This is a genomic window from Halorubrum sp. Ea8 (genome assembly GCF_002252925.1).
Classification (GTDB): domain Archaea; phylum Halobacteriota; class Halobacteria; order Halobacteriales; family Haloferacaceae; genus Halorubrum.
Genome location: NZ_NHPF01000093.1, coordinates 1 through 53,800, shown reverse-complemented (window position 1 = coordinate 53,800; position 53,800 = coordinate 1). Strand labels below are relative to the sequence as shown.

Annotated in this window: 61 protein-coding genes (1 of these 61 cut by a window edge); 21 read left to right on the top strand and 40 right to left on the bottom strand. The window is 70.6% G+C overall.

The annotated features are described in order from the left end of the window. Positions 1-393 carry the 3' end of a TIGR04347 family pseudo-SAM/SPASM protein gene (locus DJ74_RS10215; RefSeq protein ID WP_094523590.1) on the top strand. Its footprint begins 831 nt before the window's first position, so 393 of the gene's 1,224 nt are visible here — the last part of the coding sequence; its start codon lies beyond the left edge, outside the window; it ends in the stop codon at positions 391-393. A 36-nt stretch (positions 394-429) separates the two neighbouring features. On the opposite strand, the gene DJ74_RS10210 is transcribed toward DJ74_RS10215, so the two are convergent. After that, on the bottom strand, positions 430-1,041 hold the full coding sequence (locus DJ74_RS10210; protein ID WP_094527168.1) for a helix-turn-helix domain-containing protein: 612 nt from the start codon (positions 1,039-1,041) through the stop codon (positions 430-432). Positions 1,042-1,185: 144 nt separating this feature from the next. Next, positions 1,186-2,229: a cell division protein FtsA gene (locus DJ74_RS10205; RefSeq protein WP_176451163.1), complete on the bottom strand. Its 1,044-nt coding sequence runs from the start codon at positions 2,227-2,229 to the stop codon at positions 1,186-1,188. Positions 2,230-2,406: 177 nt separating this feature from the next. On the opposite strand from DJ74_RS10205, the gene DJ74_RS10200 reads away from it, so the two are divergent. Continuing rightward, positions 2,407-3,240 carry a geranylgeranylglycerol-phosphate geranylgeranyltransferase gene (locus tag DJ74_RS10200; RefSeq protein WP_094527198.1) on the top strand — a complete coding sequence of 278 codons (834 nt, stop codon included), beginning with the start codon at positions 2,407-2,409 and terminating at the stop codon, positions 3,238-3,240. Between the two features lie 107 nt (positions 3,241-3,347). Here DJ74_RS10200 and yciH read toward each other — a convergent pair whose 3' ends face one another. The 5 genes from yciH to DJ74_RS10175 all read right to left on the bottom strand — a co-directional run bounded on the left by yciH (position 3,348) and on the right by DJ74_RS10175 (position 9,878). Then, positions 3,348-3,641 (bottom strand): stress response translation initiation inhibitor YciH, encoded by a 294-nt coding sequence (yciH, locus tag DJ74_RS10195; protein ID WP_004596695.1) that lies wholly within the window; start codon positions 3,639-3,641, stop codon positions 3,348-3,350. Between the two features lie 132 nt (positions 3,642-3,773). Further along, entirely contained in the window at positions 3,774-6,062 is a 2,289-nt protein-coding gene (locus DJ74_RS10190; protein WP_094527167.1) for a DUF3488 and DUF4129 domain-containing transglutaminase family protein, read from the bottom strand. Continuing rightward, the gene (locus tag DJ74_RS10185) at positions 6,059-7,249 is read right to left on the bottom strand and encodes a DUF58 domain-containing protein (RefSeq protein WP_254922162.1); all 1,191 of its coding nucleotides are present in this window, start codon (positions 7,247-7,249) and stop codon (positions 6,059-6,061) included. Before DJ74_RS10185 ends, DJ74_RS10190 begins: the two co-directional genes overlap by 4 nt. Before the next feature lie 6 nt (positions 7,250-7,255). Continuing rightward, the gene (locus tag DJ74_RS10180) at positions 7,256-8,245 is read right to left on the bottom strand and encodes a MoxR family ATPase (protein ID WP_094527166.1); all 990 of its coding nucleotides are present in this window, start codon (positions 8,243-8,245) and stop codon (positions 7,256-7,258) included. Positions 8,246-8,501: 256 nt separating this feature from the next. Next, positions 8,502-9,878, bottom strand: a complete 1,377-nt coding sequence (locus tag DJ74_RS10175) for a dihydroorotase (protein ID WP_094527165.1) — start codon at positions 9,876-9,878, stop codon at positions 8,502-8,504. Positions 9,879-9,962: 84 nt separating this feature from the next. On the opposite strand from DJ74_RS10175, the gene DJ74_RS10170 reads away from it, so the two are divergent. From DJ74_RS10170 to serS, 3 genes are all read left to right on the top strand, one after another. After that, positions 9,963-10,472 carry a hypothetical protein gene (locus DJ74_RS10170; protein ID WP_094527196.1) on the top strand — a complete coding sequence of 170 codons (510 nt, stop codon included), beginning with the start codon at positions 9,963-9,965 and terminating at the stop codon, positions 10,470-10,472. A 55-nt stretch (positions 10,473-10,527) separates the two neighbouring features. Continuing rightward, the gene (locus DJ74_RS10165) at positions 10,528-10,764 is read left to right on the top strand and encodes a hypothetical protein (protein WP_094527164.1); all 237 of its coding nucleotides are present in this window, start codon (positions 10,528-10,530) and stop codon (positions 10,762-10,764) included. A 134-nt stretch (positions 10,765-10,898) separates the two neighbouring features. Then, positions 10,899-12,269 carry a serine--tRNA ligase gene (gene serS / locus DJ74_RS10160; RefSeq protein ID WP_094523608.1) on the top strand — a complete coding sequence of 457 codons (1,371 nt, stop codon included), beginning with the start codon at positions 10,899-10,901 and terminating at the stop codon, positions 12,267-12,269. A 47-nt stretch (positions 12,270-12,316) separates the two neighbouring features. On the opposite strand, the gene DJ74_RS10155 is transcribed toward serS, so the two are convergent. Further along, the gene (locus DJ74_RS10155; protein WP_094527163.1) at positions 12,317-12,526 is read right to left on the bottom strand and encodes a hypothetical protein; all 210 of its coding nucleotides are present in this window, start codon (positions 12,524-12,526) and stop codon (positions 12,317-12,319) included. A 111-nt stretch (positions 12,527-12,637) separates the two neighbouring features. Next, the gene (locus DJ74_RS10150) at positions 12,638-13,240 is read right to left on the bottom strand and encodes an LURP-one-related/scramblase family protein (protein WP_094523612.1); all 603 of its coding nucleotides are present in this window, start codon (positions 13,238-13,240) and stop codon (positions 12,638-12,640) included. 214 nt (positions 13,241-13,454) lie between these two features. Between DJ74_RS10150 and DJ74_RS10145 the strand changes: the two genes are divergently transcribed. Next, positions 13,455-14,162: a universal stress protein gene (locus DJ74_RS10145; protein ID WP_170938357.1), complete on the top strand. Its 708-nt coding sequence runs from the start codon at positions 13,455-13,457 to the stop codon at positions 14,160-14,162. Positions 14,163-14,273: 111 nt separating this feature from the next. Here the strand turns inward: DJ74_RS10145 and endA are convergent, their stop codons facing one another. Continuing rightward, complete coding sequence (gene endA, locus DJ74_RS10140; protein ID WP_094523616.1) at positions 14,274-15,458, bottom strand: tRNA-intron lyase; 1,185 nt, start codon at positions 15,456-15,458, stop codon at positions 14,274-14,276. A 135-nt stretch (positions 15,459-15,593) separates the two neighbouring features. Between endA and DJ74_RS10135 the strand changes: the two genes are divergently transcribed. Beyond that, positions 15,594-17,879, top strand: a complete 2,286-nt coding sequence (locus tag DJ74_RS10135; RefSeq protein ID WP_094527161.1) for an AAA family ATPase — start codon at positions 15,594-15,596, stop codon at positions 17,877-17,879. Positions 17,880-17,882: 3 nt separating this feature from the next. Further along, positions 17,883-18,857, top strand: a complete 975-nt coding sequence (locus DJ74_RS10130; RefSeq protein WP_094527160.1) for a rhomboid family intramembrane serine protease — start codon at positions 17,883-17,885, stop codon at positions 18,855-18,857. A gap of 24 nt (positions 18,858-18,881) precedes the next feature. On the opposite strand, the gene DJ74_RS10125 is transcribed toward DJ74_RS10130, so the two are convergent. The 4 genes from DJ74_RS10125 to lwrS all read right to left on the bottom strand — a co-directional run bounded on the left by DJ74_RS10125 (position 18,882) and on the right by lwrS (position 21,273). Further along, entirely contained in the window at positions 18,882-19,397 is a 516-nt protein-coding gene (locus DJ74_RS10125) for a CopG family ribbon-helix-helix protein (protein ID WP_241881415.1), read from the bottom strand. A gap of 25 nt (positions 19,398-19,422) precedes the next feature. Further along, positions 19,423-19,800 carry a PadR family transcriptional regulator gene (locus DJ74_RS10120; RefSeq protein WP_094527159.1) on the bottom strand — a complete coding sequence of 126 codons (378 nt, stop codon included), beginning with the start codon at positions 19,798-19,800 and terminating at the stop codon, positions 19,423-19,425. Positions 19,801-20,161: 361 nt separating this feature from the next. Further along, a complete protein-coding gene (locus DJ74_RS10115; RefSeq protein ID WP_094523622.1) occupies positions 20,162-20,815 on the bottom strand; it encodes an HAD family hydrolase in 654 nt (217 codons plus the stop codon). A gap of 89 nt (positions 20,816-20,904) precedes the next feature. Continuing rightward, the gene (lwrS, locus tag DJ74_RS10110) at positions 20,905-21,273 is read right to left on the bottom strand and encodes an LWR-salt protein (protein ID WP_094523624.1); all 369 of its coding nucleotides are present in this window, start codon (positions 21,271-21,273) and stop codon (positions 20,905-20,907) included. Between the two features lie 64 nt (positions 21,274-21,337). Here lwrS and uppS point away from each other — a divergent pair, with 64 nt between their 5' ends. Beyond that, on the top strand, positions 21,338-22,309 hold the full coding sequence (gene uppS, locus DJ74_RS10105) for a polyprenyl diphosphate synthase (RefSeq protein ID WP_094527158.1): 972 nt from the start codon (positions 21,338-21,340) through the stop codon (positions 22,307-22,309). Here uppS and DJ74_RS10100 read toward each other — a convergent pair. The 3 genes from DJ74_RS10100 to DJ74_RS10090 all read right to left on the bottom strand — a co-directional run bounded on the left by DJ74_RS10100 (position 22,306) and on the right by DJ74_RS10090 (position 24,192). Next, the gene (locus DJ74_RS10100; RefSeq protein WP_094523628.1) at positions 22,306-23,406 is read right to left on the bottom strand and encodes a DUF2891 domain-containing protein; all 1,101 of its coding nucleotides are present in this window, start codon (positions 23,404-23,406) and stop codon (positions 22,306-22,308) included. The genes uppS and DJ74_RS10100 overlap by 4 nt on opposite strands. A gap of 82 nt (positions 23,407-23,488) precedes the next feature. Then, the gene (locus DJ74_RS10095; protein WP_094523630.1) at positions 23,489-23,947 is read right to left on the bottom strand and encodes an NOB1 family endonuclease; all 459 of its coding nucleotides are present in this window, start codon (positions 23,945-23,947) and stop codon (positions 23,489-23,491) included. After that, positions 23,947-24,192 carry a PRC-barrel domain-containing protein gene (locus DJ74_RS10090; RefSeq protein ID WP_094523632.1) on the bottom strand — a complete coding sequence of 82 codons (246 nt, stop codon included), beginning with the start codon at positions 24,190-24,192 and terminating at the stop codon, positions 23,947-23,949. Before DJ74_RS10090 ends, DJ74_RS10095 begins: the two co-directional genes overlap by 1 nt. Before the next feature lie 283 nt (positions 24,193-24,475). On the opposite strand from DJ74_RS10090, the gene infB reads away from it, so the two are divergent. Together infB and DJ74_RS10080 are read left to right on the top strand one after the other, a co-directional pair. After that, complete coding sequence (infB, locus tag DJ74_RS10085) at positions 24,476-26,269, top strand: translation initiation factor IF-2 (protein ID WP_094523634.1); 1,794 nt, start codon at positions 24,476-24,478, stop codon at positions 26,267-26,269. A gap of 42 nt (positions 26,270-26,311) precedes the next feature. Further along, positions 26,312-26,491, top strand: a complete 180-nt coding sequence (locus tag DJ74_RS10080; protein ID WP_094523636.1) for a hypothetical protein — start codon at positions 26,312-26,314, stop codon at positions 26,489-26,491. A gap of 48 nt (positions 26,492-26,539) precedes the next feature. Here the strand turns inward: DJ74_RS10080 and DJ74_RS19645 are convergent, their stop codons facing one another. From DJ74_RS19645 to DJ74_RS10065, 5 genes are all read right to left on the bottom strand, one after another. Then, positions 26,540-26,665: a hypothetical protein gene (locus DJ74_RS19645; protein WP_254921645.1), complete on the bottom strand. Its 126-nt coding sequence runs from the start codon at positions 26,663-26,665 to the stop codon at positions 26,540-26,542. A gap of 76 nt (positions 26,666-26,741) precedes the next feature. Then, on the bottom strand, positions 26,742-27,440 hold the full coding sequence (locus tag DJ74_RS10075) for an SDR family oxidoreductase (protein ID WP_094527157.1): 699 nt from the start codon (positions 27,438-27,440) through the stop codon (positions 26,742-26,744). Positions 27,441-27,641: 201 nt separating this feature from the next. Then, positions 27,642-27,878 carry a hypothetical protein gene (locus DJ74_RS10070; RefSeq protein ID WP_094523640.1) on the bottom strand — a complete coding sequence of 79 codons (237 nt, stop codon included), beginning with the start codon at positions 27,876-27,878 and terminating at the stop codon, positions 27,642-27,644. A 98-nt stretch (positions 27,879-27,976) separates the two neighbouring features. Further along, on the bottom strand, positions 27,977-28,099 hold the full coding sequence (locus tag DJ74_RS19640) for a hypothetical protein (RefSeq protein WP_254921646.1): 123 nt from the start codon (positions 28,097-28,099) through the stop codon (positions 27,977-27,979). Between the two features lie 302 nt (positions 28,100-28,401). Further along, positions 28,402-29,166 carry a TOBE domain-containing protein gene (locus tag DJ74_RS10065; RefSeq protein ID WP_094527156.1) on the bottom strand — a complete coding sequence of 255 codons (765 nt, stop codon included), beginning with the start codon at positions 29,164-29,166 and terminating at the stop codon, positions 28,402-28,404. Between the two features lie 238 nt (positions 29,167-29,404). On the opposite strand from DJ74_RS10065, the gene DJ74_RS10060 reads away from it, so the two are divergent. From DJ74_RS10060 to DJ74_RS10050, 3 genes are all read left to right on the top strand, one after another. Further along, positions 29,405-30,334 (top strand): substrate-binding domain-containing protein, encoded by a 930-nt coding sequence (locus DJ74_RS10060; protein ID WP_094527155.1) that lies wholly within the window; start codon positions 29,405-29,407, stop codon positions 30,332-30,334. Positions 30,335-30,483: 149 nt separating this feature from the next. Beyond that, complete coding sequence (locus DJ74_RS10055) at positions 30,484-31,125, top strand: ABC transporter permease (protein ID WP_394338186.1); 642 nt, start codon at positions 30,484-30,486, stop codon at positions 31,123-31,125. Beyond that, positions 31,125-31,889: an amino acid ABC transporter ATP-binding protein gene (locus tag DJ74_RS10050; protein ID WP_094523645.1), complete on the top strand. Its 765-nt coding sequence runs from the start codon at positions 31,125-31,127 to the stop codon at positions 31,887-31,889. Before DJ74_RS10055 ends, DJ74_RS10050 begins: the two co-directional genes overlap by 1 nt. A gap of 520 nt (positions 31,890-32,409) precedes the next feature. On the opposite strand, the gene DJ74_RS10045 is transcribed toward DJ74_RS10050, so the two are convergent. Genes DJ74_RS10045 through DJ74_RS10035 form a run of 3 tightly spaced genes read right to left on the bottom strand, consistent with a single transcriptional unit; the run spans position 32,410 to position 36,104 of the window. Further along, complete coding sequence (locus tag DJ74_RS10045) at positions 32,410-32,961, bottom strand: HIT domain-containing protein (protein WP_094527154.1); 552 nt, start codon at positions 32,959-32,961, stop codon at positions 32,410-32,412. Then, positions 32,961-33,869 carry a type II methionyl aminopeptidase gene (map, locus tag DJ74_RS10040; RefSeq protein ID WP_094527153.1) on the bottom strand — a complete coding sequence of 303 codons (909 nt, stop codon included), beginning with the start codon at positions 33,867-33,869 and terminating at the stop codon, positions 32,961-32,963. The genes DJ74_RS10045 and map overlap by 1 nt, the downstream gene beginning before the upstream one ends. Positions 33,870-33,923: 54 nt before the next feature. Next, entirely contained in the window at positions 33,924-36,104 is a 2,181-nt protein-coding gene (locus DJ74_RS10035) for a histidine kinase N-terminal 7TM domain-containing protein (RefSeq protein WP_094527152.1), read from the bottom strand. Between the two features lie 79 nt (positions 36,105-36,183). Here DJ74_RS10035 and DJ74_RS10030 point away from each other — a divergent pair, with 79 nt between their 5' ends. Further along, on the top strand, positions 36,184-36,651 hold the full coding sequence (locus DJ74_RS10030; protein WP_094523653.1) for a peroxiredoxin: 468 nt from the start codon (positions 36,184-36,186) through the stop codon (positions 36,649-36,651). 45 nt (positions 36,652-36,696) lie between these two features. On the opposite strand, the gene DJ74_RS10025 is transcribed toward DJ74_RS10030, so the two are convergent. The 3 genes from DJ74_RS10025 to DJ74_RS10015 all read right to left on the bottom strand — a co-directional run bounded on the left by DJ74_RS10025 (position 36,697) and on the right by DJ74_RS10015 (position 40,137). Continuing rightward, complete coding sequence (locus tag DJ74_RS10025; RefSeq protein ID WP_094523655.1) at positions 36,697-37,623, bottom strand: DMT family transporter; 927 nt, start codon at positions 37,621-37,623, stop codon at positions 36,697-36,699. A 118-nt stretch (positions 37,624-37,741) separates the two neighbouring features. Continuing rightward, positions 37,742-38,788 carry a geranylfarnesyl diphosphate synthase gene (gene idsA3 / locus DJ74_RS10020; protein WP_094523657.1) on the bottom strand — a complete coding sequence of 349 codons (1,047 nt, stop codon included), beginning with the start codon at positions 38,786-38,788 and terminating at the stop codon, positions 37,742-37,744. Next, complete coding sequence (locus DJ74_RS10015) at positions 38,785-40,137, bottom strand: ribonuclease J (RefSeq protein WP_094523659.1); 1,353 nt, start codon at positions 40,135-40,137, stop codon at positions 38,785-38,787. The genes idsA3 and DJ74_RS10015 overlap by 4 nt, the downstream gene beginning before the upstream one ends. Before the next feature lie 313 nt (positions 40,138-40,450). Here DJ74_RS10015 and DJ74_RS10010 point away from each other — a divergent pair, with 313 nt between their 5' ends. The 3 genes from DJ74_RS10010 (at position 40,451) to DJ74_RS10000 (ending at position 42,032) form a co-directional block, all read left to right on the top strand. After that, positions 40,451-40,693, top strand: coding sequence for an LSM domain-containing protein (locus tag DJ74_RS10010; protein ID WP_094523661.1), 243 nt, complete (start codon positions 40,451-40,453; stop codon positions 40,691-40,693). Continuing rightward, complete coding sequence (locus DJ74_RS10005) at positions 40,690-40,866, top strand: 50S ribosomal protein L37e (protein ID WP_094523663.1); 177 nt, start codon at positions 40,690-40,692, stop codon at positions 40,864-40,866. Before DJ74_RS10010 ends, DJ74_RS10005 begins: the two co-directional genes overlap by 4 nt. Positions 40,867-40,997: 131 nt before the next feature. Next, entirely contained in the window at positions 40,998-42,032 is a 1,035-nt protein-coding gene (locus DJ74_RS10000) for an MsnO8 family LLM class oxidoreductase (RefSeq protein WP_094527151.1), read from the top strand. 22 nt (positions 42,033-42,054) lie between these two features. Here DJ74_RS10000 and DJ74_RS09995 read toward each other — a convergent pair whose 3' ends face one another. From DJ74_RS09995 to DJ74_RS09970, 6 genes are all read right to left on the bottom strand, one after another. Next, the gene (locus tag DJ74_RS09995) at positions 42,055-42,261 is read right to left on the bottom strand and encodes a hypothetical protein (protein ID WP_094527150.1); all 207 of its coding nucleotides are present in this window, start codon (positions 42,259-42,261) and stop codon (positions 42,055-42,057) included. Further along, positions 42,261-42,461 carry a hypothetical protein gene (locus DJ74_RS09990; RefSeq protein ID WP_094523669.1) on the bottom strand — a complete coding sequence of 67 codons (201 nt, stop codon included), beginning with the start codon at positions 42,459-42,461 and terminating at the stop codon, positions 42,261-42,263. Before DJ74_RS09990 ends, DJ74_RS09995 begins: the two co-directional genes overlap by 1 nt. Positions 42,462-42,523: 62 nt before the next feature. Beyond that, complete coding sequence (locus DJ74_RS09985; protein WP_094527149.1) at positions 42,524-43,591, bottom strand: deoxyhypusine synthase; 1,068 nt, start codon at positions 43,589-43,591, stop codon at positions 42,524-42,526. A gap of 39 nt (positions 43,592-43,630) precedes the next feature. Further along, positions 43,631-43,915: a ubiquitin-like small modifier protein 1 gene (locus DJ74_RS09980; protein ID WP_094523673.1), complete on the bottom strand. Its 285-nt coding sequence runs from the start codon at positions 43,913-43,915 to the stop codon at positions 43,631-43,633. Between the two features lie 22 nt (positions 43,916-43,937). Then, a complete protein-coding gene (locus DJ74_RS09975) occupies positions 43,938-45,278 on the bottom strand; it encodes a potassium transporter TrkA (RefSeq protein ID WP_094527148.1) in 1,341 nt (446 codons plus the stop codon). Continuing rightward, a complete protein-coding gene (locus DJ74_RS09970) occupies positions 45,275-46,576 on the bottom strand; it encodes a potassium channel family protein (RefSeq protein WP_094523676.1) in 1,302 nt (433 codons plus the stop codon). Before DJ74_RS09970 ends, DJ74_RS09975 begins: the two co-directional genes overlap by 4 nt. Positions 46,577-46,667: 91 nt before the next feature. On the opposite strand from DJ74_RS09970, the gene DJ74_RS09965 reads away from it, so the two are divergent. Further along, positions 46,668-47,843, top strand: coding sequence for an NAD-binding protein (locus tag DJ74_RS09965; protein ID WP_094523678.1), 1,176 nt, complete (start codon positions 46,668-46,670; stop codon positions 47,841-47,843). Between the two features lie 63 nt (positions 47,844-47,906). On the opposite strand, the gene DJ74_RS09960 is transcribed toward DJ74_RS09965, so the two are convergent. From DJ74_RS09960 to sdhC, 6 genes are all read right to left on the bottom strand, one after another. Beyond that, positions 47,907-48,542, bottom strand: coding sequence for a uracil-DNA glycosylase family protein (locus DJ74_RS09960; RefSeq protein ID WP_094523680.1), 636 nt, complete (start codon positions 48,540-48,542; stop codon positions 47,907-47,909). Positions 48,543-48,620: 78 nt separating this feature from the next. Further along, positions 48,621-48,839, bottom strand: coding sequence for a helix-turn-helix domain-containing protein (locus DJ74_RS09955; RefSeq protein WP_094523682.1), 219 nt, complete (start codon positions 48,837-48,839; stop codon positions 48,621-48,623). A 266-nt stretch (positions 48,840-49,105) separates the two neighbouring features. Then, a complete protein-coding gene (locus tag DJ74_RS09950) occupies positions 49,106-50,935 on the bottom strand; it encodes an FAD-binding protein (protein WP_094523684.1) in 1,830 nt (609 codons plus the stop codon). A gap of 53 nt (positions 50,936-50,988) precedes the next feature. Beyond that, positions 50,989-51,879, bottom strand: a complete 891-nt coding sequence (locus DJ74_RS09945; protein ID WP_094523686.1) for a succinate dehydrogenase/fumarate reductase iron-sulfur subunit — start codon at positions 51,877-51,879, stop codon at positions 50,989-50,991. A gap of 7 nt (positions 51,880-51,886) precedes the next feature. Then, positions 51,887-52,258, bottom strand: a complete 372-nt coding sequence (locus DJ74_RS09940; RefSeq protein ID WP_094523688.1) for a succinate dehydrogenase — start codon at positions 52,256-52,258, stop codon at positions 51,887-51,889. Between the two features lies 1 nt (position 52,259). Beyond that, entirely contained in the window at positions 52,260-52,685 is a 426-nt protein-coding gene (gene sdhC, locus DJ74_RS09935; protein ID WP_094523690.1) for a succinate dehydrogenase, cytochrome b556 subunit, read from the bottom strand. Positions 52,686-52,839: 154 nt separating this feature from the next. Between sdhC and DJ74_RS09930 the strand changes: the two genes are divergently transcribed. Both DJ74_RS09930 and DJ74_RS09925 read left to right on the top strand, forming a co-directional pair. Continuing rightward, positions 52,840-53,034, top strand: coding sequence for a cold-shock protein (locus DJ74_RS09930; RefSeq protein ID WP_092566404.1), 195 nt, complete (start codon positions 52,840-52,842; stop codon positions 53,032-53,034). A gap of 224 nt (positions 53,035-53,258) precedes the next feature. Beyond that, a partial coding sequence (locus DJ74_RS09925) for a TetR/AcrR family transcriptional regulator (protein WP_141212696.1) occupies positions 53,259-53,800 on the top strand: 542 nt, incomplete at its 3' end.

The following is a 53,800-nucleotide window of genomic DNA, read 5'->3' as shown; positions in this document are numbered from 1 at the left end:
GACCGCGCCCGGCTCATCCACGAACACCTGCGGCGCAACGGCGGCGACCCGACCGGCGAGCGCGTCGCCGACGTCGACCCCGTCGGCAACGTCCACCTCACGCAGTTCTGGCAGGGGTACTCCCCCGGCAACGTCCGGGACCGCTCGTTCGGCGCGATCTGGTCGGACGAGTCGAACCCGCTCCTCGCCGGGCTCCGCGACCGCGAGGAACGGCTCACCGGGCGGTGCGCGGACTGCGCGTACAAGGAGGTCTGTCGGGGCGGCTCGCGGCTCCGCGCCCTCTCGGCGCACGGCGACCCGTTCGCGCCCGATCCGAAGTGTTACCTCACGGAGGCGGAGCGCGACGGCGCGGAGGCGTTACGGCGGATCCGCGGCGAATCGGCGGCGGACTGACCCGACGGGACTCGGGAACCCCTCGGTGATCGGCGGTCAGTCGTCGACTCCCTCGAAGGCGTCCGTGACGAGCTTCGCCTGCGCGGACCGGAGCCGCTGCGAGAGCGCCGACTTGCTGATCTCCAGCTCGCCGGCGAGCTCGCCGAGGGAGACGTCGGCGGCGTCGTCGAAGTAGCCGCGGACGACGGCGAGCTCCATCCCCTCGCGCTGCTTCGGGGTGAGCGCGGAGAGGTCGACGGTCGCCTGCTCGGTCGGTTCGGGACCCGCGACCACGGCGAGCCGGACCAGCCGCACGCGGTCGAGCGTCTCCCTGAGCGTCGCGACCACTTCGCGGACGGCGTCGCGGTCGTCGACGTACGTCGTGACCGACACCGTCCCCTCGTCGACCCGTCGCACGCGGGGGACGTAGCCGAACTCCTGGAAGACGCGACAGAGGCAGTCCTCGCTGATCTGGCCGCGCGCGCGGCGGATCCCCTCCTCGCCCGGCGGTTGCACTTCGACCGTACACTCGTCGCCGACCGCGTTGACGGTGACGTCGGACGCGCGTTCCGACTGCGAGACGATCGGGCAGTCCCACTCGTCGGACGGGTCGACCTCGAGGTCGACGCGGAGCCGTCGGTCGCCGTCGTCACCCGCGACTTCGACCATGCGGTCGATCGGTCGGCCGTCGGCTTAGGCGTTCGGCGCGTCCTCACGGATCAAAAAAGCGGGACCGCGCGGCGGGGGCGGACGGCGAGGGTAGCTCGGAGCCGGGACGGTCCGGTCAGTTCTCGGAGCCGGGGAAGCGTTCGCTCAGTCCTCCGACTCGGGCGCGGCTTCCTCCGCCGCGGGCTCCCCTGCGCTCTCGTCGGCCGCCTCGCCCTCCTCGGAGCGGGCCGCGACCAGCGCGCCGCTGGCGACGCTGTACATCGGCTCCTCGGCCGAGCGCACGCCGCTGATCGAGAACGGGATGCTCGCGTCCTCGAGGTGGTCGGCGAACAGGTCCTTGAACCCGTTCGGGCTGGAGGTGCCGCCGGTGACGACGACGGGGACGTCGAGCCCCTCCTCGACGTCCTCCTCGTCGACCTCGCGGCTGATGTTCTCGATGACGTAGTCGAGCAGGTTCTCGTAGTAGATGGCGAGCGCGCCCTCGACGCCGCCGACGTCGGTGCGGAAGTCGAGCTCGAAGTCGTCCTCCTTGATGCTCGTCACCTTGTCGACGGGCGTCCCCGTGGCCTGCGACGTCTGCTCGTCGATCCAGTCGCCACCGCGGGCGATGGAGAACTTCATGACGGGCACCGCGTAGTAGGCGAGACAGACGTTGGTCATCCCCGCGCCGAAGCTGATCCCGAGCCCGGTGAAGTTGTTGTCCGCGAGCTCGGAGTAGATGACCGCCATCCCCTCGTTGATCGGCTCGGGGTCGTACCCCATGTCGCCGAGCATCGACTCCAGCGTCTTCTCGTGGTACAGCGTCGTGAGCCCGGAGTCGATCGGGTCGGCCGGGCTGGAGTAGAAGAGGCGCTCGTTCGGCTTCGAGGGCTCGCCGACCACCTGCTCGGTGATGAGCTTGATCATCGGGATCGCGGAGGCCTCGTCGCTGGATAAGATTCCGTGTTGCATCGGGCGACGCGTCTCCTTGTTGAAGATGTTCGCGAAGTTGAGCGCGTCGTCGCCGACGACGTACACCTTGTCGTCCTTGCGGATGTGGAGGACGTCGCTGCGAGAGAGCATCTGCTCTGCCATGTCGCTGTACTCGATCTCGACGAACGAGTTCCGCTGCTGTACGAACACCGTCTCCGCGCCTTCCTGTCGTCCGGAGAGGATGTTCATCGTGCCGACGTCCAGGCCTTTAGCCATACACGTCCGTATCATTGCACACTTCATAAACGTTCGTGGCCGATTCCGAGCCGAGAGAATCGCGGCCGCGCCGCGGGCACCCGCGGTGGCCCGAGCCCGCTACGGCCTCCGGCCGCCGCGACCCCCGACTCGAATCCCGGGTCGTTTATGTGCCGCGCCGCGGTGATGCGAGACGACGTGAACGACACAGCGCGCGGGGTTGCGGAGCTGGCGCGGCCGGCGAACTGCGTCGCCGCCGCGGTCCTCACGGGGACGGGCGCGTTCGTCGCCGGCGCCGCGGGCGCCGTCGTCCCCACGGCCGTCGCCGCGGTCGTCACCGCGTTCGCGGTCGCCGCGGGCAACGCGATCAACGACTACTTCGACCGCGACATCGACGCCGTCAATCGGCCCGACCGCCCGATCCCGCGCGGCGCCGTCTCGGCGCGGGGGGCGCTCGGCGTCGCCGCCGTCTGGTTCCTCGTCGCCGTCGCGTTCGCGGCCCTCCTGCCGCCGCTGGCGATCGCCATCGCCGCGGTCAACCTCGTCGCGCTCGTCACCTACACGACGGTATTTAAGGGGACACCGGGGCTCGGCAACGCCCTCGTCTCCTACCTCGTCGGCTCGACGTTCCTGTTCGGCGGCGCCGCGGTCGGGGAGCCGGCGGCCGTCGCCGTCCTCGCGCTCCTGGCCGGGCTCTCGACGTTCACCCGCGAGGTGATCAAAGACGTCGAGGACGTGGCCGGCGACCGCGAGGAGGGGCTCCGCACGCTCCCGATCGCGGTCGGCGAGGACCGCGCCCTCTGGATCGGCACCGGCGCGCTCCTCGTCGCCGTCGCGGCGAGCCCGGCCCCGTACTTCACGGGCACCTTCGGCGGCGTCTACCTCCTGCTCGTCGCCGTCGCCGACGCGGTCATGCTGTACGCCTGCTACGAGGGGTTCGCCGACCCGACGAGCGCGCAACGGCGATTCAAGTACGGCACCTTCCTCGCGGCGGCCGCGTTCGTCGTCGGCCGGGCGGCGCTCCTCGTTTAAAAGGCCGGTCGGAGAGCGCCTCGGCTCACGGCGCCGCGGCTCGTCGGACGGGGTCGTTCGAAGAACCGAATCCGTGTATCGCTCGACGGCGGACGGTCAGGTGACGGTCACGCGACGTTGAAGCCCTTGTCGCGGAGGAAGTCCTCCACGCGGCCCGAGTGGTTCCCCTGCAGCTCGATGGCGCCGTCCTCGACGGTGCCGCCGCAGGCGAACTTCGACTTGAGATCCGACGAGAGGGAACTCAGGTCGACGTCTTTCGGGTCGAATCCTTCGATGACCGTTACCTCCTTACCGTACCTGCGCTCGTCGATGCGGATGCTGATCTGCTGGGACTCCTTCGCGACGTCCTCGCAGACGCAGAGTTCCTGGGGCAGTCCGCACGTCGAGCAGACTTCCGACATTACAGCCGAACTTACAGGGTGACCGTATTAAATAGTGTCGGGAGTGCGGCCGCGTCGGATGTCCGTCGCCCGTTCTTTCGGGCCAGCGACCGGATCGAGCACGCGAATGGGGGTCGGCGCCGCTCGGCCGCCTCAGTCGAACAGCCGCCCGAGAACCGGCGTCGCCTCCAACGCGAGCCGCCGAACGGTCCGGCGCGCCTCGTCCGCCTCCGCGCGCGTCACCGTCCCGGCGTACGTCGCCCGCTCGTACGTCTCCCCGACGGCGAGCGCCCGCTCGTCGAGGCCGCGGAGCCGGAGCGCGTCGAGGTAGGCCCGCGGGGTCTCCCCGGCGCGCCGCTCGCGGTAGCGACGGCCGAGCAGGTACTCGAGGTCGGCGAACGCGCGCCGGGCGTCCGTGGCCGGATCGGAACTGACCCACGGAAGGCGGAGGCGCGCGGCGCGGCGCGCGCGCCTGCCGACGCCGAAACGGCGGGCGGCGGTGACGCCGATGACGGCCGCGACCAGCCAGTAGGCGACGGTCTCGCGCGACGGGATCGGGGAGCCGTCCCCGCTCGGCCGCGCCTCGCCGCCGACGGCGCCGCGGGTGAGTCCCTCCTGTCTCGCTCCGACCGCGGTGTCGCCGGGCGCGGCGGCGTCGGCCGCGTCGCCGCCGGTCGCCGCCGTCCCGTTGCTGTCGTTCGGCACGTCGGCCGTCGTCGACGACGGGTCATTGACGCCGGCCTCGGGGACGATCGACGGCGCGCCCCGAGCGGGTTCGGAGGCCGGGACGTCCACGTCCTCGTCGCCCGCGGCGCGCGCGTCGGCGAGGCGCGCGGTCCGGGTCTCCTCGCGCTCGGCCGCGGGCGTCGGGTCGAAGGTGACCCAGCCGTGGCCCGGGAAGTACGCCTTGACCCACGCGTGGGCGTCCTGGCCGCGGACGACGTACCGGTCCTCGCCGATCCGCTCGCCCTCCGAGTAGCCGGTGACGAACTGCGCCGGGATCCCCTGCGATCGCAGCATCGCGGTCATCGTCGTCGCGAAGTAGACGCAGTAGCCGGCGTCCATCTCGAAGAGGAACGCGTCGGCCACGTCGCCGTCGGGCTTCCGGACGGTCAGCGAGTACTCGTACTCCTCGCGCAGGTAGCGCTCGACCGCGACGGCCCGGTCGTACGGGGTCTCCGCGTTCGACGCCGCGATGATCTCCTCGGTGCGCTCTCCGACGCGGTCGGGGGTGCTCTCGGGGAGCTGGGTGTACCGCTCCTCGATCGCGGGGTCGTAGTCGGTGCCCGCGCTCCGGAGCGCGGCGGGGTCGGCGTCGGGCACCCGGCTCTCGACCGTGACCGACTCGCCCGCTCCCAGCGGCTCGGCGAGCCGGAGCGTCCCGTGCTCGTCCACCCGTGCGGTCTGGGCGGCGGGCCCCCGCACGTCGACCGCCTGCCACGGCGCCGGCAGCGACGGCGACTCCGTCTCGGCGGTGATCGTGACGTTCACGCGCGTCGCGTTGCCCGGGGGCCCGTCGAGCGGTCCGTCGAGCGGCGACTGCTCGCCGGACCGCACCCAGCCGTCCCCGGTGTAGGTGTCGTAGGCGCCGGCGTGCCAGTTCGCCGCGACCGGGCTCTCGATCGTGTAGCGCACCTCGGGCGAGAGCCGCGTCGGGCCGACGACCTCGACCTCGTCGTCCGCCTCGATCGACGACTCCAGCGTCGGGGTGCCGCGGTCGATCCCCCAGGGCTGGGCCGCGCCGGCCGGCAGCAGGGTGAGCGTCGCGCTCACGAGGACCATCGCCGCCAAGACCGCGGCGAGGGTGTCGCCGTGGTCCCGGATCCCGCCCGGCATCGACAGCGTCGAGAGGCCGGCGGCGAGCGCGACGCCGACGACGCCGACGAGCGTGGTCGTCCCGCCCGCGTCGCCGGTGAGCACGAGGAAGGCCAGCGTGCCGCCCGCGGCGCCGGCGGCCGCGACGTGTCGCCCGCGGCCGACGAGGTAGCCGACGAGGAACGTCGGCACCGGCGCGACCGCGAGGACCCAGACGTCGGCGAGCGCGAGGCGGAGGATGGAGAGCCCGGTCAACAGCGAGACCACGTCGATCGCGACGCGCCGGACCGAGAACAGCGCGCGCTGACTCTCGGGGATCGCGAAGTAGTACCCCGCCAGCGTCGCGGCGAACAGGACGACCGTCAGGCGGAGCGCCGCGCGCTCGCCGACGCACCGCGCGAGGAGGAAGCCCGCGGCGCCGGCGACCGCGACCGCGACCGCGGCCCGCGTCGACCCGCCGACGACGTCGGTCGCGGCGAGGAACACCGAGAGGTACGCGGCGGTGACGACCGCGACGCCGAGGACCGGCGGGTCGACGACCGCCCGCAGCCGCCCGCGGAGGTCGCCGTCGCCGGGGCTCTCCCCGTCGTCCGACCCGCTCCCGCCGCCGAGCGGGCGGCCCCTCATCGGCCGATCACCTCGCTCCGGTCCGCGGACGGCGCCCCGCCGGGCGCGGTCTCTCCGGCCCCGCCGTCGTCGGCGACCGCAGCGCCGGAGCCGTCGTCCGGGGGACCGGTCGCCGCCTCGTCGACGCTCGTCTCGCCGTCGCCCGCCCCGCGGACCGTCGCCCCGGCCACTTCGTCGAACGCGACCGCCCGGTCGCCGACGCGGTACCGGGCGCCGCGCTCGTCGGCGACGACGCGCACGTCAGCCTCGTCGTCGCCGACCGTGCCGGGACGCGTCCGCGCGGCCAGTTCGAGCACCGCCCGTCGCCCCCGCGCGCCCGGGTCCGCCGAGACCTCGCCGTTGGGGAGCGTCAGGTCCACCGGCACGCCGTCGTCAAGCAGCGCGAGCGCGAGGCTGGCGGCCGCGCTCGCGAGGTCGTCGGCGGGATTTCGGTCGCTCCGGCGTTCGGTTTCCCTCGCCGTCCCCGCGCCTTCGCCTCCGGCCTCGCCGGCGATCGCCACGCGGCCGCGCTCGGTCTCCGCGGCGAACGCCTTCACCACGATCTCGCCGTGCTTCGCGGTCGCGGGCCAGTGGACGTCGCGGAGGGGGTCGCCCCGCGCGTACTCGCGCAGGCGGTCGAACTCCTCTCGCCGCCGGCTCGCTCCGACGGCGTCGTCGGCGTACAGCGCCCGGCGGAACCACGTCGGGATCTCGCGGCACGCCGGGTACGCGAGGGTCGCGTCGAACGACTCGATCACCGCCTGCCGCTCGAAGAGCCCGAAGACGTCGCTCGCGGTCACCGTGACGGGGCCGAACTCCCGCTCGCCCCGGCGCAGGTAGCGGACGCGGTACGTCGCCGGCGCGTCGCCGACGGAGGTGCGGACCGGCTCCGTCGGCCCCTCCAGCCCGTCGTCGAGCGCGTCGGCGACGTCGGCGACGTACGTCGGCGACAGCTCGCCCGCCCCCCGGGAGTGGAACGAGAGCCGCACCTCGCCGGTCTCGCCGACGAACCCTTCCGGCGGGAGGCTCCGCCTGGCCGCCGGCTCCTCGATCCGGGCGAGCTGGACGTACCCGGCCGCGAGCGCGACGGCGCTCGGCAGGACGACCGCCTCGATCGACCGCCCGCTCGCGGCCAGCGCCATGCCGACGCCGACGACGCAGACCGCGACGACGACGCGGCCCCGGCGGGTGAGGGTCGGCGACGGCACGAGAGATCACTCCACGCTCGTCCGGTTCAGCGCGTCTTCGACCACCTGTTCCCCGTCGGTCCCGGAGTCGGAGCGGACGCGGTGCGCGAACACGGTCGGCGCCTCGGCCTGGACGTCGTCGGGAATCACGTACCCGCGGCCGTCGAGCGCGGCCCGCGCCTGCGCGGTCCGGAGCAGCGCGAGGCTCCCCCGCGGACTGACCCCGAGCCGGGCGTTCTGCCGCGTGTACGTCGCCAGCCGCGCGACGTACTCGCGGACGGGTTCTGTCGCGTCGACGTCGGCGACGGCGACCCGGGCGCGCCGGACCTCCTCGATCGACGCGACCGGCTCCACGGCGTCGACGGGGTGGTCGCCCGCCATCCGGCCGATGATCTCGGCCTCCTCCTCGGTGCTCGGGTAGCCGAGCCGGATCTTCTTCGTGAACCGGTCGACCTCCGCCACCGGGAGCTCGTACGTCTGCCCGGGCTCGACGTCGTTCTGGGTGGCGATCACGCAGAACGGGTCCGGGAGGGCCCGCGTCTCCCCGTCGGTCGTCACCTGTCCCTCCTCCATCGCCTCCAGCAGGGCCGACTGCGTCTTCGGCGGCGCCCGGTTGATCTCGTCGCCGAGGACGACGTTGGCGAACACGGGTCCGGGCTGGAACTCGAACTCGTCCGTGCGCTGGTTGAACACGTTGACGCCGGTGACGTCGGCGGGGAGGAGGTCCGGGGTGAACTGGACGCGCTTGAACGAGCCGTCGATCGAGCGCGACACCGCCTTCGCGAGCGTCGTCTTCCCGACGCCAGGCACGTCCTCCACGAGGAGGTGCCCGCGGGCGAGGACCGTGACCACGACGTGCTCGATCGCCGCCCGCTTCCCGACGATCACCGCCTCGACGTTGTCGACGACGCGCTCCGCGAGCGCGGCGACCTCGTCGAGCGCCATCGGGGGACGCTCAGGCTCTCCCGTTCCGTCGGCGTCGACGCCTGCCGGACCGGTCTCCGCGGCGTCAGTCATGTCGGGGTCCCTTCCGCGGCGCCCCGACCGAGTCGTCCGATATCATCCGTCGGTACGCCGGTCTCGCTATCGCCTCCCGTGCCAAGGCTACCCACGACCATCGATATGGCCCCGCTTAGGATAGCAACGGCATATGCGTTCCGCCGGGCGGCACCGGCCGTACACGTCCGGTCCCGGTCGGTCCGGCGCCCGTTCGGACCGCGTCTCTCGGACGACGACTCCCGGACTGCGGCTGTCCGAACCGCGACTGGCCGAACTACGACACTCGGACGTTCCGCCCGGCCGCCTCGCCGAACGACTCCGCGCCCGTCACGGGGTCGCGCTCGTAGACGACCTCGCCGCGGACGAGCGTCAGCTCCGGGAAGACGCCCTGCAACCCCTCGAACGGCGTCCAGCCGCAGGCGCTGTGAAGCGCTCCCGCCTCGATCTCGCGCGGGTTCGTCAGGTCGACGAGGACGAGGTCGGCGTCGGCGCCCTCGGCGACTCGCCCCTTGGCCTCGACCCCGAAGATCGACGCTGGGTTGGCGGCGACGACGTCGCGGACGCGTTCCAACGTCAGCTCCCCCTTGCGCACGGACTCCAAGAGGAGCGGGTACAGCGTCTCCACGCCCGGGACGCCGCTCGCCGCCTCCGCGAGGCCCTGCCGCTTCTCCGCGACGGTGTGGGGCGCGTGGTCGGTGGCGACGACGTCGACGTCGCCGTCGCGGAGGCGCTCGAACACCCCGGCCCGACGCTCCTCGGAGCGGAGCGGCGGGTTCATGCGGCCGAACGTGCCGAGTCGGCCGGCGTTCTCGCGCGAGAGGAACAGGTGGTGCGGGGTGACCTCGCAGGTGGGCGGAGCGGCGCCAGCGGTCGACTCCTCGTCCCCGCTTCCCCCGGCCTCCGACTCCCGGGCCGCGACGACCGCATCGATCCCCTCCGGCGTCGACGTGTGGGCGATATGCACCTGCGCGTCGCTCTCGGCGGCCGCGTCGAGCGCGCGCTCGACCGCGGCGACCTCCGCCTCGGCGGTCCGGTAGGCCGACCACGCGTCGGCGTTCGCGGCGGCGCCGACCCCGCCGAGGTCGCCGTCGAGCGCGCTCGCGTCGAACAGCGTCTCGTCCTCCGCGTGGACCGTGACGGGGACGTCGCGGGCGGCCGCCTCGGCGAGCGCCTCCTCGAACAGGTCGACGGCGATCCCCATGTCGCCGGTCGAGTCCGCGAGGAACACCTCGCCGAGCGCGAACAGGGGCCGTTCGAAGAGGCTCTCCGGGTCCCAGTCGGCGGTGACGCCGCCGTTGATCCCGTAGTCGACGAGCGAGTCGGCGGCGAGGTCGGCCTTCCCGTCGAAGGCGTCGCCGTCGACGGTCGGCGGCGAGGTGTTCGGCTGGTCGACGACGGTGGTCACGCCGCCCGCGGCCGCGCTCCGCGAGCCGGAGGCCCACGTCTCCTTGTGGCTCCCGCCCGGTTCGCGGAAGTGGACGTGGGCGTCGACGGCGCCGGGCAGGAGGTGTCGCCCGCGCGCGTCGACGACGCGCTCGCCGGGGTCCGGGTCGAGCCCCGCGTTCGTCGGCTCGACCGCGTCGACGGTTCCGTCTCGAACACGGACGTCGCGGACCCGCCCGTCGGCGAGCTCCGCACCGGAGATGAGCATGGGTACGCGCTCGCGGCCCGACGCTTAAACCGTGGTGATCCGCGCCACCACAAAGCGTTTGACACGTCCGCCGAGAGTCCGCTCATGGTCCTCGGTCCCCTCGGCGTCGCCGGCGTCCCCGCGGTCGTCGACACGCTGATCGCCTGGCTCTCACTGATCGCGCTGTTCGCCCTCCCCGGACTCGTCGCCGCCGTCTGCTGGACCCCCTTCCTGCTCTCGGCGCGGTTCCGGGCGCTGTTCCGCACGCTCCCGCCGGCGGGGCGGCCGGTCCCCTCGTACGTCGGCGTCGCGCTCGCGCTCTCGGTCCCGTACCTCGCCGGCGTCGTCCTCACCGTCGCGCTCGTCGGCGAGGCCGGCCCCGGCTGGAGCGAGGGGTTCCTCGACACCGCGCTGTTCGGCGGGATCGTCGTCGGCTTCGTCGCCCCGGCGGTCGCCGCGGCCGGGCTCCCGCGGCTCGGCGTGGACTGGGACCCGACCGGGTACGGCCCCTCCACGTGGGCGCTCCTCGTCGCCGCCGGGCTGTGGTACGCGGTCGTCGCCGCGGTGCCGCTGGTCGCGCTCGCGGTCGGCATGGCGCTGCCTGGCGGGTACTGACGGCGCGTCCGTCGAAACCGTAAGATTTTGATGAGCCGTGGGACAGTTCTCCGACATGTTCCCCGCACCCTTCCGACTGTTCTTCGTCGCCGTCCCCCTCCTCGTCGCCGTCGGCGCGCTGGCGATGGCCGCGTTTCCCCGCCGGATGACGAGCTGGCAGGCCCACGGTCCCGACGGGACGACGCGGATCGAGCCGAGCGAGACGCGGATTTTGCTGATGCGGATCATGGGCGTCGTCGTCGCCGGACTCGCGCTCCTCATGGTGGTCGCGAACTTCGCGTTCATCCCCTGAGACGCCGACCGCCGCCGTTCGCCCCCGCGAGCTCCGCCCTCGGGGACCCTCCGTCGAGACCGCTCCCGCGATCCGTGCCAACCGATGCCGACGCTCCGATACGGTTTTGGGTCGTCCCGCGGAATCCCCGACAAATGCTGTCTCGACAGTTCGTCCGGGAGAACCCAGAGGTCGTCCGCGAGGCGCTAGCCAACAAGGGCGTCGACGTGGACCTCGACCGGATACTCGACGTCGACGAGGAGTGGCGGGAGCTGAAACAGCGCGGGGACGACCTGCGCCACGAGCGCAACGAGGTCTCCTCGACGATCGGCGAGCTCAAACAGCGCGGCGAGGAGGAGGCGGCCCAAGAGGCGATAGAGCGCTCCCAGGAGCTGAAGGCCGAACTCCAGGACGTCGAGGAGCGCGCCGAAGAGCTGGAGACGGAACTGGAGGCGTCGCTGCTCGAACTCCCGCAGGTCCCGCAGGACTCCGTCCCCGTCGGCGCCGACGAGTCGGAGAACGTCGAGCGCCGCCGCGAGGGGTTCGACGACCTCCGGGAGCTCCCCGACGACGTGGAACCTCACTACGACCTCGGCGAGGAGCTGGAGATCCTCGACTTCGAGCGCGGCGCGAAGGTCGCCGGCGCCGGCTTCTACGTCGCGAAGGGCGACGGCGCCCGGCTGGAGCACGCGCTGATCCAGTTCATGCTGGACGTCCACCGCGAGCAGGGGTACGAGGACGTGTTCCCGCCGATTCCCGTCAATTCGGCGTCGATGCGCGGCACCGGACAGCTCCCGAAGTTCACCGAGGACGCCTACCGGGTCGAGGGGTCGAACGAGGAGGCGTACGACGACGACGACCTCTGGCTGCTCCCGACGGCGGAGGTGCCCGTCACGAACCTCCACCGCGACGAGATCCTGCTCGGTGAGGACCTCCCGCTGAAGTACCAGGCGTACACGCCGAACTTCCGGCAGGAGGCGGGCGAGCACGGCACCGAGACGCGCGGGATCGTCCGCGTCCACCAGTTCAACAAGGTGGAGATGGTGAACTTCGTCCGGCCCGAGGAGAGCGACGAGCGCTTCGACGGCCTCGTCGACGAGGCCGAGGAGGTGCTGCGCCGCCTCGAACTCCCCTACCGCATCTTGGAGATGTGCACCGGCGACCTCGGGTTCACGCAGGCGAAGAAGTACGACATAGAGGTGTGGGCGCCCGCCGACGACATGGACGAGGGCCCCGCCGAGGGCGGCCGCTGGCTGGAGGTCTCCTCGGTCTCCAACTTCGAGGACTTCCAGGCGCGCCGCGCCGGGATCCGCTACCGCGAGGAGCACCACGAGTCGGCGGAGCACCTCCACACGTTGAACGGCTCCGGGCTCGCGGTCCCGCGGATCGTCGTCGCCATCCTGGAGTACTACCAGAACGACGACGGCACCGTCACCGTCCCCGAGGCGCTCCGCCCGTACATGGGCGGCACCGAGGTCATCGAGGGCCACGACGCGGTCGGCGAGTCGAAGCTGGGCGGGGAGTAGGCGGCGCGTCGCGTCTCGGTCGCCGCGGAGGGGGCGCCGGGGCGGACTCAGCCTCGCTGTGGGGGGACGCCGAGCTCCCCGTTCCACGCGTAGTAGCCGACCGTGACGGCCGCCATCACGAACCCGGTCGCCACGCCGAGCGGAACGCTCCCCCCGGCGACGTACGAGACGACGGCGAAGACCGCGCAGAACGCCGCGACGTACACGGTCGACTGCCGGAGGGCCAGCGACCGGTCGAACGACTCGGGCAGTTGCATGGGCGGACGCTCGGCGCATCCGAGTATAGCTCTTTCCTCTCCGGACGGCGCGCGGACGACGGTTCCGACGCGGTTCGCACGACCGCCCGAGCGACCCCGGTCGCCGGGCGGCTACTGGTTCTCTAAGGCGTCGAGGATGCACGCGGCGGCGACGACCGCCTCCTTCGGCACGTCGCTCGCGTCGTCGATGGTGACCGTGTAGGCGTCCCGCAGCGAGAACTTCCCTTCGATGTCGCCGACGTGGCCGCCGTCGGCGTCGAATATCTCGTACTTGTTCGGGACGAGGTTCGCGACCGAGATCAGATGCCGGAGCGCCGCCATCGGCTTGCTCTTCGACTTGATGGTCGCCAGCGCCTCCCCCGTCTCGGGGTCGCGGATCGTCCAGTTCTCGACGAACAGCGAGTAGTCCTCGTCGAGGACGACGACCTCCTCGCCGGTGCCGGAGTCGACGATCGCGTAGCTGCCGCCGATGTCGATGACGCCGCCCGCCTTCACCGAGAAGGCGTCGTCGCCGTCGCCGGTGACGAACGGGAACTCCTCTTTCAGCTTGAACATCTTCTGTTTCCCGCGTAAGACGACGTTTCCGGCCCCGTCGCGAACGGTGTACTTGTTCCGGATCGCCGACTGCTTCACCTCGTAGCGGTCGTCGCTGAGGTCGACGGTGGAGATGTCGTAGGCGTCCGAGTCGGAGGGGAACACGGAGTACTCGCTCATGGGCGGCAAGAGAGTCAGGCGTCGGAAAACGGTTCCGCTCGGTTCGCTCGGACGGAGCCGGTCGCCTGCGCCGTCCCGGCCGACCTGGCCCCATCCAGCCATGCGATCCGAACGCTCATCTAATACGGTTAAGAAGTCTTTTGAAGGACAAACACAACGACCTTCTCGTTTTTCCACACAAAATTATTACCGGATCGAATCTGTATGGCCAAATATGGAGCACCCGAACGTTCTCGTGTTCGTCGAATTCCCCGACCCCGACGTCCCGACGACGGGCTTCCTCAAGGGCTTCAAATATCCGGACGCCGAGGTGGTCGGCTTCTACCACCTCGACGACGGGGAATCGCCCGAGGAGGCGCGGGCCGAACGCGGGGACGAATTCACGTCGGAGCTCGAAGAGATAGCCGAGCGGTTCGAGCGGGAGGGCGTCCGCGCCGACCACGACCTCGTGTTCGGTCACGACCGAGTGGCGGCGCGACAACAGATCGTCGAGCGAGACGCCGTCGACGCGATCCTCCTCCCCGGAGCGGCGAACACGCTCGGGAAAGTGCTGATAGCGGCCCGCAGTCTGCCGAACGCGGAGCGGAAGGCCACGCTGCTCGACATCGTCGCGGAGGACGAACTGCTGTCGGTCGATCTCGTCCACATCGCCGACCCCGACGACCCGGATGGCGAATCGGAGGGCCAGCGGATCCTGAAGCAAACGGCGTCGGCGCTCGCCGACGCCGGCGTTCCGGAGATGCGGATCAACCGGACCGTCCGGACGGGAACCGACGTGGCCTTCGAACTGAGTCAGGCGGCTCGGGGGTACGACCTCATCGTCTTGGGCGAAACGGAGCGCGACCTCGGCGACCGGATCTTCGGCCCCATCGGCGAGTACATCGTCGACGAGCGTGACGTCCCGGTGTTAATCCTCCGGTGATCGGCGTCGGCTTTCGGGCCGGTCGGCGGTCCCGGCTCGGTGCGTGGGTCCGGTCGAGGAGGACCCGGGCGGACGCCAGAGATCGACGCGACACCGGTTCCCGGGGGGCGCTCAGGGAGTCAGACGGACGATCGAGAGCCACTCCACTTCGGCGGCGGCCGCGGCCTCGCTCGCGTCGCCGGCCGCCACCCGGTCCTCGTTGCCCGCCGCCGTCAGCGCGAACACCATCTCCTTGCGGACGCCGCCCGCGAGCCGCACGTCGAGCGAGAGCTCGCGGGGCGAGAACCGGTGGTCGGCGTCGACGACCCGCACGAGGTGCTCGGAGTGCGGCAGGTCCTCGACCGTCTCCACGTCGAGGTACGTCCGGAAGTCGGCGCCGAACTTGAAGCCGGTCTTCGGGACGGCGTCGGCCGCGCGGAGGCGCCTGTACACGGCGAGCCGGCGGTCGAACCGCTCGCCCTCGACGTCGCGGCCGCGGGCGACGACCGCGGCCGCGGGGCCGTCCGGCGCCGTCCCGTCCGCGGTGCCGCCGCCGGAGCTCGCTCCCGCCGCCCCCACCGACGCCGACAGCGACAGGACGCCGTCGGCGGCGAGCGACGCGGCCTCGACCAGGGAGAGCTGGAGCGCCCCCTCGACCGCCGCCGCGCGGCCGGTGAGCGGCTGGCCGTAGAAGCCGCGCTCGTAGAGGGGATCGGGGGCGTCCCAGACGACGACGCGGTCCGAGAGCAGGACCCCGTCGAGGCGCTCCGGGGGCTCGTAGTCGGTCGCGCCCTCGATCCGGCCCGCGGTCGCCGCGAAGTAGGTGATGTCGGACTCCTCGTCGACGACCGCGAGGGTGCGGCCGGCGAGCCCGGCGGCGGGCAGGGACTCGCGCTCGCCGACGACCTGCACCGGGTACTCCACGTTCCCCGTGTCGGGCGTCGAGCCGCGCTCGTAGGCGACGAAGTCGACCGCGTCGGGCACGGCCGCGGTCCCGCCGGGCCAGGGGTCCCGGGCGGGCGAGAGGTAGAAGCCGCGGTCGCGGAGGTCCGAGTAGACGAGGTATCGCACCGCGAACCGGTCGGCGGCGGCCGCGCTCTCGACGAAGAACCGCTCGAATCCGACCGGGTCGGCGTCGGGGGCGAGGGCGACGCCGGAGAGGTCGCCGCGGAAGAGGAGGTGGGCCGCCTCGACGCGCGAGAGCGCGATCTCGTTCCCGTCGAGCGGCCGGCCGTACCCCCGGGAGTCGTAGAACCGCTGGCGGGCGTCGCCGGCGACCCGGACCGCGTCGCCGCGCAGGTGCCCTGTCGGTTGCATACCCGAAGGCGGGCCCGGACGAGGTAAGGGGGTTGCGGTCGGCGGACGGGTCGACGGCGGGGCGATCCGGTCGGCGACGGCGCTCGTCGCCACCGCCCGGACAAGGGTAAAGGGCGATCGGCGAGTACGGGACCCATGAACGACACCGCAGGCCTCCGGCTCACGGTGCGTGCCGCCGAGAAGCGGGACGCGGGCCGGGGGATAGCCAGGCTCCCCGAACCCGCCCGGAAGCGGCTCGGCCTCCTCAGCGGCGACACCGTCGAGATCCGCGGCGACCGCGTCGCGGTCGCGAAGGTGTGGCCCGGCGGCCCCGACGCGACGGACGGCTCAGTCCTCATCGACGCCGACACCCGCGCGAACGCCGGCGTGAAGGTCGGCGACGCCGTCACCGTCGCGCCAGTCACCGTCGAGGACGCCGACCGCGTCGCCCTCGCCGCGCCCGCGCGGCTCGCCGACGTCGACGTGAGCCGCGAGGTGGTCGAGCGCGCGCTCTCCCGCGACCTCCGCGACCGCCCCGTCACCGAGGGCGAGGCGGTCCACGTCGAGCGGCTCGGCGGGCTCCGGTTCGTCGTCGCCGAGACGAGCCCGGCCGGCACGGTGCGCGTGACGAACCGGACCGACGTCTCGGTGACGTACGGGGACGGCGAGGGCGACGGTCCCGCGCGCTCCGAGGGCCGCGACGGCGCTCGCGGCCGAACCGACGCCGACCGGGGCGACCGGAGCGACCCGGACCGCCGACAGACCGGCGGGTCGGTCGGCTCGGGCGGCGCGACGCCGGGCTCCCGGACGCCCCCCGCCGGCGGCGAGAGCACCCCGCCCGCCGAGCACACCGCGGGCGCGACCTACGAGGACATCGGCGGGCTCGACGAGGAGCTGGAGCTGGTGCGCGAGACGATCGAGCTCCCCCTCTCCGAGCCCGAGGTGTTCACTCGGCTCGGCATCGACCCGCCGAAGGGGGTCCTGCTGCACGGCCCGCCGGGCACGGGGAAGACGCTGATCGCCCGCGCCGTGGCCAACGAGGTCGACGCCGAGTTCATCACCGTCGACGGGCCGGAGATCATGTCGAAGTACAAGGGCGAGTCGGAGGAGCGTCTCCGGGACGTGTTCGAGCGCGCGAGCGAGACCGCTCCCGCGATCATTTTCTTCGACGAGATCGACTCGATCGCGGGCAAACGCGACGACGGCGGCGACGTGGAGAACCGCGTCGTCGGCCAGCTGCTCTCGCTGATGGACGGGCTCGACGCCCGCGGCGACGTGATCGTCATCGGGGCGACGAACCGGGTCGACACCCTCGATCCCGCGCTCCGACGCGGCGGCCGGTTCGACCGCGAGATCGAGATCGGCGTCCCCGGCGAGGCCGGCCGGCGACAGATCCTCGACGTCCACACGCGCCGGATGCCCCTCGCCGACGACGTTGAGTTAGACCAGATCGCGAGCCGGACGCACGGCTTCGTCGGCGCCGACATCGAGGGGCTCGCGCAGGAGGCGGCGATGACGGCGCTGCGCCGCGCCCGCGAGTCGGACGAGCGGGCGCTCGACGACGTGACCGTCTCGGAGGCCGACTTCGAGGCCGCTCACGCTAACGTCGAACCGAGCGCGATGCGGGAGTACGTCGCCGAGCAGCCGACCACCGACTTTACCGACGTCGGAGGGTTGCCGGAGGCCAAAGAGAAGTTAGAGCGCGCCGTCACGTGGCCGCTGACGTACGGCCCGCTGTTCGACGCCGCCGACGCCGACCCGCCGACGGGCGTCCTGCTGCACGGCCCCCCGGGCACCGGGAAGACGCTGCTCGCACGGGCGATCGCCGGCGAGAGCGGCGTCAACTTCATACAGGTCGCCGGCCCGGAGCTGCTCGACCGGTACGTCGGCGAGTCCGAGAAGGCGGTCCGCGACCTGTTCGACCGCGCCCGGCAGGCGGCTCCCGTGATCGTCTTCTTCGACGAGATCGACGCCATCGCGGCCGACCGCGACGGTGCCGGCGGGGACGGCTCCGGCGTCGGCGAGCGCGTCGTCTCCCAGCTCCTGACGGAGCTCGACCGCGCCAGCGACAACCCGAACCTCGTCGTGCTCGCGGCGACGAACCGGCGGAACGCGCTCGATCCGGCCCTGCTCAGGCCGGGGCGACTGGAGACCCACATCGAGGTGCCCGAGCCCGACCGCGAGGCGCGCCGGAAGATCCTCGACGTCCACACCCGCGAGAAGCCGCTCGTGGAGGGGGTCGACCTGGAGCACCTCGCCGACGAGACCGAGGGGTACTCGGGCGCCGAGATCGCCTCGCTGTGCCGCGAGGCCGCGCTGGTCGCCATCGAGCGCGTCGCCGACGAGCACGGCGCGGCCGCGAACGACCACGCCGACGAGGTCGGGATCACGAGCGACGACTTCGCGGCGGCGCTGGAGACGGTGCGGCCCGCGACGCCCTGAGCGATGAGCGCCGAGAGGGGCCCGGGACGCTCGGACGGCGGCGGTCCGGCGAGCGACGGCGACTCCGCGCCCGAACCGCCCACTCTCCGCGAACTCCTCGCCAGCGTCCGCGCGGCGGTCCGGACGCAGCCCCCGCGGGACCTCTTCCTCCTCGCCGTTCCGTTGCCGGCGCTGCTCGTCGCCGTGAGCCTCACGCCGGGGACCGACGCCTGGCGGCTCTCGCTCGCGACCGGCGGCGTCTTCGAGAGCCGGTGGGCGCTCTGGACCGCGTTCGCGTCGAGCTTCGTCCACGCGAGCCCCGGGCACCTCCTCGACAACCTCGTCAACTACTGGCTGCTCGTCGCGGTCGCGTACCCCCTCTCGGTCGTCGCGGGGTGGCGCGGGCGGCTGCTCGGGATCGCCGCGGTCTACCTGGCGGTCGTCCCGCTCGCGTCCGCGTGGGCGACTATCGTCGCGCTCGGCGGCCTGACGAACGCCCCGACAGCCGGCTTCTCGGACCTGAACAGCGCGATCCTCGGCTATTTGGTCGTCGTCTGGTTCGCCGCGCTGGCGACGGAGGCGACCGGCGACGAGAGCGACGGACCGACCGAGGCCGACGGCGACGGGTCCGCCGCCCCGGCGGTCGGCGTCGACGCCCGCTGGGCGGTCGTCGCCGCGCTCGGGTCGCTCGCGCTCGCGTACCTCGCCCCGAGCGGCGTCGGCTACTTCCCGTCCCTACCGGCCGTCGGGTCCCTGTTCGCGCTCTGCGCGGCCCTCGTCGCCGCCGGGCTCTACGTCGGCGTCGGCCGCCCGCGGGTTGTCGGGCTCGACCTGCCCCCCGAGCGGGAGCTGCTGTACGTCACCGGCGCGAGCGTCGCCGCCGCCGGGGTGATCGGGTCGCTGGTCATCGTCCCGTTCGGCAGCAACGTGTTCGCGCACCTCGCCGGCTACGCCGTCGGGGTGGCGGTCCCGCTCGTCGGCGTCGTCCTCGACGGGTGAGTCGCGCTCGCGCGCGGACGCCGACTACTCGTCGCCGTGGCCGTGCCCCGATCCCTCGCCGTGGCCGTGCCCCGATCCCTCGCCGCGCTCGCGACCGACGTCGTCGGGGGTCGCCTCGGCGACGGCGTCGGCGCCGAACTCGTCCACCGGCGTCACGCTGTAGTCGACGGTGAGCGTGTCCTTCGTCGCCCGGATCTTTCCGACGAACGCGGATATCTCGTCTAAGCGACCCTCCAGCACGAACAGCTCCATGCAGTAGCGAGAGCCGACGTGGTTGTGGAAGTTGGAGGCGACGAGCCCCTCGTGCTCGTGGCGGAGCCGCATCATCCGCTCTTCGACGCTCGTGGTCTCGTAGTCGAACAGGACCGTCACCACCGCCATCAGCTCCCTGTCCTCCAGCTTGGCGTCCTCGAACTCGCCGAGGAGGTTCCGCGAAGCCTCGCGAACGACCTCGCTGCGCCCCGTGTAGCCGTGTTCGTCCGCGAACCCGTCGATCCGATCGAGCAACTCCTCCGGCATCGAGACGCTGACGACAGTCATGTATTAACCCACGCCGCCGATGTTGTTAATCCTTGAGGTCGGCGTCTTCGTCCGGGGCCGCCCCCGCGACCGATTCCGGTCTCTCCCCCTGGGCCGATTCCGGTCTCGCCCGCTCTGTCGCTCTCGGGACGCCGACGCGCTCGGAGAGCCACTCGTAGTGGTCGAGGAGCGCACGCTCCCCCGCGTCGGTCAGAGCGTACACGTCGGCGATCCCCTCGGTGCGGCGGTCGAGGAAGCCCGACTCCACCAGCGAACGGAGCGTCGCGTAGAAGGAGCCGGGATCGATGCGTTCGTCGTAGTGGTTCTCCAACCGGTTCTTCAGCGACTGCGCCCGCAGCTCGCCGGCGTCGTACAGCAGCGCGCAGAGGTCGCGACGGCGACCGCTGTGGAACCACTTCGTCATGGGTCGGCTAGCGTGCGGCGACTCACGACCGTTTCGGTCGCGGGCGGACGGTTCCAGCGCGTTATACAGCTGGTAGCCATATTAAACTGACCGTACACTCAAATACGCGGCTATATTAAGACATTCACATTCTCTAACAGCGATTCACTTATTATGTGCCACTATATTATGTGTATTAGTGTGTGTTCACGGAAATTACTTATGAGCGAATGCCGCCACCGTGACACACGATGAACCTCGACCGACTGATCTGTCGCCACCGATACGAACGCAAAGCGATAATCATCGATCCCGACGAGGTCGTGGAGGCGTGTGCGAAGTGCGGTACGGAACGCGTTCGACGGATCGCCGGCTCTTGAGGTCACGTCCGCTCGACCAGCTCGTCGAGCCGGTCGACGCGCCGGTCGCCGAGCACGCACCGCCCGCGGTCCGCGTGGCCGACCCGCTCGACGTGAACCGCGTCGAGTCCGGCGTTCCACGCCGCGCCCACGTCGCTCTCGCCGTCGCCGACGTAGTAGCCGCGGTCCCCTCGCGGGTCGACGCCGAGCTCGCGCATCGCCAGCTCGATCGGCGCGGGGTCCGGCTTCCACCCCGTCTCGTCGGTACAGCAGACCACCGCGTCGAACCGACCCTCCAAGTCGACCCTGTCGAGGACGGGCTCGGCGAGGAACCGCTGGCAGTGGGTGACGAGCCCGGTCGGTCCGCCCGCGTCGTCGACGCGGTCGAGCAGTCGAGCGGCGTCGTCGTGGAGGTACGTCGCCTCCGCGCGGGCCGTCGGGTCCTCGACCGCGTGGAACGCGGGCCAGAAGTCGCCCGGGTCGACGCCGAGCTCGCGGAGGGTGTCGCCGCGCGGCCCGCCCAACCCGTGCCAGAGGACGTGCGCCTCGCGGTCGGAGAAGCGCCGGCCGAGCCGGTCGCCGACCCGGTCGAACACCGCGCGGGTGTACGACCACTCCGCGTCGACGAGCGTGCCGTCGAGGTCGAACAGGTGGAAGTCGTAGTCGACGACGGCCATGGGCCCGTCAGTAGAACCCGGACCGATAAGTGCGTTGCGGGGCCGCGGGTGACGGTGCCGCGCCACGCCGGTCGCCCGCCGTCAGGCTCTCACTCTCCCCGCACGTGGATCGACGAGCCGAGGTACTTGCCGAGGGCGGCGTCGACCGAGTCGGCGTTGAACCGGGAGAGATCCGCGGCGACCTCGCGTTTCAGCGCCTCGAGGTACGCCTCGTCGGTCCGGAGCTCCCGGAAGGACGCCTCGGTGACCTCGACGCCGAGGCGGTCGCTCGCGAGGCCTCGGAACGAGGGGTCGTCCCCGATCTCGCCGCGCCAGAGCCGGTCGCGGAAGAACAGCCACCCGTCCGTGCCGGGCTCGCTCGCGGGTATCTCCATCGTCGCCTCGAACCGATCGGGGTCCACCGTCGCTCCGTCCGGGTCGAGCCGGAACGCGACGGCGAACACGTAGGCGGCGTCCATAGACGTCGATATCCGGGATCGGAAGGTAAAAGTACATATCCCTCGGTCGAATTTATCAGAACGTATGCTGGACCGTCTCCGCGGCCTCGGCGAGCGCGCCTACCGGCGCCACCTCCGCCGCGAGATCGAGGACGTGCCGGCTCACGTCGCGATCATCCAAGACGGGAACCGGCGGTACGCCCGCGAGCGCGGCGCCGACGCCCCCGACGGGCACCGCGCCGGCGCCGACACCACCGAGCGGGTGCTCGACTGGTGCGCCGACCTCGGCGTCGCGGAACTGACGCTGTACGCCTTCTCCACGGAGAACTTCGAGCGCCCCGACGAGGAGCTGGCGCCGCTGTTCGACCTGCTGGAGCGCAAGCTCCGGGAGTTCGCCGACGCCGACCGCGTCCACGAACAGGGGGTTCGGGTCCGCGCCATCGGCGACGTCGCCCAGCTCCCGCCGCGCGTCCGCGACGCGGTCGACTACGCCGAGCGCCGTACCGCCGACAACGACCGGTTCAGGTTGAACATCGCGTTGGCGTACGGCGGGCGAACGGAACTGCTCGACGCCGCGCGGACGATCGCCGCGGACGTCGACGCCGGGGCCCTCGACCCGGCCGACGTCGACGTCGAGACCGTCGAGGACCGACTGTACGACCGCCCGGTCCGCGACGTCGACCTCATCGTCAGAACCGGCGGCGACGAGCGCACCTCGAACTTCCTGCCGTGGCACGCGAACGGCAACGAGGCCGCCGTCTACTTCTGTGCGCCGTACTGGCCGGATTTCTCGCAGCGCGAGTTCCTCCGCGCTATCCGGACCTACCAGTCCCGCGAGGAGTCGTGGCAGCGCGCCCGCGCCGAGCGCGCCGTCGCGCTGGTCCGGGCGGTCGCCGAAGTGGAGATCGCCGAGGCCCGGGCCGTCGCCCGACGGCTTCGGGGGCGCGTCCCTCGGCTCGACGGCAACGAGCTCTCCGACGACGCCCTCGGAATCGCCGAGAGCGAGTCGGCCGGACCGGTCGACGGCGACCCCCAAGAGTCGAAGGGCACGAACTAAGCCGTCCCCGGCGCGATCCCGCCCTCGTTCCGCGTCAGCAGGTACACCGCGAACGAGGAGAGCCAGTGCGAGCCCGCGTAGTCGTCGGTGAGCACGTCCGCGGCCCCCGCCTCGGCGTGCCGGCGCGCCGCCGCGTCCAGCGGCTCCCGCAGTCGGGTCGCCGCCGGCCCCTCCCGCCCCGAAAGCGCGTCGGCCAGTCCCGCGAGACACCACGCGCGGGAGACGTTGAGCCCGATCAGGTGCATCGCGGCGCCGTCGCCCTCGTCCGGTTCGACGTCGACGGGCGTCAGCAGCGCGTCGTGCGGCGCCCCCGTGAGGTCCGGGAGGAACCCGTCGAGCCACGCCGCGAACGGGTCGGGGGCGAGGACCCGGCGCATGAGGTCCGCCTCGGTCAAGGCGGGCGAGACGAAGTCCCACCCGACGGGCTCCGCGCCCACGACGCCGGCCGAATCGTCCGCGTACAGTCGGCTCGCCGTCGTCTCGGCCTCGCGTTCGAGCTCCGCGTCGCCGACGACCCGCGCGTAGTCGAGGACTCCGGCGAGCGCGAACGCCGTGTTGCCGTGGGTGCCGACGCGGTGCGGGCGGTCGACGCCGAGGAACGACTCCAGGGTCCCCCGGCGAACCCGGTCTTCGAGGGGGCGGAGGGTCTCGCGCCACGCGTCGGCGCGTGAGTCGTCCCACAGGCGCAGCTCGGCGGCGAGCCGCAGCAGCCACGACCAGCCGTACGGCTCCTCGAAGCTCGGATTCGCGTCGAGGTACTCCACCTCGCCCGCGACGTGTTCGGGCGTCAGCCGCCCGTCGACGACGGTCGCGATCTCACCTTCGTCCGGGTGGTCCGAGGCGACCCGCAGCAGCCGGACGAGCGCCCAGTGGCTGTGGACCGCCGAGTGCCAGTCGAAGCAGCCGTAGAAGGCCGGGTGCTTCTCCGAGGGGCGCGGCGGCGCGTCCGGCCCCTCCACCGCTCCCTGGTAATGCGGGTACTCGGTCTCGATCCCGTCCAGCGGGTGAGCGGTCAGCGCGCTCGCGACCGCGTCGTCGAGCGCGTCGGCCCGGCCGGCCCGGAGCGCGTCCGACGAGATCGTCTCGAATGCGTTCACGTCGGGAGGTCGGCGGGCCGCCTGTTCAATCGGTCGGTCGAATGCGAGAGAATAGCACCCTCTATCGGTCGGCCGAGCCCGGTCACGCCGGGTTCTTTCGGGTCAGGTCGCTCCCGCAGATCGGGCACCGCTCCTTGTTCTCGTCGAACGTGCGGTTGCAGCCGACGCACTGGAAGCGCCACTCGCGCTCCTCCGTGATCCCGTCTCTGGCGATGGGTTCGACGTCGAGGTCGAGCCGCTCGGCGACGTTCTGCATCGCGTAGTCGTCGGTGACCAGCGTCGCGCTCAGTTCGAGCGCGGTCGCGATCAGCCGCGTGTCGGTGTCGGACAGCTCCGCGTCGTCGCCCGAGCCGCGCGCGGCGCGCCGGACGTTGTCGATGACCTCCGGGGCCGGGACGTGGATCGTCATCCCCGACCCCTCCATCGCGTCGAAGCGGAGCGCCCCTTCGCCATTGAGCTCCTCGTGCACTTCGGGCACCGAGACGACGTCGTCGTCGGTGGTGTACTCGTGGATGAACGCCGAGGTGTCGAGGACCTCCATCAGCGGGCGACGACGATGTAGTCCTTCACCGCCTTCACGTTCCCGACCGGCACTTTCAGTCGGCCCATCTCGTCGACGTCGAACCCGGAGCGCTCGGGGCTGAGGTGCTCGTGCGGGCTGACGAGCAGGTCGTTCAGCTCCCCGGACTTCAGGTCCATCGTGATGTTGTACAGGTCGCCCAGTTCGGTCCCGTCCGAGCTCATCACCGCCTTCCCGGAGAGGTTCTCCGCGAGGATGTCTACCATGTCCTCACCGTCCGTGGCAACGGTCTTAAACGCCACGGGGGCGTCCGACGGGCGACGGACGCTGACCGGCGGACATCGGGCGACGGCCATTGACCGGCGGACATCGGGCGACGGCCATTGACCGGCGGACATCGATCGCCTGACACTGGACGACGGTCGTCGGGCGGCTGACGCCGACGCGGGACGGGCCCGGATCGGGGCGAAACGGCCGGTCGCATTTTGAAAGGCTTAACTGACGCCCGGGCGGAATACCGGGTAACCGACCTTCTCGGGGCGATCACCTATGACCGACCACACAAACGCGGACACCCTTCGGACGCCGATCGTCGCCGTGTTGGGTCACGTCGACCACGGCAAGACGAGCCTGCTCGACACGATTCGCGGCTCCGCCGTCAGCGAGGGCGAGGCCGGCGCGATCACCCAACACATCGGGGCGACGGACATCCCGCTCGACACCATCTCCGGGATGGCGGGCGAGCTCATCGACCCGACCGACTTCGACCTCCCCGGTCTCCTGTTCATCGACACGCCGGGCCACCATTCCTTCTCGACGCTGCGCGCCCGCGGGGGCGCGCTCGCCGACATCGCGGTGCTCGTCGTCGACGTCAACGACGGCTTCCAGCCGCAGACGGAGGAGGCGATCGACATCCTCAGGCGCACCGGCACTCCCTTCGTCGTCGCCGCCAACAAGGTGGACACGACGCCGGGGTGGAACCCGCAGGACGGCCAGCCGATCCAGAAGAGCCTGGAGGCGCAGTCGGAGCGCGCCGAGTCGATGCTCAACGAGAACCTCTACGAGATCATCGGCCAGCTCTCCGACGCCGGCTTCTCCGCGGACCTCTACTGGCGCGTGCAGGACTTCCAGAAGAACATCGGCGTCGTCCCCCTCTCGGCGATCACGGGCGAGGGGGTCCCCGACCTCCTCACGGTGCTGATGGGTCTCTCCCAGCGCTTCATGAAAGAGGAGATGGCGATCGACGTCTTCGGGGCGGGGGAGGGGACGGTCCTCGAAGTGAAAGACGAGCGCGGCTTCGGCGCCACCATCGACACGGTGGTGTACGACGGCGTCGTGCGCAACGGCGACCGGATCGTCGTCGGCGGGCAGGACGAGCCGATCGTCACCGAGATCCGCGCGCTGTTGCAGCCGCGGCCCTTAGAGGAGATCCGCACCGAGAAGCAGTTCGAGAAGGTGGCCGAGGTCGGCGCCGCGGCCGGGGTGAAGATCGCGGCGCCGGACCTCGACCGGGCGATGGCCGGCGCGCCGGTCCGGGTCGTCCGCGACCGACCGGAGGCGGAGGTCGTCGAGGAGGTGAAAGCCGAGCTCGCGGAGATCGAGGTAGAGACCGCCGAGGACGGCGTCGTCGTCAAGGCCGACACGCTCGGCTCGCTGGAGGCGATGGCGAACGCGCTCCGCGAGGCGGAGGTGCCAATCCTGCGCGCCGAGGTCGGCGACATCGCGCCCCGCGACATCGCCGTGGCCGAGACCGCGAACCAGGACGAGCACAAGGCGATCCTCGGCTTCAACGTCGACCTGCTGGCGAACGCCGAGACGGAGCTGGAGAACGCCGACGTGAAGCTGTTCACGAACGACGTCATCTACCAGCTGATCGAGGACTACGAGACGTTCGTCGAGGAGCGCCAGCGCGCCCAACAGGAGACGGTGCTGGACAAGGTCGTCCGGCCCGCGCGTTTCCGCATTCTCCCCGACCACACGTTCCGCCAGAACGACCCCGCGGTCGTCGGCGTCGAGGTCATTTCCGGCACGGTCCAGAACAACCGCAACGTCGGGATGTTCGAGGGCAACGAGTTCGATCGCGTCGGGCAGCTCTCCGGGATCCAGAAGCAGGGCGACGACGTCGACGAGGCGCGCGCCGGCGAGCGCGTCAGCATCGCCATCGACGGGCCCACGGTCGGGCGCGGAATCGAGGAGGGCGACACCCTCTGGACCGAGGTCCCCGAGAAGCACGCGAAGATCCTCGAACAGGAGCTGAAAGAGGAGATCACCGCCGACGAGCGCGAGGCGCTCTCGGCGTATCTCGACACGAAGCGGAAGCGGGACCCCTTCTGGGGGAAGTAGCGGTCACAGGGGATTTTTACCCGGACGCCGAAGGCCGACCGCATGCTCTCCCGCGAGAACGCCGTCATCCTCCTGTGTATGGCCGCCGGACTGGCGCTGGCCTACGGCGGCCGCGTCCTCACGGAACTGAGCGACACCGTCCTGATCGGAGCGCTGTTGACGGTCGGAGTCGTCGTCCCGCAACTGCTCAACGGCTACTTCGACGCCAGCGAGGAGGCGTGAGACGTCTCTGCGTGTCTTCTCCGAGCGGCCCGCGGCGGGTCGGCGCCCTCAGAGCGACTCGCCGCAGCTCGGACACTCGAGACCGCGGTCGCCCGCGACCGGCTCGACGCTGATACGGCAGGTCTCACACCACCGACGCCCCCGGGTCTCTTCGGTCGGCACGTCGTGTGTCATGCGTTGTCACTACTCACGGACGGGTTATAATCGTTACCGCCGCCCCGGTGCGCCGTGACGGCAGCGAGGCCCGGAGTCACCGCGGTAACGTCCAGTTCACGTCGACGCCGCGGTCGGGGAACCGGGGCGTGGAGACGACCTCGAACGTCCGGTCCGCCGCGCCCTCGGTCGTCGGCGCCGCGGCCATGAGCCACGCCACGTCGGCACGCGAGACGGTTCCCCACAGCCTCGCCCCCGGCTCGGCCGTCGTGACGAGCCCCGTCCGCCGGCCGTTCGTCAGGATTCCGGGGCGGAGGACCGTGTGTCGGATCGGCGCGTCGCGGAGCGCGGCCTCCGCCTCGCCCTTGGCCTCCTGTAGCGGACCGATGAACGCGTCGAAGGCGGACGCGAGCGGGCTCGACGGCTCGGGGCCGACGCCGATCGCCGACTCCATCACGAACGCGTCGACGCCGGCGTCGACCGCCGCCTCCACCAGCGCTCGGTTCCCGGCCCCGTCGACGAACGGCGGGCCGCTCCGGACGGTCGAGCTGGTGCTCCCGACGGCGCTGATGACGGCGTCGACCCCCTCGACGGCCGCGGCCAGGTCAGACGGGTCGAGGAGGTCGTCCACCGCGACCTCGTCCGCGCCGGCCGCCCGGAGGTCGGCGGTGGCGCCCGCGGACCGCGTGAGCGCGCGAACGGTGTCCACTCGCCGTCCGACTCGCCGCAGCACCTCTCGGCCCGTTCCGCCGGTGGCGCCCGCGACGAGGACCGCGTCGATGTCGGTCGGATCCATGTCTCACGTTCGAAGCGGAGCGCAAAGAACGCCCGGGTCGGACCGGTTCCGCCCGCGCCGCGCGGCCGCGTCTTCGCTGAGGCGGTGCCAGAAAAAGCCGCTCGCGTCCGCGGGTCGGAGCCGGGGTCCGACGCCGTCGGTTCGCCGCTTTTATACGCCGTTTCGGTCCCGACGCCGAGCGGGACGGGCCTGAGTGCGAAACTACTCGTCGTCCGCCAGCATCTGCCGGATCTCCTCCAGCTTGAAGTAGGACGCCAGTCCGAGTATCGTGACGGGCCAGAAGCCGACGAACTGGCCGCGCTGCTTGTCGCCGCGCACGTAGTAGAAGTACAGTGCGAGGGCGACCGAGCCGACCGATGCCAGCACCGCGGGAGTGAGACCGTCGGTACCGATTCCTTCCGCGGCTTCGACCGCCGTGTCCTCAGTTGAGTCGCTCACAGATTCAGTAGGGTGCGTACATGTAAATCAGTTCCCGTCAGCGAGAACGAACGACCCGTATTCGGCGGCTCTGTCGTCGCGCTCTCGCCGCGGACGCCTTAGTCGGAGCGCTCGCGCTCCGACCTGCGGACGGCGAGGAAGATGAGCACCGAGAGCGCGATCATGACGACTGCGAACAGTCGATCGTTCCCGTCGTCGCGTTCGTCGTCTGTCGCGGGCATGATGACGATCTTTGGACGCTCGCGCACATACGTCTTCGTTCCCCGAAGCGCGCCGCAGCCGCGATCGGTCGGCCGTCGCGACCCGTACCGAACCGGAGACCGGTCGCCGCGCGCGGACCGGTCGCTCCTCGAATCGTGGCAAACGATTACACGTTTACGCCCCCACGTTGGGGTATGGACGATATCGACCCGGACGCACTGATGATCGCCGTCGGCGTCGCGCTCAGCCTGATCGCCGTGATAGAGCTTTACCCGGCCTGGAAGCGATCCAGGCAGGAGTGACCGCTCCGGCCCGTCCGGTGTCAGTCCCGCGACGGCTCGGCGGAGCCGGCGGTCGTCGCGTGTCTCACCAGCCGGGTGGCCGTCGCCTTCCACCGCACCGACACGTCGTCGCCCTCGGTGAGCGCCAGCCGGGACGCGCTCTCGGCGGTGACCAGCACGTGGAACGCCGTGCCCTCGACCGCGACGCGAACCGTGCAGACCGTCTCGCCCGCGTCGATGTCGACGACCGTCCCTCGGAGCCGGTTCCGCGCGCTCGTCGCGTCCGGGTCGATGTCGGCGTCCCCCGAGTGCATCGTCACCGCGTCGGCGCCGACTCTGACCTGCACCGCGTCGCCGACGGTCGCGTTATCGTGGAGCCCCCGAAGCGTGCCGACCGCGGTGTCGACGTCGGCCAGTTCGCCGTCGACGCTCGCGACCGTCCCGTCGAGCACCGTCTCGGGCACGCTCGCGGTCGCGGCGAGCACGGCCTGCAGTCGGTCGTAGCGGTCGAGCAGCTCGCGCCCGGCGTCGGTGAGCCGGCTGCCGCCGCCCCCCGAGCCGCCGCGCCGGCGCTCGACCAACCGGCCGAACGCCTCCTCTAGGCGCTCTATCCGCGAGAGCGCTCGGGCCCGCGAACGCCCCAGCTCCGCGGCCGCGCCCGCGACCGAGCCCGCCTCGTGGACCGCCCGGAGGAGCGCGGCGTCCCGCCCGTCGAACTCGGCGTCGCCCTCGATGAGCGCCGCGCTGCCGCGGCCCGCGCCGGCGGCGCTCCCTTCGGCGGCGCCCTCGTCGCCGCTTTCGTCCATGTCGACACCGTCGTCCCGGGGGGTGTTGGCGCTTTCCCTCCCGGTACGCCGGCGTCCCCGACGGCGACGTAACCGGTTCCAGTCGTCTTCCCCTCCGATTCCGACCGATCTCGGGGCGCGATCGGACACCGGCTCGGCTTCACCGGCGCACCTCGATCGCTCCGTGCGGGAGCGAGTAACCGATCGCGGTTGACCGCGCGGCAGAAACTATATTTAGTATCAGCACAACGGTGTGTCCATGCCGATACATCGACGACAGTTTGTCGCGGCGCTCGGCGCGGGAGCAGTAGCGAGCACCGCCGGCTGCGCGCAGTTCGGCGGGGGTCAAGAAGAGACCGGCGCCGCCGTGGCCGGCGAGACCCTGACGCTCACGACCACGACGAGCACCTACGACACGGGGCTCCTCGACGCGATCCACGGCGACTTCGAGGAGATGTACGGCGTGACCGTCGACGCCGTCGCGCAGGGGACGGGCGCGGCCCTCGAGTCGGCCCGGAACGGCGACTCCGACGTTGTGATGGTCCACGCCCGCGGGCTCGAGGACGAGTTCATGCGGAACGGGTACGGGATCAACCGCCGGGACCTGATGTTCAACGACTTCGTGATCGTCGGTCCCGAGAGCGACCCGGCCGGGATCCAGGGGATGTCCTCGGCGACCGAGGCGCTCACGGCGGTCGCCGAGGCGCAGGCCCCGTTCGTCTCCCGCGGTGACAACTCCGGCACGCACACCAAGGAGCTGAACCTCTGGGAGGCCGCGGGGACCGACCCCGGCGGCGACTGGTACCAGGAGATCGGCGCCGGGATGGGCGAGGCGCTCAACAACGCCAACCAGCAGGGCGCGTACACGCTCTCCGACCGCGGCACGTTCATCTCGCAGCGCTCGGAGATCGACCTGACGATCCTCGTGCAGGGGCCGATCGAGGACGGCCCGGAGATCCTCGCGAACCCCTACGGGATCATGGCCGTCAACCCCGGCGTCCACGACAACGCCAACTACGACCTCGCGATGGCGTACATCGGCTGGATCACCAGCCCCGGGGCCCAAGAGGCGATCGCCGACTACCAGATGAACGGAGAGCAGCTGTTCTTCCCCAGGGCGGTCTCCGAGAGCCCTGACTTCCAGCAGTACGTTCCGGAAGGTTGGAGTGGGAACTCCACCGACGGGTGAGCGTGCCGCTCGAATCAGTCGCACCGCTGCTGCCGACCGTTCTCGGGAGCCCGGTTACCGCTGACCTCCCGGCCCTCCTCGGGGGACCAGTCGCCGCTGACCTCCCGGCCCTCCTCGACCTTCCGTTCAGGGACGGGTACGTCTGGAGCATCATCTACGTCTCCCTGTACGTGAGCCTCACGGCGGTGGCGCTGAGCACGCTGTTCAGCATCCCGATCGCGGTCGTGATGGGATTCACCGACTTCCCGGGCAAGCAGTTCGCGAAGTCCGTAATCAACACCGGGATGGGGTTCCCGAGCGTCGTCGTCGGCCTCCTCGTGCTGTTCGCCGTCTCGAACCAGGGACCGCTCGGCGCGCTCGATCTGGTCTTCACGAAGCAGGCGATGATCATGTCGCAGTTCGTACTCGCGACGCCGCCGATCACGGCGATCAGCCTCGCGGCGATCTCCGGCGTCGATCAGAACGTCCGCGACGCCGCCCGCGTGCTCGGCGGCACGCGCGTCGACGTGGCGCTCGTCGTCCTCAAGGAGGCCCGGTACGGTATCGCCACCGCGATCCTCGCGGGATTCGGCCGCGCTATCAGCGAGGTCGGCTCCGTGCTCATCGTCGGCGGCAACATCACCGGCGCGGACGGGATATCGAAGACGCGGACGCTGACGACCGCCATCCAGCTCGAGGCCAGACAGGGGCAGTACGAGACCGCGATGATACTCGGCGCCGTCCTCGTCGCGCTCGTGTTGACGGTCAACGCCGTCGTGATCCGGCTCGGCGATCAGGGGGTGCACCGCTGATGCTCCGGCTCCGGAACGTCTCCCGCTCGTACGGCGACGGGCCGGTGTTCCGCGATCTCTCGCTGACCGTCGACTCCGGAGAGGTGGTCGCGGTGATCGGTCCGTCCGGCGTCGGCAAGACGACCCTGCTCCGGACGCTCGCGCTCTCGCTCGAACCCGACGACGGCGCCGTCGCGCTCGACGGCACCGACGTGTGGACCGCCGAGGAGTCGGAGCGGCTCGCACTGCGCCGGCGGGTCGGGATGGTGTTCCAGGAGGCGAGCCTCTTCGACGCGCCCGTCGCGCGCAACGTCGAGTACGGCCTGCGGATCCGCCGCCCGTGGGCGGACCGGCTTCAGGCCCAGCTCCGCTCGCTCGTCGGGCTGCACGAGCCCGCCGACGCCGTCGGCGACGCGCTCGACGTGGTGGGGCTCTCCGAGAAGGCGACCCAGCGGGCGGACTCGCTCTCCGGCGGCGAGGCGCAGCGGGTGTCGTTCGCCCGGGCGCTGGCGTACGACCCCGACGTCCTCCTCCTCGACGAGCCCACCTCCGACCTCGACCCGCGGAACACCGCCGTCATCGAGGACGCGATGGCGAAGGCCCGCGACCGCGGGATCGGCGTCGTCGTGGCGACGCACGACATGCATCAGGCGGAGCGCGTCGCGGACCGAGTCGCGGTGCTGCTCGACGACGGTGTCACCGAGGTCGGCCCGACCGAGCGGATCTTCGAAGACCCGTCGGACGAGCGCACCCGGAAGTTCATCTCCGGGGAGCTGGTGTACTGACGCGCATCGAGGAGTAGGTGTAGTACGTCGCGAGGAGAGTCGTTTACAGGTCGGAGCGTGGTGTTGCTGTCGACTGTTTATAAATGGTCGGCGTTGCTGCGGTGAACACTTCCAAAGCCCCAACCGGTGAGGCGGACGCACGCTCGCTACGGTCCTCAGTCGCTCGTTTCACTCGCTCCTTGCGGTCCTTGCATCGTCATCAGAACGCTTCGCGTTCTGATTGGCTCACGAGAGCGGAGCTCTCGTGAACGCCTCCGTCCGCCTCACCGGCTGCCCTTTTGAGTCCCACCTATACCGCACAGCACCTCACACCTCCCCAGCCTCGCGGTTCGCGCTCTGCGAGCGCTCACCGCGTCCAGCGAGAATCGGAGATTCTCTGGCAGTCGGGCTTCGCCCGACGACCTCGCACCGTCGGCTCGCGGCCTGTCGGCCGCTCACCGGGGCGCGCCGCCGCCTCCGTCATTTATAAAATAATCTTCGCCATCATTCACGGCTATTTAAATACTGGATCGCCGTCGCCTCAGCTGTCGAAGTCGAGCTCGACCGCGTCTCCGGCCTCGGCGTCGCCCGGGTCGACCACGTCGTCGCCGGCGGCGAAGCCGGCGTGGAGGTGGCCGTACGTGCGGTCGATCGCCTCCACGATCACCTTCGTCTCGCCCGTCACGGGCATGAAGTTCGTGTCGCCGTCCCACCGCGGGACGACGTGCGTGTGGAGGTGGTCGACCGAGCCGCCGGCGGCGGTCCCGCCGAGGTTCTGGCCCGTGTTGACCCCGTCGGGGTCGACATCGCGTCGCATCGCCGCCAGCGTCGCCGTCTTCAGGCGCGCGTGGTCGAGGAGGGTCGCGTCGTCGAGGTCGGTCGGATCCTCGACGTGCTCGTACGGGATCACCATCGCGTGGCCGGGGTTGTACGGCGCGTTGTTCAACAGGACGTAGTTGCGCTCGCTGCGGGCGACGATCCGGGAGTCGCGGTCGTCCTCGCGGTCCGGCAGGACGCAGAACGGACAGCCGTCGATCGTGTCCGCGTCGCGCTCGACCCACTCGATCCGCCACGGGGCGTAGATCCGGTCCATCAGTCGTCGAAGCCGTGGATCCCCGCCGTCGTCACCTCGACGCCGTCCTCGGTGATCAGGAGGGTGTGCTCCGCCTGACTCACGAGGGCGTCGTCGGCCTCCTTCAGCACGGGGTACCCCTTCACCGCGTTCGCCTGCTTGAGCCGGCGCAGGGCCATCCCGACGCGGTCGCCGTCGAGCCACCGCGCCGCGAACGGGAGGTCGTCGAACGCCTCGATCTCCTCTAAGGCCTGCCGCGCGCGGCGGTCGCGCACGCTCGCCGACCCCTGCCGCTCGAAGATCTCCTCGTCGGTCCCCTCGCCGACCTTCCCGCGGCCGTCGGTGGCGAACGGCTCGATCGCGACCGCCTGCCCCGGCTCTAGCTCGACGGAGCGGTCGACCCCCCGGTTCGGCACCGTCGGTCCCGTGTGGGCGTCGTAGCGCTCGACGCCGTGGCCGGAGAGGTTCAGGACGGGGGTGTAGCCGTACCCCCGGATCACGTCCTCGATCGCCGCGCCGACGACGCCGACCTCGACGCCCGGACCGGCCTCGTCGACCGCGGCCTCCAGCGCCATCTCGGCGGCTTCGACGAGCTCCGGGTTCCCGGAGTGGTCCACGGTCACCGCGGCGTCGGCGATGTAGCCGTCGACGTGGACGCCGACGTCGAGACACACCATCTCCTCGCCGAACTCCGTGTCGTCGTCCCGGGTCGGGGTGGCGTGCGACGCCTCGGGATCGACGCTGATGTTGACGGGGAACGCGAGCCCGGCTCCCTGCTCGCGGACGAAGTCCTCCGTCCACTCGGCGACCTCCAAGTGCGACCGCCCCGGCTCGACCATCTCGCGGGCCTCGTTCGTCGCCTCAACCAACACCGCGCCGGCCTCCCGGTAGCTCTCGACCGCGTCCTCGTCCAGGGATCCGTGACTCATGACCGTCGGTTCGACCAGCGACCGCAAAGAGGTTGCGGAGGGACGGCGACGGCGCTAGTCGCGCACGTCCGTCGCGGCGGAGCTTCCGCCGTCTGCCCCGGCGACATTCCCGCCGTCGGCGTCGGCCGCGGGAGTGTCCTCGGCGTCTGCTTCGGCCGCAGTCCCGCCGTCGGCGTCGGCCGCAGGGAGCCGCATCCGCACCACCGTCCCGGTCGGGTCCCGCGTCTCGATGTCGAGCTCGCCGCCCGACCCCGTGACGATCCAGTGGACGAGCCAGAGCCCCAGCCCGCTCGCGTGCTCCAGCGCCGTCTCGCGCGCCTCCGAGAAGACCGCCCGCTCGACCGGCGGGATCCCCGGGCCGTCGTCGGCGACCTCGATCCGGTACCCGCCGCCGGCGGCCGCGACCATGACGTCGACGGTCGGGCGCTCGCGGTCGTTGTGGACCACGGCGTTCTCCAGCACGTTCCGGACGGCGGACTCGAGGAGTTCGTCGGCGTGCGCGACGGCGGCGTCGGGAGTCGAGACCCGCACCGTCGCGTCCGGGAACGACGATTCGAGCGACTCGGAGAGCCGCTCGACCAGCCGCGCGAGGTCGATCCGCGTCTGTTCGGCCTCGTTGTGGAGCGCCACGTCGATCTCGCGGGCCTGGTCGCTGAGGTGCGTCAGCGTCTCTACCTTCCGGTCGATGATGTCCAAGTAGTCGCCGCCGTCCTCGTCGACGTGGTCGCGCAGGAGGTCGGCGTAGCCGCCGATCACGTTCGTGTCGTTCTTCAGGTCGTGTCTGAGCACGCGGTTGAGGACCTGCAGGCGTTGCTCGTACCGACGGCTCTCCGTCACGTCCGTCGCGGTGATCACGACCTCCTCGGTGTCGTCGAACAGGCGCTCGACGGTCGTCTCGAACCGGCGCCAGTTCCCGTCGGCGTGGGCGATGCGGTGGTCGAGCGGCTGGGGCTCGTCGGTCTCGAACGCCCGCTCGAACGCGCGCTGCGACTCCAACTCGTCGTCGGGGTGGACGAGGTCGACGATCGGTCGCCCCTCGACCTCGGCGGGCGAGTGGCCGAGCAGCCGCTCTATCGACGGGCTCACGTAGCGGGCGAGACCGTCGGTCCCGCAGACGGCCACGACGTTCGGCGACTTCTCGATGAGGGTCCGATACCGGCGCTGGAGAGTCTCCCGCTCGGTGACGTCCCGGAAGAGGAGGACGGTGCCGCCGACCCCGTCACGCGGCGGCGCTCCGGCGTCAGCGCCGTCGATCGCGTGGGCGTCCACGGTCAGGAACCGGTGACTCTCCCCGTCGGTGAGGGTCACCCGGAACTCGCCCTCGCGCGACGACTCGGTCCGGGCGCCCCGCATCGCCTCGACGACGCCCGGGGCGGAGTCGAACGCCTCCACGACGTCTCGTCCGACCGCGACGGACGGGAACAGTCCCCTCGCCGGCTCGTTGACGTCGACGATACGGCCGGTCGCGTCCACGACGACGACCCCGTCGGCGAGGTTCGCGAAGACGGTATCGCGGGCGATCGGCGAGAGGTCGAGGAGACGGTGTCTGAACACGATCCAGCCGATCACCCCGGACGTGGCGGCGAACGTCACCGGCGTCAGGTCGACGAACGTCGGCCCGACCGCGCCCCAGACGCCGAGGACGCCGGCGACCGTCGGTGCGACGCCGGCGACGAGCAGCAGCGCCGCCTGCCGGCGGAACACGCCCTCTCGGGTGAGCGCCGCGTACCCGAGGACGGCGAAGGTGACCAGGTTCACGGCGTACGAGTAGGCCACGAACGCGAGGAGCTCCGGCGTGGGGGCGTACTCCACGACGAGGTAGCCGCCGACGTCGGCGAGCGACGGGTCGCGGTAGAACAGCGCCTCGGGACCGATCAGGAGGGCGCCGGAGACCACGGCCGCGGGAACGAGACAGAGCAGGGCGAACCGGCGCGGCCGGAGCCACGACGTTCGGTCGACGTACGCGAGCACGAACGCGGGCCAAGCGACCGCGAGGGTCCCGGTCCCGACCCAGACGAACCGGTTCCAGAAGAGGGTCGCGTCGAGCGCGGTCGCCGACAGTTGGGCCGCGTACGCCAGCGACCAGACCCCGCTCCCGAGCGCGACGCCGACGAACGCGCGGACGAGCGCGCGCTCCCCTCGCCCCCGACTCCTCGCGGCGTACGCGGCGAAGGAGAAGGAGGCGAGCGCCGCCACGAGCAACGGGGCCGTGTACGGCGTCGGTTGCCACACCATCGATATCGTTAGCATGACAGTAGCGGATAAAAGTGGACCGGACCGAACGCCCTAAGACGCCGCCGAAACGACGGCAGGTATGCTCGATCCCGGCGATTCCGCACCCCCGATCACGCTGGCCGACCAGCACGGCGCGACCGTCACCGTCGACCCGGACGAGTCGCGGTACACGGTGGTCTACTTCTACCCGCGCGCCGACACGCCGGGCTGTACCGCCGAGGCGTGCGGGTTCCGCGACGAGTGGGACGCCTTCGAGGGGGCCGACGTCGCCGTCGTCGGGATCAGCGACGACCCCGTCGAGGAGTTGGAGCCCTTCGCCGAGAAGCACGACCTCCCGTTCACGCTGCTGTCGGACCCCGACGGCGAGGTCGCGAGCGCGTACGACTCGTACGGCGAGAAGCAGATGTTCGGCAACACCTTCGACGGCGTGTTCCGGAACACGTACGTGCTCGACGGCGAGGGGACCGTCGTCCTCGCCTACGAGGGCGTCTCTCCCGAGGACCACGCGGTCGAGATCGTCGAGGACATCGCCGCGCTCGACGGCTGAGGTCGGCGGCGACCCCTCCGCGTCGCCGTCGTCGCGACGGGCCCGTCAGAACAGCCCGCCGACCCGCGAGAGGAGCCGCGGGACCTCGTCGGCGATCGCGTGCCGCTTCAGGAGCGCGAAGCCGGCGACGATGACGAAGAAGCCGACGACCGTCAGCGGCGTCACGGGCTCTAAGAGGAGGACCGCACCGGCGACCGTCGCGACGACCGGAACGACGTAGGAGACGAGGTTGATCTCGAACGGGCCCAGCCGGTCGAGCAGCGTGAAGTAGATGCTGTACGCGACGGCCGAGGACATCACGCCGAGGAACAGCAGCGAACCGACCGCGGGAAGCTCCGTGACCGGGAGCCGTTGGGTCTCGCCGAGCGCGGCGCTGAGCCCGTGGATCAGCGTGGCGCCGAACAGCATCGCCCACCCCGTGAGCGCGATGCTGGAGAAGCTCGTCGTCACGGTGCGGAGCCCGACGCTGCCGACCGCGACCGCGAGCACGCCGATCGAGATCAGCCCGACCCCGATGGTGACGCCCCCGGCGAGGTTCGCGGGGTCCGGCTGGGCGACGAGCCCGACGCCGATAAACGCGAGTACCACACCGAACGCGCCGCGCGCGTCGAGGTCAGAACCGCCGATCCAGGCGGCCGCGACCGCCGCGGTCGCGATCGGCACGAGGCTGTAGGTGATCGAGGCGATGCCGCTGGTGGTGTACTGCTGTCCGACGAACAGCAGCGAGTTGTTGGCGGCGACGGAGAGCCCCCCGCTGAAGCCGATGGCGGCGAAGTCGCCGCGCGTGCTGGGGAGCGGTCCCGTCTCCGTCAGGAGGACGTACGACACCAACACCAGCGCCGCCACGTCGAACCGGTAGGCCGCGTACAGCACCGGCGGGTAGTAGTCGAGGCCGACCTCGATGGCGACGAAGGAGCCGCCCCAGAGCGTGGCGAGGGTGAAAAACAGGACGACGTCTCGATACCGTGACACGGTCGAAGGAAGGCGACGGGGAATAAAGCGGTGTCCGTTGCGGAGGACGCCGCCGGATCGTGGCCGGACGGCCGGCGGTCCGGTCGCGGCCGTCCGACTCGCTTTCCGCCCGGTCCGCTCAGTAGCCGCGGACGATCAGGTAGTCCGCGAGGTCCTCGAGGAGGCTCCGCGAGCCGCTCTCGGGAAGCAGTTCGAGGTGCTCTTTCGACCGCGCGGTGAGGTCCTCCGCGGTCTCGCGGGCGTACGCGATGGAGCCGGCCTCCTCCAAGGCGGCCACCGCGTCCTCGATGGCCGACTCCGTGACCTCGGCCGGGGTGTCGGCGTCGACGAGGCCGTCGACGTCGACGCCCTCTTGACGCGCGTGGAGGGTGATCAGCGTCTCCTTCCCCTCGACGAGGTCGGAGCCGCGCTGTTTCCCCAGCTCCTCGGACGGCACGGTCAGGTCGAGCACGTCGTCTTGGATCTGGAACGCCCGTCCCGAGTCGATCCCGTACTCGTACAGCGCGTCGATGACGTCGTCGGCGGCGCCGAGCAGGATCGCCGGCGTCGCCGCCGACGCCCCGTACAGGACCGCGGTCTTCAGCTCGACCATCTCGAGGTACTCCTCGGGGAGGATATCGTCGCGCGACTCGAACGAGACGTCAAGCGCCTGTCCCTCGCAGATCTCCGTGCAGGTGGACGCGAGCATCCGCATCGCCTCCAACCCGTTCTCCGGGGCCGCGCCCGTCTCCGTCATGAACTCGAAGGCCTTCGAATAGAGCGTGTCGCCGGCGAGGATCGCCGTTGACGTGTCGTACTGCTCGTGGACGGCGGGGACGCCGCGCCGGAGGTCGTCCTCGTCCATGATGTCGTCGTGGATCAGGGTGAACGACTGGATCACTTCGATGGCGACCGCCGCGCGCATCACGTCCACTTCGGTCCCGTCGAGGGCGGCGAACTCGCGGAAGTCGACGCTCATCGGCTCGACGCCCGCGACGGCCTCGGCGGCGAGCGTCGCCACCGTCGGGCGCAGCCGCTTCCCGCCCGCCTCGAGGATATACCGCGTCGCCTCGTAGAGGCGCTCCGGGTGCTGTACCGGCAGCTCTTCGTCGATAGCGGCGTTGACCAGTTCACGCCGCTCGCGGATGGCGTCCAGCACCCGCGCCTCCTTCGTCTCGCTCGTCATTCGACGAGTTGGATGACGCTCCCGTTCTGCGTGACGTGAATGTCACGACCGAGCTTGTACCCCTGCGACTTCGCGAGACTCACGTACGGCGAGCGGCCCTCCAGCGACTGGTGGCCGGGGATGAGGTGCTGCGGCTGGAGCGCCTGCAGCATCTCGTAGTGCCCCTCCTCGCGGAGGTGGCCGGAGACGTGGATGTCGTCGTAGAGGCGCGCGCCCTGCATCCGGAGGAGCTGCTCGCTCTGGTAGCGCTGGCCCTCGTTGGTGGGCTCCGGGATGACGCTGGCGCTGAAGACGACCTTGTCCCCGTCGTCGATTTCGTACGGGGTCTCGCCGCGGCCCATGCGGGTTAACATTGCGCGCGGCTCGCCCTGGTGGCCCGTCACGATGGGGAGGAAGTTCCCCTTCCCCTCCTTCATGATCCGCTTGAACGCGCGGTCGACGGACTTCCGGTGGCCGTACATGCCCACGTCGCCCTGGAAGTCGACGAAGTCGAGCCGCTCGGCCGTCCCGGAGTACTTCTCCATCGAGCGCCCGAGGAGGACCGGCTGACGGCCGATCTCGCGGGCGTACTCGACGAGCGTCTTCACGCGGGCGATGTGGGAGGAGAACGTCGTGGCGACGATCCCGCCCGTGTAGTCTTCCATCGAGGTCAGCGTGTCCTCGACGTGCTTCTTCGCGTACGACTCGGAAGGGGTCCGGCCCTTCCGGCCGGCGTTCGTGCAGTCCTCGATGTAACAGAGGACGCCCTCGTCCTGCCGGCCGATCTCGCGGAACCGGTCCATGTCGATCGGGTCGCCGATGACGGGGGTGTGGTCCAGCCGCTTGTCGAGGCCGTAGACGATCGCGCCCTCGGGCGTGTGGAGGACCGGGTTGATGGCGTCGATGATCGAGTGCGTGACGTTGACGAACTCCATCTCGACCTGCTCGGAGTCGCCGATGGCCATCGTGCCGCCCGCCTTCATCTTCACGAGGTCGTTGTCGACCTGGAACTTCCCCTCGTCGGCGATCTGCTGTTTGACCAGTTCGATCGTGTACGGGGAGCCGACGATCGGGGCGTCGTACCGGTGCGCGAGCTTCGGGATGCCCGCGATGTGGTCGAGGTGACCGTGGGTGGGCACGATCGCCTGGACGTCGCCCTCCAGCTCGCTCATGACGCGGTCGTCCGGGATCGCGCCCATGTCGATCAGGTCGAGGCTGTGCATGCTCTCGGTCTCCACGTTGTCGTGGATGAGGACCTTACTGAGGTTCAGGCCCATGTCGAAGATGACGATGTCGTCGCCCGCTCGCACCGCCGTCATCTGTCGACCGACCTCTTCGTAACCGCCGAGTGTCGCAATTTCGATTTCCATGGTTTGTGTATATCGAACGCCTGTACGGCGTTCATCACTGAAACCCCGCAAGGAGCCGTCAGCGCTACGTCCGACCGCGCGTCGTTGAGGCCCCGCTACGGCCGAGCCGACGTCGGCTCACCGTGTCCCGCGGGAGTGTGGTATCCCGAGATACAGGAGCCCGTCTTAAAAACACCGGGGTTCGGGGCCCACCGCGACGGCCGGTAACACGGCGGTACCCGACAGTCTCGACCGGCGTGAACGGGTTTTCACCCCGATCTGTCCTCCTCGCGTCCCGGTATTTTTATTACCGCGACGGGCGGCGATACGTACAATGAGTGGACGACCCCTCGACGTGCTCGAAGCGTCGCTCGAGGACCCGGTGACGGTACACCTGAAGGACGGGACGACTTACTACGGAGTGCTGGCCGGCTACGACCAGCACATGAACGTCGTCATCGAGCCGGAGGACGACGTCGGCGACCGCGTCGACGACGATCTCGACGCGGAGTTCGCCGTCGCGATCGAAGACACAACGATTATACGCGGCGATAACGTCGTCACCATCAAAGCATGACCGGCTCCGGAACGCCCTCTCAGGGGAAGAAGAACAAGACGGTTCACGTGAAGTGCCGCCGCTGCGGCGAGAAGTCCTACCACGTCAAGAAGGAGCGCTGCTCCTCCTGCGGCTTCGGTAAGTCCGCGAAGCGCCGCGACTACGCGTGGCAGTCGAAGACCGGCGACAACTGACGACGACGCTTTCTCGATCTCTCCATTCCGCTCGAATCCCGTAGTGTCGGGTCCGGTCGCGGCGGGTCGTCCGACCCCCACGATTCCGCCGCCGGCCGAACGCTTACTACCGGCGGTCGCCGAACCGTGGCATGGACCTCTCCGTCGTCGACCTCTCTCCGGTCCCCGCGGACGGGACCGCCGCCGACGCCTTCGCGAACACGGTCGCGGCCGCCGAGCAGGCGGAGCGGCTCGGCTACTCGCGCTTCTGGGTCGCCGAACACCACGGCAGGACCGACCGCCTCGCGGGGACGACCCCGGAGGTGCTCCTCGGACGGCTCGCGGCGGCGACCGACGCGATCCGGCTCGGCAGCGGGGCCGTCCTCCTGAATCGCTACAGCCCGTTCAAAGTCGCCGAGTCGTTCGGGACGCTCGACGGGCTCGCGCCGGGCCGCGTCGACGTCGGCGTCGGCCGAGCGAACGGGCCGCCGGCCGCGGACCGCGCGCTCGGGACGAGCCGCCGCGTCGAGAGTCCGAACGAGGACCACGAGGAACGGGTCCGCGCGCTCGTGAGCCACCTCTACGACGCCTACCCCGACGGCCACGAGTACGCCGACCTCGACGTCCCCCGCTCCGGGGACGGTCCCCCCGTTCCGTGGGTGCTCGGGTCGAGCCCGGCGAGCGGCGAGATCACCGGGAAACTCGGGCTTCGGTACTGCTTCGCCGGGTTCATCAGGCCCGGATTCGCGGAGCGTGCGTTCGCGTCCTACCGCGAGGCGTTCGAGCCCGGCGCGCTCCCTGCCGGCCCAGACAAGCCGACGGGGATGGTCGCGGTCAACGCGGTCGCCGCCGAGACCGACGCGGCCGCGGCCCGTCGCCGAGCGCCCGCGGAGGCGACCTTCCGGCGGATGCGCCGCGGCGACCTCGGGGACTCGACGCCGTCCGTCGCTGAGGCGGTCGACGAGCTCGGCGGGGCCCCGGAGCCGACGCCCGCGACGCTCGACGACGACGAGTGGCCGCGGTCGGTCTCCGGGAGTCCGGAGACGATATCGGGGATCCTCGAACAGCTGGCCGACCGAGCCGGCGTCGACGAGGTGATGATCCAGCACGCAGTCCCCGACCACGGCGACGCGCTGGAATCGCACGCGCTGCTGGCCGAGGCGGCCGGGCTGGAACCGAGGAACTAACGGGCCGGCGTCGGTGCCCCGCTCACTGAGGCGGGTTCCGGACGAGCGCGTCGAGCATCAGCAGCGCGCACGCCAGCGCCGCGGCGGCGGTCGGGACCACCCACCCCTCGACCATCGCCGACGCGGCGCCGTACCCGCCGGCGAACAGCAGCGGCATGCCGGCGAGGACCGCGTCCGCCCGCGACACGCCTTCGGGCACGTCGACCAGAACGCCGTCGGCGACGCTCATCAGTCCACGTACCCCAGGTCCCGGAGCCGCTTGCCGATCCGGCGGGCCTCCGCCTCGCTGATCTCGTCGTCCGACTCCATCTCCTGGACGACGACGTGTTTCACGAACTCCTTCACGGAGCCGAACGGCTCGTCCTCGATGTACTCCTCGACGTCGGCGACGAACTCCTTCCGCAGCGAGATGGTAGTGTAGTCGGCCATTACGCCAGATCAGTGGCTCCCGGGTGAAAAATCTAATTACATGTAATTACTATTTGTCGTGACTACTCCACGCGCTCGCGGGCGGCGGCGACGAGCATCGGGAGCATGACGGTCGCGTCGCCGTAGACGGAGGCGTTGCGCGCGTCCTTCTCCAGCTTCCCCCACGACCGGGCCTCTTCGAGGGTGGCGCCGGAGAGCCCGCCGGTCGCCTCCGGGTCCATCGTTATCTGGACGGCGTAGTCGTACGCCCGCGGGGTGACGAGCATCGTCTGGAGGGTGAAGTTCTTCGGGACGCCGCCGCCGACGAGCAGGCAGCCGGCGTCGTCGGCCTCGAACGCGAGGTCGGTCAGCTCCGTCATGTCGGCGAGGGCGTCGAGCGTGAAGTCGGCCGTCTGCGCGTACATCCACGCCTGCAGTCCCAGCACGGAGTCCTGCACAGCGGGGCAGTAGACGGGGACGTCGCACTCGTAGGCCGCGGCGGCGACGCCTGGGTCCTCGGCCACGTCGTCGCGGTCGTTGACCGCGGCGTTCGCGCGACCGAGCTCTCGCGCGAGGTCGGCGATGGAGACGGCGCCGTCGCCCTCGGCGTCCGGGTCGGCCTCGAGCGGCGGGAACACCTCCTCGCGGAGGTGGCCCTCGAACGCCGCGAAGTGCTCCTGCGGGAGGTAGACGTTGTAGATGCGGTCGACGCCCTCGTCGCGGAGCCCCTCGTCGTGCTCGCGGAGGCTCTTCTCCGGGTCGTGAGTCCGGCCGTGGTGGTGTTTCCCGCCGATCGCCTCGATGGCGTCGTGGGTGAGGTTCGCGCCCGTGGTCACCAGCGCGTCGACGTAGCCGTCGCGGATCAGGTCGGAGACGATCCGGCGCATCCCCGCCGGGACCATCGCGCCGGCCAGCGAGAGGAAGACCGTGCAGTCCTCGTTCGCGAACATCTCCGCCAGCACGTCGCCCGCCTCGTTGACCGACGCCGCGCCGATCCCGGCGTCGCCGTACCCCTCGACCAGCTGGCCGACCGTCATGTCGGCGGTCGCCCGCGTGTGCCCGACCGGGTCCTCGTGGAACTCCTCTCGGGGCGGGTCTCCGCCGTGCTCGTCGTGGCCGTCTCCGCCGTGCTCGTCGTGTCCGTCGCTCATGTCGACTGATGCGACGGGCGACCGTTTGAAACGACCGATCTACCGGCCGATCGAGCCCCCGCTCACCGGCGGGAACAGCGCCAGCTCGTCGCCCTCCTCCAGCGTCGTCTCCAACCCCTCGTCGTGGCGGACGCTCCGCCCGTTCCGGAGGACGTTGATGTGGTCGGCCACCGAGCCGTCCTCGAGCACGCGCTCTCGGAGGTCGGGGTGGGCGTCGAGCAGGCCGTCGAGCGCGTCGCCGACCGTGTCCCCCGGCGACGCCTCTACCTCGACGGTGCGGCCGCCGGCGATCTCCGAGAGGTCCGCGAACAGCTTCCACTCCATACGTTGACCCCGTACGGACGCCTCAAGAGCGTTGCGTCCCTTCGCTCGGTTCGGCCTCGGCGTCGGCCCGGTCCCCGCCGTCGCCGTCGTCGCCGTCGTTCGCCGTGACGACCGACGGGTCCGCCCTCTCTCCGCCGGCGTCGGCCTCGAACCGACGGAGCGCGTCGGGTCGGCCGACCAGATACACGAGATCGCCGGCGCCGAAGGCGTACCCGCGCCGCGGGATGGGCTGTACCGCCCCGTCCCCGGGTCGGACGGCGGCGACGACGACCTCCACGTCGCCGACGGTGCTCTCGGCGAGGGCGCTGCCGGCCTCGACCGTGATCGCCGCCATCGTCTCGTCGGCGTTCCGGAGCAGCGAGGCGAACTCCCGGTCGGCCTGCGGCTCCGCCGGGAGCGTCACGATCCGATACGACTCCTCCTCGGTGAGCCCCTCGGCGTCGGACTCGTCGAGCGCGACGGTCGCCGCGTCGCCGGCGACGCCCCGGAGCTCGCCGGTGGCGACCCGCTTCGGCTCCGGATCGGTGCGCCACAGCTGGACCGTGTCGCCGGCCGTCGCGTTGTTCGGCGGGTCAGCGGCCACGGCGACCGCGGCGGATCCGGGCGCGAGCGTCGGTCCGAGCCCCGCCGCGCGGGAGCCGACCGCGAAGTACTCGACCGCGCCGTCGTCGGTGACGTCGACGTCCACGTAGCCGACGCCGTGGTCGGTCTTCACTCGCTCGACGAGCCGTTCGCGGAGCTCCTCGCCGGAGAGCTTCCGCGCGAACAACAGCGTCTTCTCGGCCATCTCGGCCTTCTTCTCCGGCGACACCGGGTCGTAGGTGTCCATGTCGCGGATCTCCTCGGCCACCGGGAGCGTGACGGCCGTGAACCGGCCGACGGCCCGGACGATGCCGGTCAGCTCGCCCTCCAGCTGCCTGGCCCCCGAGAGCGCGAACACGTCGACCGCGAGCCGGTCGCCGACGTACCGGCCGCCCGGTGCGAACACCGCCGCGACGCCGAGCGAGACGACGTTGAACAAGACGCTCTCCGGTTCGAGCAGCGACGGGCTCTCGCCGGCCGCGATCGCCCCGAGCGAGGTCGTGTTGAGGTACAGCGCGACGACGGAGACGCCGAGCAGGACGGTGACCCCCTCTGGGATCTCGTCGCGGAAGTACCACCGGTACGTCAGCGCCGCCGCGCCGGCGACGAGGACCGAGAGGACCGCGAAGGTGACCAGAGTGACCGCCGCCTGCCGCGGACGCGCGAAGCCGACGTCGACCGGCGGTGCGACGGCGGCTTGGGGTGCGACGGCGACGAGGAAGCCGACGAATCCCTGGTGACCCGCGCCGGTCGCCGCGGCCGCCGTCGCCGCCGCGATCATCGCGCGGCCTCCGCGAACCGGTCGAGGGCGTCGCGGCTCCCCACGACGAACAGGTCGTCCTCGGCGGAGAGGCGCTGCGAGCCGCCGGGAGCGATACTCCACGAGTCGTGCCGCGCCGCGAGGACCGCGACGTCGTACGCCTCCCGAACGCCCACCTCGCCGATGGTGTGGCCGTCGAGCGGGCCGCCGGGGACGACGGACACCTTACGGAACCGCTTCCCCGCGCGGCGCAGCAGCGTCGTGAGCTCGTACTCCCGGCGGGTGCCGCGGGAGAGGACGAGGACGCGCCCCCGACCCGCGCGCAGGAGCGCGCTCGCCTCCGGCCGCTCGACGGCGACCGTCACTCGCCCCTCTCCCCCGGTCGTCGTCGGCGCGCTCGCGGTCGTCGGGGCGGGGGGCGCCTCGCCGCCGTCCGTCCGCGGCCCGCCGTCCCCGCGCGGCTCCCCGTCGCTCCGCGCGGCGTCGGTCCCGGGGAGGTCGTCGCCGGGCCGCCCGCCGCCGGTCGCCGGCGTCCCCGCGCCCGGCTCCGGCTTCCCGCTCGTCCTCGCGGCCAGGACGGTCCCGTCCACGCTGAGGCCGGACGCGAGCACGCGCACGACATCGCCGCGGGCGATCCCGGTCGGGACGAGCGCCGGCACCGACACCGCGCGCTTCCCCTCCGGGACCCGCTTCGACAGCGCTCCGGTCGGCGGCGCCGCGGCCACCGTCGCGTTGGCGCGTTCGTCGATCCGCACGGCGACGTCAGCCAGGTCGAGCTCGGTCCGGAGCCGCTCCGCGAACCGGTCCTCAAGCTCGACGAGCGGGAGGTCGGCCGGGAACGTCCACTCGCCGTCGACGATCGCGCCCCGGGTCTCGGCCGGCAGCGGCGGGTACCCCTCCATGTCGTTCACCTCGCCGGCGACGTCGACGGTGACCCGACCCCGACCGCCGACCAGCTCGACGACGTCCGTCGAGAGGGTCCGGTCGCGGAGCTGTTGGAGCGAGATCCGCTTCGGGACGGTGGCGCCGAGCTTGTCCCCTTGGGCGTGCGCGTACAGCGAGATCATCAGGACCACCACGATGGCCGTGAGGACCGCCGGCGCGCGCTCGGACGAGCGGATCGTCTCGTCGTTGAGCGCGAGCAGGCCGCCGTTGATGCCGGCGATCGCGAGCGCGAGGACGACGACCCCGAGCCCGGGAATTGTCACCCCGGTGACGTACTTGAACACGAATCCGAGCACCCCGGAGACCAGCGCGGGCAGGATCCCCGTGATGATCCCGAGGTAGATCCCGAAGACGACCTCGACGGGCAGTGACATACGCCCCACACTCGGCGGTGAGGTTAAACCCCTGTCGCCGCCGCCGCTCCGCCCTCGCGGGGTTTAAGTCAAGCCTCGGCGACGGGCCGGTATGGAGCTGACCCGCGACTGGGTGACCGTGCGGGCGTCCATCGCCCTGACGTTCGCGGTCGCGGTCCTGTCGATCCTCGCCGGACTCGCCCAGATCGGCGGGCTCGGCGTCGACGGGCCGCTCGCCCCTCTCGTCCCCGACGTCGTCCGCCAGACGGTCGGATTCACGGGGACGATCACCGGCTTCGCGATGCTCGGCAGCGGCTTCGCGCTGAAGAACGGCTACCGGGTGGGTTGGCACTCCACGGCGGTCCTGCTGCCCCTGACCGCGATTCAGGGGCTGATGCAGGCGTCGGTGCTGTCGTTCCCGCTGGTCGCGCTGTCGGTCCTGTCGGTGCCCCCGCTCGTCTACAACCGCGGACGGTTCGACAGGCGCTTCTCCCCGTCGCCGACGCAGCTCGCGGCGGGCGCAGCGCTCGTGACGGCCGTCTCGTACGGAACGGTCGGTACGTACGCGCTCCGCGACCAGTTCAACGGGGTGGAGACGATCGTCGACGCCTTCTATTTCACCGTCGTCACCGCCTCCACGGTCGGCTACGGCGACGTGACGCCGGAGGCCGGCGCGGCCGCCGACATCGCCCAGCTGTTCGTGCTCTCCTCGCTCGTGATGAACGTCGCCGCGTTCGCGGTGGCGCTCGGGGTCCTCCTCACGCCCGCCATCGAGGCGCAGCTCTCCAAGGCGCTCGGAAAGATGACAGACAGACAGATAGACCTCCTCGACGACCACGTCCTCGTGCTCGGCTACGGGGACCTGACGGAACCGATACTCGAAGAACTCGACGAGCGCGACGGCGTCGATTACGCCGTGGTGACGCCGGACGAGACGGCCGCCCGGCGGCTCGCCGACCACGAGGTCCCGGTGTACACCGCGGACCCCAGCGACGTGGAACCGCTCGAACGGGTCAACCTCGACGGCGCCCGCGCGGTCGTCGTCGCGACCGAGGACGACGCGCGCGACGCGCTCGCCATCCTTACCGCCCGCCAGCTCAACCCTGACGTGCGGATCGTCGCGGCGGTGACGCAGCGCGAAAACGTGGACAAGCTCCGCCGCGCCGGCGCCGATCAAGTGATATCCCCGTCGACACTCGGCGGCCACATCCTCATCGACTGCGCGTTCGGGGCGGACAGCCGGGACGCGACCGAGGAGATCCTCCGCGACGTCGACCTCGAAGACTGACGGCGGTTCGCGGCACCGGTAGATCGCTGTACCGGCGGTTCGCGACGCCCCGGAATTCGGTTGTCAGCGGCTCTGCCGGCCCTTCGTCTGCCGGTAATCCCGGCTCAACACGTTCTCGCGCATGTGATCGCGAAAAGCGTCGGCCTCGGCGTCGGTCATCGACTCCGGCTCCTTCATCGGCACCAGCTCGAACCCGCGGCCGCGGATGGTCGTCGCGTGCTCGGCGTCGACGTCGAAGGAGTCGGGGCGCCGCGTCGTGTACTCGACCGCGAGTTCGCGGAGCGGCCGCTCCCCGACGGGGACGATGATCTGCGGGTTGATCATCCGGATCTCCGCGTTGAGGAACGGCTCGCAGGTGTCGACCTCGCGGTCGGTCGGCTCGCGCTCCGGGTGTCGGCAGCGCGTCAGGCTCGTGAAGAAGACGTTCTGAACGTCCGGCTCCGCCGCGTCCGGCGACGAGCGCACGAACCCGAGGTCGGCGAAAATGGACTGGACCCGCTCGCCGCCCTCCGCGCCCGTGAACGGGACGCCGTTCTCCTCGGCGGCCGCGGTCGGCCCGGTCCCGACGACGAGGAACTCGGCGCCCACGTCACCGTACCCGTGGACGACGCGCTCCCGCGCGTCACACAGCTCGGGGCAGTTCTCGCAGGCCGTGTCCATCCCGAACGGGTTCCGGAACTCCTGTTGATTCGCGTCCACGGACGTACTGCGTCCCGCGAGCCCCTAAACGCTCCGCTGGGGGGTCGCGGAGTCTTCAGAACGCGGCGGGGCGAGGGCTCAGTTCAGCTGGTAGGATTCGCCGTCGCAGTCGACCATCCCCTCTCGCTTGAGGGTCTTCAGGATGCTGTACAGCGAGATCTTCTTCATCCCGAGCGAGTCGCCCATCTCCGAGACGGTCGCGTCGCCGTTCGTCGTCAGGTACAGGTACACGAGCTTCGCGCGGGGCGACTGCAGCTCCGACGGCAGGGCCGGCGCCGCGGTGCGTGTCTCTAACATCTTGTCCGAAGCGTCGAGTTCGACGATAATAAATCCCCTATTCAACGATCGTCGTAATCGATCGGAACGGTAACGAGACGGTTCCTATCGGCCAAAAACGACAGTTCGTCGATCGCGAGATCGCCGCGCAGAGAGTGTCGACGCCGGAACGCGCCGACTTTTTCGACCGACGACGGATAGGAGACCGTGAACGATCCGGAGCGATCGTGCCCGACCCGGTCGCCCCGGGGCGACCGGGTCGGCGCGATCGCGTCGCGTCCGACGGCTCAGTACGACCGGCTCTTCGGCTCGTACGTCTTGTTCTCGCCCTCGAGGATCGTCGGCTTATACCACAGCTCCGGCTCGCCGTCGTTCCACGAGACGAGCGTGTGCTTCAGCCAGTTCTCGTCTTTGCGTTCTTGGTGTTCCTTCCGCCAGTGAGCGCCGCGGAACTCCTTGCGCGCGAGCGCGCCCATCGTGAGCGCCTCGGCGATGTCGAGGATGTTCCGCGTCTCCATCGTGTGGATCAGGTCGGTGTTGAACGTCCGTGACGGGTCAGAGACGGCGACGTCCTTGTACGCCTCCCGCGCCTCGCGGAGGTCGCCGAGCGTCTCCTCGAGCCGGCCCTCCTCGCGGAACACGTTGACGTTGGCCGTCATCGTCTCTTGGACCTTCGAGCGGATCTCCGCGTGGTTGCGGCCCCTGCGCGCGAGGAGCTCGTCGACTCGGTCCTTGGCGCGCTCGACGGTGGCACCGAGGACGCTCTCGGCGTCGGACGCCACCGCGCCGCCGTCGGCCGCGGCGGGGCCCTTCCCGCCCGTCTCGCCGACCTCGATCTCGAACTCGTAGTCGGCGGCCTCCCACTCGCCGTCTTTCCCGGTCGTGACCTTTGCCTCGCCCATGTCCTCGCCGGCGGCGTGACGACCGGCGCGCTTGCCGAAGACGATGAGCTCCGGGAGCGCGTTGCCGCCGAGGCGGTTCGCGCCGTGGACCGACGCGCAGGCGCACTCGCCGGCGGCGTACAGCCCGTCGATGGCGGTTTCGCCGTGCTCGTTCGTCTCGATGCCGCCCATCGCGTAGTGCTGACCGGGCTTGACGGGCATCGGCTCCGTGAGCCCGTCGGCGCCCTCGAAGTCCTCCGCGAGGTGGAGGATGTTCTCCAGCCGGTCGAGGATGCGCTCCTCGCCCAAGTGGCGCATGTCGAGGTGGACGTACTCGTCCTCGATGCCGCGCCCCTCGTTGACCTCGGTCAGCTCGGCGCGGGAGACCACGTCGCGGGAGGCGAGCTCGCCGTCGTTGTTCGCGTAGCCGTGCTCGAACATGAACCGCTCGCCCTCGCTGTTGTAGAGGATGCCGCCCTCGCCGCGGACCCCCTCCGATATCAGGACCCCCGTCGACGGCAGCGTGGTCGGGTGGAACTGGATGAACTCCATGTCCTCCATCGGGACGCCGGCGCGGTACGCCATCGCGACGCCGTCGCCGGTGTTCGCGACCGCGTTGGTGGTGTGGTCGAACACCTGCCCCATCCCCCCCGTCGCGAGGATGACGCCGTTGTCGGCGCGGAAGCCGCTGACCTCGCCGCTCTGGATGTCGTAGGCGACGACGCCGTGGCAGGTGCGGTCGGCCGGGTCGTCCTCGTCGGTGACGGCGAGGTCCATCACGTGCCACTCGTCGTACACCGTAACGCCGCGTTTGACCACCTGCTCGTACATCGTGTGGAGCATCTGGTGGCCGGTCTCGGCGCCGGCGTACGTCGTCCGGGGGAACGAGAGCCCGCCGAACGGGCGCTGGGAGACGCGACCGTCCTCCTCGCGGGAGAACGGCATTCCCCAGTGTTCCAGCTGGATGACCTCCTCCGGGCTCTCCTGACAGAGCGCCTCGACCGCCGGCGCGTCGCCGAGGTAGTCCGACCCCTTCATGGTGTCGTATGCGTGGTCCTGCCAGGAGTCGGCGTCGCGCAGCGCCGCGTTAATTCCTCCCTCGGCCGCGCCCGTGTGCGAGCGGACCGGGTGCAGTTTCGAGACGATGGCCACGTCGGCCCCGGCTTCCTGTGCTGCGATCGCCGCCCGGAGTCCCGCCCCCCCGGCGCCGACAACGATGACGTCGTGTTCGTGCATTGTGGTTATGATAGTCGGTTGGTTCCGAATGCCCTTGAGAGTGTCTCCCGCCGTTACCAGAACTTCAGGTTGTTCTTCACCGCTTCGCGCTTCAGCTCCTGGATGTGCTCGGTGAGGGGGATGTCCTTCGGGCACACTTCGGTACAGGAGAACTGGGTCTGACACCGCCAGACGCCGTGCTCCTGCTCGATGATCTCCAGCCGCTTCTGTTTCATCTCCTCGCCCTCGCGCTCGTCCATGGCGAACCGGTACGCCTTGTTGATCGCGGCGGGCCCGAGGTACTCGTTGTCGCCGGCGGCGATGTTACACGAGGACATGCACGCGCCGCACCAGATGCAGCGCGTCGACATCTTCACCTTCTCGCGGTTCTCCCGCGTCTGGCGCTGCTCCTCCAGCTCCCCGTCGGGGTACTCGTCCGTCTGGAAGTACGGCTCGACGGCCTCCATCTGGTCGTAGAAGTGCTCCATGTCGACGACGAGGTCCTTCTCGACCTCGGCGTGCGGGAGCGGCTCGACGCGGATCGGCTCCTCGAGGTCGACGATCTGCGTCTTACACGCCAGCTTCTGGCCGCCGTTGACGAAGATGGCGTCCGAACCGCACACCGCCTGCCGACAGGAGTGACGGAACGTGAGCGAGGAGTCGTAGTTATCCCGCGAGTACATCAGGGCGTCGAGGACGGTCATCCCCTTCGTGAAGGGAACGTGGAACGTGTCGAATCGGGGCTCCTGTTTCCCCTCCACCTCCGGGTCGTATCGGAACACCTTCAGCTCGATCGTGTCCTCGTCGGCCGCGGCCTTCTCGGCCTCCTCGGCCTGTCTGCGGGCGCGTTCCTCCGCGGCCCGGCGGCGCTTCTCGGCCCGCCGTTCGTCGCCCTTGGAGGCGACGTCGGTCTCCGCTTCGGTCTCGCTCGATTCCTCGGTCTGCTTCGGTATCTGTGTGCTCATGATCGGTTCAGTAGAGTCCGATTCCCGCCCACGCGTTCGCGGTGCGCACGCCCTGAACGATCAGGACCGCGCTCGCGGCGACGAGGGTCCACTTGATGACGGTGCGTTTGGTGCCGGTGAGTCCCTGGTTGACGAGGGCGTTGTAGACGCCGTTGACCCCGTGGAACGTCGCCGTCACGAGGAAGAGGATCATCAGCGAGTAGTAGCTCAGGCTCTCCATCCGCCCCGAGCTGGCGAGGAACGACACCTCGTCAGCGTGGTGGACGAAGTGGAGCAGGAAGAAGTGGAACGCCAGCACGACGAGCAGGAACGCCGCCGTGACCCGCTGGAGCAGCCACATCCGACCGCCGGATTTGAACGAGGAGTAGCGCTCCGCCATCTCAGAACGCCCCCGCGATGAACGTCGGCACCGACGCGACGGTGATCGCTCCGGTCAGGATGAGTGACGCGTAGAAGCTCTTGTCTTGTGCGTCCAGGCCGACCCCGAGGTCGACGAGGAGGAGCCGGGTGCCGTTGAGCATGTGGAACACGGCCACCGCGAGCAGGCCGACCTCCAAGAGCCGCACCAACAGCAGGCTCTCGAGGCTGACGATCGTCTGGGTGTACACGTCCTCTCCGGCCATGATCGCGGCTTCGCTCGCGCCCGCCGCAGGGATACCGGTGCTCAACACGGCGATGTGGGTGAACAGGTATCCGATAAGCACCCAGCCCGTGAACTTATGGAAGATCCAGGCCCACATCCCCGCCTCGAACTCCCGCCACCGACTGAAGTCCTCAATGAGGCCTCGATTGTACGACTGACTCATATCTAACGGTTCCGCACTGGGGTCGTATAGTAGTTTCTAACACGGCGGGATCGACCCCGACAGCGGCCCGCCGTATCGGGGGTGTGTTTGCTCTTAACACAGAGCCCCCGCTCGCGGAAGCCTTTTATGTACTCCTCCCGCTCTTACGGACGCAATGGCGAAAGGGAAGGTTGACTTCTTCAACGACACCGGCGGCTACGGATTTATCGAGACTGACGACGCGGACGAGGACGTGTTCTTCCACATGGAGGACGTCGGCGGCCCGGACCTGGAGGAAGGTCAGGAAGTCGAGTTCGACATCGAGGAGGCGGACAAGGGTCCGCGCGCCACGAACGTCACCCGTCTGTAACCGCTGACGTCGACGTTTCGAGGTTGTATCGGCTTTTCGACCGTTCTACGCCCGTGAGCCGCCGGTCCAGTCGCGGTCCGGCGGTCGACGGTCGGGAAACGCGGCCCGACGGGCAGCGAGCGGGGGTCGGCAGTCGACGAACGGGGACCGAAGGCGACCCGCGAACCGGCCGTTCGAACCCCGACCGATAGGGATTTACCGGTCGCTGACTGACCGGTCAGTCAATGAGCGATCAGCCGAGCGCGGCCGAGGAGATCATGGACGGGGTCTACCGCGCGCTCCGCGCCCACGGCTACGCCGACGTGACGATGCAGGACATCGCCGACGAGTGCTCGAAGAGCAAGTCCCTGCTCCACTACCACTACGACACGAAGGAGGACCTGCTCGTCGCGTTCCTCGACTACGTCATCACCGACTCCGAGGCTCGGATCCGGGCTCACGCCGACGAGCCCCCGATCGAGCGGCTCGCGGGGTTCGTCGGCTGGTTCGTCTTCGAGGCCGACGCCGTCGACCGCGAGGCGTTCCACATCGCCCTCCTCGAACTCCGGACGCAGGGGCCGTTCAACGAGCGGATCCGGGAACAGCTGGTCAGGAGCGACCGCCTGCTCCGCGGCACCGTCGCCGACATCCTCGAATCGGGGATCGAGAACGGGACGTTCCGCGAGGTCGACGTCGAGGAGACGGCGGCGCTCGTGGTCGCGACGCTCGACGGCGCGCGGACCCGACAGATCACGCTCACCGGCGGGGACGGCGACGGGGCGGGCGA

Coding starts and splice junctions, on each gene's coding strand:
- DJ74_RS10210 (WP_094527168.1), bottom strand. CDS start 1,041: ATGGTCGAAGTCGCGGGTGACGACGGCGACCGACGGCTCCGCGTCGAC.
- DJ74_RS10205 (WP_176451163.1), bottom strand. CDS start 2,229: ATGGCTAAAGGCCTGGACGTCGGCACGATGAACATCCTCTCCGGACGA.
- yciH (WP_004596695.1), bottom strand. CDS start 3,641: ATGTCGGAAGTCTGCTCGACGTGCGGACTGCCCCAGGAACTCTGCGTC.
- DJ74_RS10190 (WP_094527167.1), bottom strand. CDS start 6,062: ATGAGGGGCCGCCCGCTCGGCGGCGGGAGCGGGTCGGACGACGGGGAG.
- DJ74_RS10180 (WP_094527166.1), bottom strand. CDS start 8,245: ATGACTGACGCCGCGGAGACCGGTCCGGCAGGCGTCGACGCCGACGGA.
- DJ74_RS10175 (WP_094527165.1), bottom strand. CDS start 9,878: ATGCTCATCTCCGGTGCGGAGCTCGCCGACGGGCGGGTCCGCGACGTC.
- DJ74_RS10170 (WP_094527196.1), top strand. CDS start 9,963: ATGGTCCTCGGTCCCCTCGGCGTCGCCGGCGTCCCCGCGGTCGTCGAC.
- DJ74_RS10165 (WP_094527164.1), top strand. CDS start 10,528: ATGTTCCCCGCACCCTTCCGACTGTTCTTCGTCGCCGTCCCCCTCCTC.
- serS (WP_094523608.1), top strand. CDS start 10,899: ATGCTGTCTCGACAGTTCGTCCGGGAGAACCCAGAGGTCGTCCGCGAG.
- DJ74_RS10155 (WP_094527163.1), bottom strand. CDS start 12,526: ATGCAACTGCCCGAGTCGTTCGACCGGTCGCTGGCCCTCCGGCAGTCG.
- DJ74_RS10150 (WP_094523612.1), bottom strand. CDS start 13,240: ATGAGCGAGTACTCCGTGTTCCCCTCCGACTCGGACGCCTACGACATC.
- DJ74_RS10145 (WP_170938357.1), top strand. CDS start 13,455: ATGGAGCACCCGAACGTTCTCGTGTTCGTCGAATTCCCCGACCCCGAC.
- endA (WP_094523616.1), bottom strand. CDS start 15,458: ATGCAACCGACAGGGCACCTGCGCGGCGACGCGGTCCGGGTCGCCGGC.
- DJ74_RS10135 (WP_094527161.1), top strand. CDS start 15,594: ATGAACGACACCGCAGGCCTCCGGCTCACGGTGCGTGCCGCCGAGAAG.
- DJ74_RS10130 (WP_094527160.1), top strand. CDS start 17,883: ATGAGCGCCGAGAGGGGCCCGGGACGCTCGGACGGCGGCGGTCCGGCG.
- DJ74_RS10125 (WP_241881415.1), bottom strand. CDS start 19,397: ATGACTGTCGTCAGCGTCTCGATGCCGGAGGAGTTGCTCGATCGGATC.
- DJ74_RS10120 (WP_094527159.1), bottom strand. CDS start 19,800: ATGACGAAGTGGTTCCACAGCGGTCGCCGTCGCGACCTCTGCGCGCTG.
- DJ74_RS10115 (WP_094523622.1), bottom strand. CDS start 20,815: ATGGCCGTCGTCGACTACGACTTCCACCTGTTCGACCTCGACGGCACG.
- lwrS (WP_094523624.1), bottom strand. CDS start 21,273: ATGGACGCCGCCTACGTGTTCGCCGTCGCGTTCCGGCTCGACCCGGAC.
- uppS (WP_094527158.1), top strand. CDS start 21,338: ATGCTGGACCGTCTCCGCGGCCTCGGCGAGCGCGCCTACCGGCGCCAC.
- DJ74_RS10095 (WP_094523630.1), bottom strand. CDS start 23,947: ATGGAGGTCCTCGACACCTCGGCGTTCATCCACGAGTACACCACCGAC.
- DJ74_RS10090 (WP_094523632.1), bottom strand. CDS start 24,192: ATGGTAGACATCCTCGCGGAGAACCTCTCCGGGAAGGCGGTGATGAGC.
- infB (WP_094523634.1), top strand. CDS start 24,476: ATGACCGACCACACAAACGCGGACACCCTTCGGACGCCGATCGTCGCC.
- DJ74_RS10080 (WP_094523636.1), top strand. CDS start 26,312: ATGCTCTCCCGCGAGAACGCCGTCATCCTCCTGTGTATGGCCGCCGGA.
- DJ74_RS19645 (WP_254921645.1), bottom strand. CDS start 26,665: ATGACACACGACGTGCCGACCGAAGAGACCCGGGGGCGTCGGTGGTGT.
- DJ74_RS10075 (WP_094527157.1), bottom strand. CDS start 27,440: ATGGATCCGACCGACATCGACGCGGTCCTCGTCGCGGGCGCCACCGGC.
- DJ74_RS19640 (WP_254921646.1), bottom strand. CDS start 28,099: ATGCCCGCGACAGACGACGAACGCGACGACGGGAACGATCGACTGTTC.
- DJ74_RS10065 (WP_094527156.1), bottom strand. CDS start 29,166: ATGGACGAAAGCGGCGACGAGGGCGCCGCCGAAGGGAGCGCCGCCGGC.
- DJ74_RS10060 (WP_094527155.1), top strand. CDS start 29,405: ATGCCGATACATCGACGACAGTTTGTCGCGGCGCTCGGCGCGGGAGCA.
- DJ74_RS10050 (WP_094523645.1), top strand. CDS start 31,125: ATGCTCCGGCTCCGGAACGTCTCCCGCTCGTACGGCGACGGGCCGGTG.
- DJ74_RS10045 (WP_094527154.1), bottom strand. CDS start 32,961: ATGGACCGGATCTACGCCCCGTGGCGGATCGAGTGGGTCGAGCGCGAC.
- map (WP_094527153.1), bottom strand. CDS start 33,869: ATGAGTCACGGATCCCTGGACGAGGACGCGGTCGAGAGCTACCGGGAG.
- DJ74_RS10035 (WP_094527152.1), bottom strand. CDS start 36,104: ATGGTGTGGCAACCGACGCCGTACACGGCCCCGTTGCTCGTGGCGGCG.
- DJ74_RS10030 (WP_094523653.1), top strand. CDS start 36,184: ATGCTCGATCCCGGCGATTCCGCACCCCCGATCACGCTGGCCGACCAG.
- idsA3 (WP_094523657.1), bottom strand. CDS start 38,788: ATGACGAGCGAGACGAAGGAGGCGCGGGTGCTGGACGCCATCCGCGAG.
- DJ74_RS10015 (WP_094523659.1), bottom strand. CDS start 40,137: ATGGAAATCGAAATTGCGACACTCGGCGGTTACGAAGAGGTCGGTCGA.
- DJ74_RS10010 (WP_094523661.1), top strand. CDS start 40,451: ATGAGTGGACGACCCCTCGACGTGCTCGAAGCGTCGCTCGAGGACCCG.
- DJ74_RS10005 (WP_094523663.1), top strand. CDS start 40,690: ATGACCGGCTCCGGAACGCCCTCTCAGGGGAAGAAGAACAAGACGGTT.
- DJ74_RS10000 (WP_094527151.1), top strand. CDS start 40,998: ATGGACCTCTCCGTCGTCGACCTCTCTCCGGTCCCCGCGGACGGGACC.
- DJ74_RS09995 (WP_094527150.1), bottom strand. CDS start 42,261: ATGAGCGTCGCCGACGGCGTTCTGGTCGACGTGCCCGAAGGCGTGTCG.
- DJ74_RS09990 (WP_094523669.1), bottom strand. CDS start 42,461: ATGGCCGACTACACTACCATCTCGCTGCGGAAGGAGTTCGTCGCCGAC.
- DJ74_RS09985 (WP_094527149.1), bottom strand. CDS start 43,591: ATGAGCGACGGACACGACGAGCACGGCGGAGACGGCCACGACGAGCAC.
- DJ74_RS09980 (WP_094523673.1), bottom strand. CDS start 43,915: ATGGAGTGGAAGCTGTTCGCGGACCTCTCGGAGATCGCCGGCGGCCGC.
- DJ74_RS09975 (WP_094527148.1), bottom strand. CDS start 45,278: ATGATCGCGGCGGCGACGGCGGCCGCGGCGACCGGCGCGGGTCACCAG.
- DJ74_RS09970 (WP_094523676.1), bottom strand. CDS start 46,576: ATGTCACTGCCCGTCGAGGTCGTCTTCGGGATCTACCTCGGGATCATC.
- DJ74_RS09965 (WP_094523678.1), top strand. CDS start 46,668: ATGGAGCTGACCCGCGACTGGGTGACCGTGCGGGCGTCCATCGCCCTG.
- DJ74_RS09955 (WP_094523682.1), bottom strand. CDS start 48,839: ATGTTAGAGACACGCACCGCGGCGCCGGCCCTGCCGTCGGAGCTGCAG.
- DJ74_RS09950 (WP_094523684.1), bottom strand. CDS start 50,935: ATGCACGAACACGACGTCATCGTTGTCGGCGCCGGGGGGGCGGGACTC.
- DJ74_RS09945 (WP_094523686.1), bottom strand. CDS start 51,879: ATGAGCACACAGATACCGAAGCAGACCGAGGAATCGAGCGAGACCGAA.
- DJ74_RS09940 (WP_094523688.1), bottom strand. CDS start 52,258: ATGGCGGAGCGCTACTCCTCGTTCAAATCCGGCGGTCGGATGTGGCTG.
- sdhC (WP_094523690.1), bottom strand. CDS start 52,685: ATGAGTCAGTCGTACAATCGAGGCCTCATTGAGGACTTCAGTCGGTGG.
- DJ74_RS09930 (WP_092566404.1), top strand. CDS start 52,840: ATGGCGAAAGGGAAGGTTGACTTCTTCAACGACACCGGCGGCTACGGA.